The organism is Pseudomonas sp. C32, from assembly GCF_030417915.1.
GTDB lineage: Bacteria > Pseudomonadota > Gammaproteobacteria > Pseudomonadales > Pseudomonadaceae > Aquipseudomonas.
In genome coordinates this window covers 230,686-287,634 of sequence record NZ_JAUHUK010000003.1, presented here as the reverse complement: position 1 = coordinate 287,634, position 56,949 = coordinate 230,686, and the positions used below count along the sequence as shown (strand labels likewise).

Annotated in this window: 52 protein-coding genes (1 of these 52 only partly in view); 27 read left to right on the top strand and 25 right to left on the bottom strand. The window is 61.1% G+C overall.

All coding sequences use genetic code 11. From position 1 onward, the window contains the following. Nucleotides 1–168 precede the first annotated feature (168 nt). Both QYH43_RS05135 and QYH43_RS05130 read left to right on the top strand, forming a co-directional pair. Nucleotides 169–507 (top strand): FKBP-type peptidyl-prolyl cis-trans isomerase, encoded by a 339-nt coding sequence (locus QYH43_RS05135; protein WP_095057791.1) that lies wholly within the window; start codon nucleotides 169–171, stop codon nucleotides 505–507. After that, complete coding sequence (locus tag QYH43_RS05130) at nucleotides 500–1,000, top strand: MEKHLA domain-containing protein (protein ID WP_095057792.1); 501 nt, start codon at nucleotides 500–502, stop codon at nucleotides 998–1,000. Before QYH43_RS05135 ends, QYH43_RS05130 begins: the two co-directional genes overlap by 8 nt. A gap of 7 nt (nucleotides 1,001–1,007) precedes the next feature. On the opposite strand, the gene QYH43_RS05125 is transcribed toward QYH43_RS05130, so the two are convergent. After that, nucleotides 1,008–2,129 carry a cytochrome P450 gene (locus tag QYH43_RS05125; protein WP_301156560.1) on the bottom strand — a complete coding sequence of 374 codons (1,122 nt, stop codon included), beginning with the start codon at nucleotides 2,127–2,129 and terminating at the stop codon, nucleotides 1,008–1,010. Nucleotides 2,130–2,208: 79 nt separating this feature from the next. Here QYH43_RS05125 and QYH43_RS05120 point away from each other — a divergent pair, with 79 nt between their 5' ends. Further along, the gene (locus QYH43_RS05120) at nucleotides 2,209–2,973 is read left to right on the top strand and encodes a helix-turn-helix transcriptional regulator (RefSeq protein ID WP_095057794.1); all 765 of its coding nucleotides are present in this window, start codon (nucleotides 2,209–2,211) and stop codon (nucleotides 2,971–2,973) included. Between the two features lie 59 nt (nucleotides 2,974–3,032). Here QYH43_RS05120 and QYH43_RS05115 read toward each other — a convergent pair whose 3' ends face one another. From QYH43_RS05115 to QYH43_RS05095, 5 genes are all read right to left on the bottom strand, one after another. Then, a complete protein-coding gene (locus tag QYH43_RS05115; RefSeq protein WP_095057795.1) occupies nucleotides 3,033–4,052 on the bottom strand; it encodes a branched-chain amino acid aminotransferase in 1,020 nt (339 codons plus the stop codon). 212 nt (nucleotides 4,053–4,264) lie between these two features. After that, nucleotides 4,265–5,647: a dihydrolipoyl dehydrogenase gene (gene lpdA / locus QYH43_RS05110; protein WP_095057796.1), complete on the bottom strand. Its 1,383-nt coding sequence runs from the start codon at nucleotides 5,645–5,647 to the stop codon at nucleotides 4,265–4,267. 18 nt (nucleotides 5,648–5,665) lie between these two features. Beyond that, nucleotides 5,666–6,940, bottom strand: a complete 1,275-nt coding sequence (locus QYH43_RS05105) for a dihydrolipoamide acetyltransferase family protein (RefSeq protein WP_301156559.1) — start codon at nucleotides 6,938–6,940, stop codon at nucleotides 5,666–5,668. Beyond that, the gene (locus QYH43_RS05100) at nucleotides 6,941–7,999 is read right to left on the bottom strand and encodes an alpha-ketoacid dehydrogenase subunit beta (protein ID WP_053158507.1); all 1,059 of its coding nucleotides are present in this window, start codon (nucleotides 7,997–7,999) and stop codon (nucleotides 6,941–6,943) included. A gap of 1 nt (nucleotide 8,000) precedes the next feature. After that, the gene (locus QYH43_RS05095; RefSeq protein WP_095057798.1) at nucleotides 8,001–9,236 is read right to left on the bottom strand and encodes a 3-methyl-2-oxobutanoate dehydrogenase (2-methylpropanoyl-transferring) subunit alpha; all 1,236 of its coding nucleotides are present in this window, start codon (nucleotides 9,234–9,236) and stop codon (nucleotides 8,001–8,003) included. A gap of 184 nt (nucleotides 9,237–9,420) precedes the next feature. On the opposite strand from QYH43_RS05095, the gene bkdR reads away from it, so the two are divergent. Beyond that, the gene (bkdR, locus tag QYH43_RS05090; RefSeq protein WP_007915088.1) at nucleotides 9,421–9,909 is read left to right on the top strand and encodes a Bkd operon transcriptional regulator BkdR; all 489 of its coding nucleotides are present in this window, start codon (nucleotides 9,421–9,423) and stop codon (nucleotides 9,907–9,909) included. Between the two features lie 144 nt (nucleotides 9,910–10,053). Here the strand turns inward: bkdR and QYH43_RS05085 are convergent, their stop codons facing one another. Then, nucleotides 10,054–10,917 carry an MBL fold metallo-hydrolase gene (locus QYH43_RS05085; RefSeq protein WP_301156558.1) on the bottom strand — a complete coding sequence of 288 codons (864 nt, stop codon included), beginning with the start codon at nucleotides 10,915–10,917 and terminating at the stop codon, nucleotides 10,054–10,056. Between the two features lie 118 nt (nucleotides 10,918–11,035). Here QYH43_RS05085 and QYH43_RS05080 point away from each other — a divergent pair, with 118 nt between their 5' ends. The 6 genes from QYH43_RS05080 (at nucleotide 11,036) to nahK (ending at nucleotide 19,044) form a co-directional block, all read left to right on the top strand. Continuing rightward, nucleotides 11,036–11,377 (top strand): helix-turn-helix transcriptional regulator, encoded by a 342-nt coding sequence (locus QYH43_RS05080; protein ID WP_007976596.1) that lies wholly within the window; start codon nucleotides 11,036–11,038, stop codon nucleotides 11,375–11,377. 168 nt (nucleotides 11,378–11,545) lie between these two features. Then, nucleotides 11,546–12,790: an FAD/NAD(P)-binding oxidoreductase gene (locus QYH43_RS05075; protein ID WP_301156557.1), complete on the top strand. Its 1,245-nt coding sequence runs from the start codon at nucleotides 11,546–11,548 to the stop codon at nucleotides 12,788–12,790. Nucleotides 12,791–12,799: 9 nt separating this feature from the next. After that, nucleotides 12,800–13,606 carry a sulfite exporter TauE/SafE family protein gene (locus tag QYH43_RS05070; protein WP_301156556.1) on the top strand — a complete coding sequence of 269 codons (807 nt, stop codon included), beginning with the start codon at nucleotides 12,800–12,802 and terminating at the stop codon, nucleotides 13,604–13,606. A gap of 232 nt (nucleotides 13,607–13,838) precedes the next feature. Continuing rightward, nucleotides 13,839–15,023, top strand: coding sequence for a porin (locus tag QYH43_RS05065; RefSeq protein ID WP_301156555.1), 1,185 nt, complete (start codon nucleotides 13,839–13,841; stop codon nucleotides 15,021–15,023). A gap of 300 nt (nucleotides 15,024–15,323) precedes the next feature. Beyond that, nucleotides 15,324–16,481: a nitric oxide-sensing protein NosP gene (gene nosP / locus QYH43_RS05060; RefSeq protein ID WP_095151257.1), complete on the top strand. Its 1,158-nt coding sequence runs from the start codon at nucleotides 15,324–15,326 to the stop codon at nucleotides 16,479–16,481. After that, the gene (gene nahK, locus QYH43_RS05055) at nucleotides 16,450–19,044 is read left to right on the top strand and encodes a hybrid sensor histidine kinase/response regulator NahK/ErcS' (RefSeq protein WP_301156595.1); all 2,595 of its coding nucleotides are present in this window, start codon (nucleotides 16,450–16,452) and stop codon (nucleotides 19,042–19,044) included. The genes nosP and nahK overlap by 32 nt, the downstream gene beginning before the upstream one ends. A gap of 117 nt (nucleotides 19,045–19,161) precedes the next feature. Here the strand turns inward: nahK and QYH43_RS05050 are convergent, their stop codons facing one another. From QYH43_RS05050 to QYH43_RS05025, 6 genes are all read right to left on the bottom strand, one after another. After that, complete coding sequence (locus tag QYH43_RS05050) at nucleotides 19,162–19,827, bottom strand: response regulator transcription factor (protein ID WP_007976602.1); 666 nt, start codon at nucleotides 19,825–19,827, stop codon at nucleotides 19,162–19,164. A gap of 56 nt (nucleotides 19,828–19,883) precedes the next feature. Further along, complete coding sequence (locus QYH43_RS05045; RefSeq protein WP_301156554.1) at nucleotides 19,884–20,441, bottom strand: PQQ-dependent catabolism-associated CXXCW motif protein; 558 nt, start codon at nucleotides 20,439–20,441, stop codon at nucleotides 19,884–19,886. Nucleotides 20,442–20,622: 181 nt separating this feature from the next. After that, nucleotides 20,623–21,414 (bottom strand): ABC transporter permease, encoded by a 792-nt coding sequence (locus tag QYH43_RS05040; RefSeq protein WP_301156553.1) that lies wholly within the window; start codon nucleotides 21,412–21,414, stop codon nucleotides 20,623–20,625. Next, nucleotides 21,411–22,142 carry an ABC transporter ATP-binding protein gene (locus tag QYH43_RS05035; protein WP_301156552.1) on the bottom strand — a complete coding sequence of 244 codons (732 nt, stop codon included), beginning with the start codon at nucleotides 22,140–22,142 and terminating at the stop codon, nucleotides 21,411–21,413. The genes QYH43_RS05040 and QYH43_RS05035 overlap by 4 nt, the downstream gene beginning before the upstream one ends. After that, nucleotides 22,139–23,098, bottom strand: coding sequence for a YVTN family beta-propeller repeat protein (locus QYH43_RS05030; RefSeq protein ID WP_095057808.1), 960 nt, complete (start codon nucleotides 23,096–23,098; stop codon nucleotides 22,139–22,141). Before QYH43_RS05030 ends, QYH43_RS05035 begins: the two co-directional genes overlap by 4 nt. 30 nt (nucleotides 23,099–23,128) lie before the next feature. Further along, nucleotides 23,129–24,313 (bottom strand): ABC transporter substrate-binding protein, encoded by a 1,185-nt coding sequence (locus tag QYH43_RS05025; protein ID WP_301156551.1) that lies wholly within the window; start codon nucleotides 24,311–24,313, stop codon nucleotides 23,129–23,131. A 157-nt stretch (nucleotides 24,314–24,470) separates the two neighbouring features. Here QYH43_RS05025 and QYH43_RS05020 point away from each other — a divergent pair, with 157 nt between their 5' ends. The 15 genes from QYH43_RS05020 to QYH43_RS04950 all read left to right on the top strand — a co-directional run bounded on the left by QYH43_RS05020 (nucleotide 24,471) and on the right by QYH43_RS04950 (nucleotide 38,763). After that, nucleotides 24,471–24,635, top strand: a complete 165-nt coding sequence (locus QYH43_RS05020; RefSeq protein WP_301156550.1) for a hypothetical protein — start codon at nucleotides 24,471–24,473, stop codon at nucleotides 24,633–24,635. Nucleotides 24,636–24,691: 56 nt separating this feature from the next. Then, nucleotides 24,692–25,153, top strand: a complete 462-nt coding sequence (pedF, locus tag QYH43_RS05015) for a cytochrome c-550 PedF (protein WP_301156549.1) — start codon at nucleotides 24,692–24,694, stop codon at nucleotides 25,151–25,153. Nucleotides 25,154–25,156: 3 nt separating this feature from the next. Then, complete coding sequence (locus QYH43_RS05010) at nucleotides 25,157–26,032, top strand: ABC transporter substrate-binding protein (RefSeq protein WP_301156548.1); 876 nt, start codon at nucleotides 25,157–25,159, stop codon at nucleotides 26,030–26,032. 10 nt (nucleotides 26,033–26,042) lie between these two features. After that, nucleotides 26,043–26,804 carry a quinoprotein dehydrogenase-associated SoxYZ-like carrier gene (locus QYH43_RS05005; RefSeq protein WP_301156547.1) on the top strand — a complete coding sequence of 254 codons (762 nt, stop codon included), beginning with the start codon at nucleotides 26,043–26,045 and terminating at the stop codon, nucleotides 26,802–26,804. Between the two features lie 16 nt (nucleotides 26,805–26,820). Then, nucleotides 26,821–27,759, top strand: coding sequence for a quinoprotein relay system zinc metallohydrolase 1 (locus QYH43_RS05000; RefSeq protein WP_301156546.1), 939 nt, complete (start codon nucleotides 26,821–26,823; stop codon nucleotides 27,757–27,759). A gap of 281 nt (nucleotides 27,760–28,040) precedes the next feature. Further along, a complete protein-coding gene (locus QYH43_RS04995; protein WP_095057814.1) occupies nucleotides 28,041–29,816 on the top strand; it encodes a PQQ-dependent methanol/ethanol family dehydrogenase in 1,776 nt (591 codons plus the stop codon). Nucleotides 29,817–30,028: 212 nt separating this feature from the next. After that, nucleotides 30,029–31,549, top strand: coding sequence for an aldehyde dehydrogenase family protein (locus QYH43_RS04990; RefSeq protein WP_095151253.1), 1,521 nt, complete (start codon nucleotides 30,029–30,031; stop codon nucleotides 31,547–31,549). 224 nt (nucleotides 31,550–31,773) lie between these two features. Then, nucleotides 31,774–31,845: a pyrroloquinoline quinone precursor peptide PqqA gene (pqqA, locus tag QYH43_RS04985; protein ID WP_003253598.1), complete on the top strand. Its 72-nt coding sequence runs from the start codon at nucleotides 31,774–31,776 to the stop codon at nucleotides 31,843–31,845. 55 nt (nucleotides 31,846–31,900) lie between these two features. Further along, nucleotides 31,901–32,815: a pyrroloquinoline quinone biosynthesis protein PqqB gene (gene pqqB / locus QYH43_RS04980; RefSeq protein WP_301156545.1), complete on the top strand. Its 915-nt coding sequence runs from the start codon at nucleotides 31,901–31,903 to the stop codon at nucleotides 32,813–32,815. A gap of 48 nt (nucleotides 32,816–32,863) precedes the next feature. Beyond that, nucleotides 32,864–33,616, top strand: a complete 753-nt coding sequence (gene pqqC / locus QYH43_RS04975) for a pyrroloquinoline-quinone synthase PqqC (RefSeq protein WP_095151251.1) — start codon at nucleotides 32,864–32,866, stop codon at nucleotides 33,614–33,616. Further along, the gene (gene pqqD / locus QYH43_RS04970) at nucleotides 33,613–33,885 is read left to right on the top strand and encodes a pyrroloquinoline quinone biosynthesis peptide chaperone PqqD (protein ID WP_095057818.1); all 273 of its coding nucleotides are present in this window, start codon (nucleotides 33,613–33,615) and stop codon (nucleotides 33,883–33,885) included. Before pqqC ends, pqqD begins: the two co-directional genes overlap by 4 nt. Beyond that, a complete protein-coding gene (gene pqqE / locus QYH43_RS04965; protein WP_095151250.1) occupies nucleotides 33,863–35,005 on the top strand; it encodes a pyrroloquinoline quinone biosynthesis protein PqqE in 1,143 nt (380 codons plus the stop codon). Before pqqD ends, pqqE begins: the two co-directional genes overlap by 23 nt. A 208-nt stretch (nucleotides 35,006–35,213) precedes the next feature. Beyond that, nucleotides 35,214–36,377, top strand: coding sequence for an alcohol dehydrogenase-like regulatory protein ErcA (ercA, locus tag QYH43_RS04960; RefSeq protein ID WP_095057820.1), 1,164 nt, complete (start codon nucleotides 35,214–35,216; stop codon nucleotides 36,375–36,377). Next, nucleotides 36,361–38,088 (top strand): NahK/ErcS family hybrid sensor histidine kinase/response regulator, encoded by a 1,728-nt coding sequence (locus QYH43_RS04955; RefSeq protein WP_095057821.1) that lies wholly within the window; start codon nucleotides 36,361–36,363, stop codon nucleotides 38,086–38,088. The genes ercA and QYH43_RS04955 overlap by 17 nt, the downstream gene beginning before the upstream one ends. Nucleotides 38,089–38,142: 54 nt before the next feature. After that, entirely contained in the window at nucleotides 38,143–38,763 is a 621-nt protein-coding gene (locus tag QYH43_RS04950; protein WP_095057822.1) for a TetR/AcrR family transcriptional regulator, read from the top strand. A 107-nt stretch (nucleotides 38,764–38,870) separates the two neighbouring features. Here QYH43_RS04950 and preA read toward each other — a convergent pair whose 3' ends face one another. From preA to hydA, 3 genes are all read right to left on the bottom strand, one after another. Continuing rightward, entirely contained in the window at nucleotides 38,871–40,145 is a 1,275-nt protein-coding gene (gene preA / locus QYH43_RS04945; RefSeq protein ID WP_301156544.1) for an NAD-dependent dihydropyrimidine dehydrogenase subunit PreA, read from the bottom strand. Then, nucleotides 40,146–41,513 carry an NAD(P)-dependent oxidoreductase gene (locus QYH43_RS04940; protein ID WP_301156594.1) on the bottom strand — a complete coding sequence of 456 codons (1,368 nt, stop codon included), beginning with the start codon at nucleotides 41,511–41,513 and terminating at the stop codon, nucleotides 40,146–40,148. 154 nt (nucleotides 41,514–41,667) lie between these two features. Continuing rightward, nucleotides 41,668–43,107 (bottom strand): dihydropyrimidinase, encoded by a 1,440-nt coding sequence (gene hydA / locus QYH43_RS04935; RefSeq protein ID WP_301156543.1) that lies wholly within the window; start codon nucleotides 43,105–43,107, stop codon nucleotides 41,668–41,670. Between the two features lie 602 nt (nucleotides 43,108–43,709). Here hydA and QYH43_RS04930 point away from each other — a divergent pair. Together QYH43_RS04930 and QYH43_RS04925 are read left to right on the top strand one after the other, a co-directional pair. Then, entirely contained in the window at nucleotides 43,710–45,194 is a 1,485-nt protein-coding gene (locus tag QYH43_RS04930; RefSeq protein ID WP_095057825.1) for an NCS1 family nucleobase:cation symporter-1, read from the top strand. A gap of 142 nt (nucleotides 45,195–45,336) precedes the next feature. Further along, nucleotides 45,337–46,620, top strand: a complete 1,284-nt coding sequence (locus QYH43_RS04925) for a Zn-dependent hydrolase (RefSeq protein WP_301156542.1) — start codon at nucleotides 45,337–45,339, stop codon at nucleotides 46,618–46,620. Nucleotides 46,621–46,700: 80 nt separating this feature from the next. Here the strand turns inward: QYH43_RS04925 and QYH43_RS04920 are convergent, their stop codons facing one another. The 9 genes from QYH43_RS04920 to QYH43_RS04880 form a co-directional block, all read right to left on the bottom strand. After that, entirely contained in the window at nucleotides 46,701–47,840 is a 1,140-nt protein-coding gene (locus QYH43_RS04920; RefSeq protein ID WP_301156541.1) for an XdhC family protein, read from the bottom strand. Between the two features lie 140 nt (nucleotides 47,841–47,980). Beyond that, entirely contained in the window at nucleotides 47,981–49,369 is a 1,389-nt protein-coding gene (locus tag QYH43_RS04915) for an amidohydrolase family protein (RefSeq protein WP_301156540.1), read from the bottom strand. Between the two features lie 12 nt (nucleotides 49,370–49,381). Beyond that, nucleotides 49,382–50,749, bottom strand: a complete 1,368-nt coding sequence (locus QYH43_RS04910) for a nucleobase:cation symporter-2 family protein (protein ID WP_301156539.1) — start codon at nucleotides 50,747–50,749, stop codon at nucleotides 49,382–49,384. 241 nt (nucleotides 50,750–50,990) lie between these two features. Further along, nucleotides 50,991–52,037, bottom strand: coding sequence for a GTP-binding protein (locus tag QYH43_RS04905; RefSeq protein ID WP_095057830.1), 1,047 nt, complete (start codon nucleotides 52,035–52,037; stop codon nucleotides 50,991–50,993). Between the two features lie 67 nt (nucleotides 52,038–52,104). Further along, on the bottom strand, nucleotides 52,105–52,758 hold the full coding sequence (locus tag QYH43_RS04900; protein ID WP_301156538.1) for a UbiX family flavin prenyltransferase: 654 nt from the start codon (nucleotides 52,756–52,758) through the stop codon (nucleotides 52,105–52,107). Then, nucleotides 52,755–54,140, bottom strand: coding sequence for a UbiD family decarboxylase (locus QYH43_RS04895; protein WP_095151243.1), 1,386 nt, complete (start codon nucleotides 54,138–54,140; stop codon nucleotides 52,755–52,757). The genes QYH43_RS04900 and QYH43_RS04895 overlap by 4 nt, the downstream gene beginning before the upstream one ends. Before the next feature lie 74 nt (nucleotides 54,141–54,214). After that, entirely contained in the window at nucleotides 54,215–55,120 is a 906-nt protein-coding gene (locus QYH43_RS04890; protein ID WP_053158646.1) for an amidohydrolase family protein, read from the bottom strand. A gap of 4 nt (nucleotides 55,121–55,124) precedes the next feature. Beyond that, nucleotides 55,125–56,054 (bottom strand): amidohydrolase family protein, encoded by a 930-nt coding sequence (locus tag QYH43_RS04885; protein WP_053158649.1) that lies wholly within the window; start codon nucleotides 56,052–56,054, stop codon nucleotides 55,125–55,127. A gap of 596 nt (nucleotides 56,055–56,650) precedes the next feature. After that, nucleotides 56,651–56,949 carry the end of a LysR substrate-binding domain-containing protein gene (locus tag QYH43_RS04880; protein ID WP_301156537.1) on the bottom strand. 592 nt of this gene lie beyond the right edge of the window, so 299 of the gene's 891 nt are visible here — the last part of the coding sequence; its start codon lies beyond the right edge, outside the window; it ends in the stop codon at nucleotides 56,651–56,653.

Sequence of the window (56,949 nt, the reverse complement as noted above, 5' to 3'; positions counted from 1 at the left end):
GGTTGCTGAAGATCCACTGTCCGCAGGAGACACCATTGCGCGGCGCAGAGCAGGCAGTATTCACTTTAGCTTCCGGACCGAAACGGGACGGTTGCCAATCGCAGGCAAATCTGGGAAAACGGCGCCCATCAGGCCCTTTTGGGCGAGTGAGCATACGAGTGAAATTCAATGAATGACGAGCTTCAGATAATTGATCTTCAGGTGGGCGACGGTAAAGCCGCCAGCAAAGGCGCTTTGATCACCACCCAGTATCGTGGTTGGCTGGAAGACGGCAGCGAATTCGACTCTTCCTACAGCCGTGGCAAACCTTTCCAGTGCGTGATTGGCACAGGGCGAGTCATCAAGGGGTGGGACCAAGGCATCACGGGCATGCAGGTCGGCGGCAAACGCAAGCTGCTGGTGCCGGCGCATCTGGCGTATGGCGAGCGCAGCATGGGCAAGATCCCGCCGAACTCGAACCTGATTTTCGAGATCGAGTTGCTGGAAGTGCTGACGCGCGATGATTGATCGTGATTGCCCGGAAGGGTTGCTGAACGAGGAGTACACCGCGGCGATTGAGCTGATCGACGCCTCCTATCGGCATTGGACCGGGAAAAACCTGCCGGCTCCGGACTCATTGAGCCCGACCGGGCGCCTGCACTGGCTTCATGCGCACGCGCCCTACAGTCTGTTAGCCCACGGCACCGAAGACGATCCGCTGTTTTTCTACGCCAACCAACAGACCCTGGCCTGCTTCAAATACCCGCGCTCCGAATTCCTCGGCATGCCGTCGCGCTTCAGCGCTTCGCCGCTCGACCGTGCCATGCGCCAGACATTGCTCGAACAGGTCACGGCCCACGGCATTGCCCATGGTTACAGCGGCTATCGGGTAGACAAGGCGGGCAATGCCTTCATGATTCATGAAGGCAAAGTGTGGACGCTGATTGACCGCAATGGCCAGCGCAAAGGGCAGGCAGCGTTGTTTTGGCCGGATGCCGGGCGGGTGGGGGAGTTGGGTTGATTGCCGATCAAACCTGCCTTGTGTCGCTAAACACCGGAACTCGCCCATTCAAGGACGGCCGGTAATCCCAGCTCAGCCGTTCCAGCACCGGTTTTGTCTTCAAAATCTGTCGCAACGTCGCGCTGGCGATACTCAAAGCCAGGCTTTGCCCCGGGCATTGGTGGTGTCCGGTGCCGAAGGTAAAGCTGCGGCGGTTTGGACGGTTCAGGATAAAGGCATCGGGGTTGTTGTTGAGCAGTGGGTCGCGGTTGGCCGAGGCCAGCAGCACCAGGATCGCGTCTCCTGTCTTGAGGCTGATGCCGTTGATTTCGCACGGGGCGGCGACGAAGCGTCGGGTGTTCTGGACGGGCGGGTCGAAGCGCTGGACTTCGGCCAGCAGGTCGTCGACTTGCGCGGGTTCGCGGAGCACTGATGGGTTCTTTATCAGTGTCAGGATCGCGTTGCCGATCAGTCCGGCGGTCGCCTCAAAGGTTTGGGAGAACAGGCCGATCAAGTTGGCGATTAGCATTTCTGGCGTGCCACCGGTAAAGCGCTGGCGGATGCCACTGAGCAAAGGGCTGTGGTTGTCGGGATCCTCCAGAAGCTCGACAAAGTAGCCGCTCAGCTGTTCTGCAGCAGCGTGGGCGGCGGTCAGTTGAGTGTGAGTGCTCAAGGGCGACAGGCACGCAACGAAGTCCCTCGTCAGTTCGCTGATGGCTCGACCTTGAGCGGGGGAGTACCCCAGCAGGGCTGCCATTACACAGGCCGGTCCCCGGAACATGGCGTTGTACAGGCCTGCGGCGTCCGCCGTGATCAACCGCGCGCCGACCAGCGCCTCGACTTCCTGTGCATCGATTCCTTTCAGACCCGGTGCAATCGCCGACCTTGGGCAGCGTTGGCGTTCCCCCTCATTCATCCGCATCAGTTGGCCAAATACCTTGCCGGCCATGCCATTGGCAATCGCATGGGGCACCGGTTCGTTTGAGGGCCGCACGTGGCAAACGGGATTTGCCAGTACCGCAGCCACCGCTTGGGCGCTGCTGGCGACCCATACATTCAGTTGCGAGTGGAAAACCAATCCGCCCTCGGCGCGCAGTTGTGCGTAATAGGGATAAGGGTCGGCGTGGGTCGCGGCGAGAATCGGGTCCATGGTTCGCAGCCTTTTGTTGTTGGAAAGTGTTGCTACTATCTCCAGTCGGAAAAGGCGTTGATTCGTCCGGGAGCGAAGTATGAGTGCAGAACAACACGACATCGGCGTTTCGCAGGTCGCTGCGGCCATTGCGGAACCCGCACGGACGAAAATCCTCTGTTCGTTGATGGACGGCCACGCTCGTACCAGCACGGAGTTGGCGGCGGTGGCCGAGGTCAGCGCGTCGACCGCCAGTGCCCATTTGGCGAAACTTAAGGAGTTGGCGCTGATCCGCTTGCACGCACAGGGGCGTCATCGTTATTACAGCCTGGCGGACAAGCGCGTGGCCCAGGCGCTCGAAGCACTGATGGTGATCGGCCAGAACACCGCGCCGACATTCAAATCGCACACACCGGACCGTCTGCAATTCGCTCGCACGTGCTACGACCACATGGCCGGAACCCTGGCGGTGCTGTTGCACGACCGTCTGATTGACGCGGGGTGGCTGCAGGAAATCGACGAACAGGCCTATCGCTTGAGCGACAGCGGTACGGCAATGTTTGAAGGACTGGGTGTTGCCGTGCAGGATTTGAACACGCTACGTCGCCGCTTTGCCTGCCCTTGCCTGGACTGGAGCATGCGCCGGCCGCATCTGGGTGGATCGCTGGGAGCGGCTTTGTTGCAAGTGGCGCTCAGGCGCAAGTGGGTGACGCAGGATCTCGATAGCCGTGCACTGGCATTGACGGTGTTGGGACGAAAGGAGATCGCGGGGCGGTTTGGGATTGAGTTGCCCATTGAGCGTGATGGTAAAAGATCGCAGCCTTCGGCAGCTCCGGGGAGTGGGCCGCGTTTGGACGATTTTTAGCCATGAAAAAGCCCCCCATCGGTCACCCGATGGGGGGCTTTTGTGCGTCTGGCGTCAGGTCAAACCTTGACGATCCAGCCCGCTGGCGCTTCGATGTCGCCGGTTTGCACGCCGGTCAGCTCTTTGTAGAGCTTCTGGGTGACCGGGCCGACTTCGGTTTCGCTGTGGAACACGTGCAGATGGTCGTTGTAGTCGATGCCGCCGATTGGCGTGATTACGGCTGCGGTACCGCAGGCACCGGCTTCCTTGAAGTCCGACAGTTTGTCGATCAGCACGTCGCCTTCAATCACTTCCAGGCCCAGACGGGTCTTGGCCAGCTCGATCAGCGACAGACGGGTGATGCCCGGCAGTACCGATGGCGAGTTCGGGGTCACGAACTTGTTGTCGTGGGTGATCCCGAAGAAGTTGGCCGAACCGACTTCCTCGATCTTGGTGTGGGTCATCGGATCCAGGTAGATGGCGTCGGCGAAGTGGGCTTTCTTGGCCTTGGAGCCCGGCATCAGGCTGGCGGCGTAGTTGCCACCGACCTTGGCGGCGCCGGTACCTTGAGGCGCGGCGCGGTCGTAGCTGGAAATCTGGAAGTTGTGCGGGGTCAGGCCGCCCTTGAAGTAGGCGCCGACCGGAATGCAGAAGATCGAGAAGATGAACTCGGGGGCGGTACGCACGCCGATGTTGTCACCCACGCCGATCACGAACGGGCGCAGGTACAGCGCGCCGCCGGTGCCGTAAGGCGGGATGAAACGTTCGTTGGCGCGGACCACTTCTTTACAGGCTTCGATGAACTGCTCGGTTTCGACCTGCGGCATCAGCAGGCGGGCGCAGCTGCGCTGCATGCGCAGTGCGTTCTGGTCTGGGCGGAACAGGTTGATCGAGCCATCCTTGCAACGATAGGCCTTCATGCCTTCGAAGCACTGCTGGCCATAGTGAAGGGCCGTGGAGCCTTCGCTGATGTGCAGCACGTTATCTTCGGTCAGGGTGCCCTTGTCCCACTCGCCATTGCGAAAATACGACAGATAGCGTTTGTCGGTCTTGATGTAGTCAAAACCCAGCTTGTCCCAATTGATGCTTTCGTTACCCATGACACCCTCTATCACTGAACAACCGTCGAAACGGTTCAAGGCTTCTGACGTTTTTTGGATGGGGACAACAATACTTCATTCCGGGCCTATTTCGCAGCCCAGATTGCGATCCCTGTAGGAGCTGGCTTGCCAGCGATCAATGCGGCGCGGTGTATCAGATTGACCGCCATCGCCAGCAAGTCGGCTCCTACAGAGTTAGAGCGTGCTTTGAATCACAGATGCAGCGCATGCCCCAAGGCCCGCAAAGCCGCTTCCTGCACCGCTTCACCCAGCGTCGGATGGGCATGGATGGTGCCGCCGATGTCTTCCAGCCGCGCACCCATTTCAAGGCTCTGCGCAAACGCCGTCGACAATTCCGACACGCCAACCCCCACCGCCTGCCAGCCGACAATCACATGATTGTCCCGACGAGCGACCACACGCACGAAGCCGCTTTTCGACTCGAGCGTCATCGCCCGGCCATTGGCGGCGAACGGGAAGCTCGACACGATGCAATCCAGACCTGCGGCACTGGCTTCGTCCGGGGTCTTGCCGACCACCACCAGTTCCGGGTCGGTAAAGCACACGGCGGCGATGGCGGTGGGGTTGAACTCGCGGTTCTTGCCGCTGATCAGTTCGGCAACCATTTCGCCCTGGGCCATGGCCCGGTGCGCGAGCATCGGTTCGCCGCTGAGGTCACCGATGGCATACACGTTGCGCATGCTGGTCTGGCAACGGTTGTCGATCTTGATCGACGAGCCATTCATGTCCAGGTTCAACGCTTCGAGGTTCCAGCCTTGGGTGTTCGGCTTGCGACCGACGGCCACCAGCACCTGATCGGTTTCCAGGTTCAGGATGTCACCGTTTGGATCGAGTACTTGCAAGGTATTAGCTTGTGAATCAAAGCCTTGCACGCTGTGCTTCAAGTAAAGCTTCACGTCGAGTTTTTTCAGTTCGTCGTGAACAGGCTGGGTCAGTTCGGCGTCATAGGCCGGCAGGATGCGCTCCTGAGCCTCGACCACGCTGACGTCGGCACCGAGTTTGCGATAGGCAATGCCCAGTTCCAGGCCGATGTAACCGCCACCGACCACGATCAGGCGCTTGGGTACGGATGTCGGCGCCAGGGCCTCGGTGGACGAGATGATCGGCCCGCCAATCGGCAGCATCGGCAGGTTCACGCTTTTCGAACCGGTGGCCAGCACCAAGTGCTCGCACTGAATGCGCGTGTCGCCTACGTCCACGGTTTTACCGTCAACCACCTTGGCCCAGCCTTGAATGACCTGGACCTTGTTCTTCTTCAGCAGCGCCGCAACGCCGGTGGTCAGGCGATCAACGATACCGTCCTTCCACTCGACGCTCTTGCTGATGTCGAGGGTCGGCGCCGAAACGTTGATGCCCAGCGCTGAATGCTGGCTGTGGTGTTGCGTCTGGTGAAACTGCTCGGCGACGTGAATCAACGCCTTGGAGGGAATGCAGCCAATGTTCAGGCAGGTGCCGCCCAGCGATTGGCCTTCCACCAGAATGGTCGGGATGCCCAGCTGACCGGCACGGATCGCCGTCACATAACCGCCAGGGCCACCGCCGATGATCAGCAGCGTGGTGTTCAGAGTTTGCATGGAGCTCTCCAACAAAAATCAGTCCACAAACAAGGTGGCGGGTTGTTCGAGCAGGCCGCGAATGGCCTGGATGAAGAGCGCCGCGTCCATGCCATCGACCACGCGGTGATCGAAGGAACTGGAGAGGTTCATCATCTTGCGGATCACGATCTGGCCTTTGATCACCATCGGCCGTTCGACGATCTTGTTCACGCCGACAATTGCCACTTCCGGCAGGTTCAGCACCGGAGTGCTGACAATGCCGCCCAACGCGCCGAGGCTGGTCAGGGTGATGGTCGATCCGGACAGTTCATCGCGGCTGGCCTTGCCATTGCGCGCAGCCGTGGCCAAACGAGCGATTTCTGCCGCGTTGTCCCACAGGCTGCGGGCTTCGGCGTGACGCACCACTGGCACCATCAGGCCGACAGCGCTTTGGGTGGCAACGCCCACGTGCACCGCGCCAGGACGGGTGATGACCTGGGCTTCGTCGTCGTAGCGGGCGTTCATCTGCGGGAAGTCGCGCAGGGCGACGACCATGGCGCGGACCAGGAACGGCAGCAACGTCAGCTTGCCACGGGTTGCGCCGTGTTTTTCGTTCAGGTGCGCACGCAGCTCTTCCACAGCTGTCACGTCGATTTCCTCGACGTAGCTGAAGTGCGCGGCACGCTGGGTCGCGTCCTGCATGCGCTGGGCGATCTTGCGGCGCATGCCGATCACCGGGATCTGCTCTTCATCGTGACGCTGGGCGTAAGCGGCCGCGACGGGTGCCGAAGCGTTCGATTGGCCTTGGGCCAGATAGGCTTCGAGGTCGTCGTGCAAAATCCGCCCGGCGGGGCCAGTGCCACGCACCAGACGCAATTGAATGCCGAGGTCCAGCGCATGTTTGCGCACGGCCGGGGAGGCGAGCGGGCGTTCATCGGCTTCGCGGGCGACCATCGGCCCTTGGCAAACGGCCGCTTTCGGTGCTGCGGCAGCCACCGGTTTGCTTTCCACGGCGGTTTCGACTGTCGGCGCTGCAACCGGCGCTTCTTTAACAGGGGCCGGTTGCGCCGACGCCTTAACGTTGCCGGCGCCTTCGACTTCGATGCTGATCAGCACACTGCCGACCGCCATGACTTCGCCTGGCTGGCCACCGAGTGCAATGACTTTGCCGTGCACTGGCGACGGAATATCGACCATCGCTTTATCGGTCATGACATCGGCCAGTACCTGATCCTCGACGACCATGTCGCCGACCTTGACGTGCCATACCGACAATTCAACTTCTGCAATGCCTTCGCCAATGTCCGGCATTTTAATAACGTGCGTGCCCATTCAGACCTCCATGACCCGTTTCAGAGCCGCGCCCACTCGGGACGGGCCAGGGAAATACGCCCACTCTTGCGCGTGCGGGTAGGGGGTGTCCCAGCCGGTGACGCGTTCGATTGGCGCTTCCAGGTGGTGGAAGCAGTGTTCTTGCACCAGCGACACCAGTTCGGCGCCGAAACCACAGGTGCGGGTGGCTTCATGGACCACTACGCAGCGGCCGGTTTTCTTCACCGACTTGACGATGGTTTCCAGGTCCAGCGGCCACAGGCTGCGCAGGTCGATGACTTCGGCGTCGATGCCGGTTTCTTCAGCGGCGACTTGCGACACGTACACGGTGGTGCCGTAGGTCAGGATGGTCACGTCCTTGCCCGGACGGGTGATGGCGGCGACGTCCAGCGGCACGGTGTAGTAACCGTCCGGCACTTGCGCGGCCGGGTGTTTCGACCACGGGGTAACCGGGCGGTCGTGGTGGCCGTCGAACGGGCCGTTGTACAGGCGTTTTGGCTCGAGGAAGATCACCGGGTCATCGTTTTCGATGGAGGCGATCAGCAAGCCTTTGGCGTCATACGGGTTGGACGGCATGACGGTACGCAGACCGCAGACCTGAGTGAACATCGCCTCGATGCTCTGGCTGTGGGTCTGGCCGCCGTAAATGCCACCGCCGCAGGGCATGCGCAGGGTCATCGGTGCGGTGAACTCGCCGGCCGAGCGATAACGCAGGCGGGCGGCTTCGGAAATGATCTGGTCGGAGGCCGGGTACACGTAGTCGGCGAACTGGATCTCGGCCACCGGACGCAGACCGTAGGCGCCCATGCCCACGGCGACGCCGACGATGCCGCTCTCGGAGATCGGCGCGTCGAACACCCGCGAAGTGCCGTACTTGTTCTGCAAGCCTTCGGTGCAGCGGAACACACCACCGAAATAGCCGACGTCCTGGCCGAACACCACGACGTTGTCATCACGCTCAAGCATCACATCCATGGCCGAGCGCAGGGCCTGGATCATGGTCATGGTGGTCGTGGTCATGGCGGTTTCCAACTCGATATTGTTGTTGTGATCGTTCATGTCAGATCCCCAACTCCTGGCGCTGGCGCTTCAAGTGCTCCGGCATCTCTTTGTAGACGTCTTCGAACATGGTCGCGGCGCTCGGAATCTGGCCACCGGCGAGGGTGCCGTACTGTTCGGCTTCTTTTTGCGCAGCGATCACTTCGGCTTCCAGTTCGGCGCTGACGGCGGTGTGTTCCTCTTCGGACCAGTGACCGGTCTTGATCAGGTGCTGCTTGAGGCGCGCAATCGGATCGCCCAACGGGAAGTGGCTCCAGTCGTCGGCTGGACGGTATTTGGACGGATCATCAGAGGTCGAGTGCGGGCCGGCACGGTAGGTGACCCATTCGATCATGGTCGGGCCGAGACCGCGGCGAGCACGTTCGGCAGCCCAGGCGGAGGCGGCGTAGACCGCATAGAAATCGTTGCCATCAACCCGCAGGGAGGCAATACCGCAACCGACGCCGCGACCGGCGAAGGTGGTCGCTTCACCACCGGCAATCGCCTGGAAGGTGGAGATCGCCCACTGGTTGTTGACCACGTTGAGGATCACCGGCGCGCGGTAAACGTGGGCAAAGGTGAGGGCGGTGTGGAAGTCCGATTCGGCGGTGGCGCCGTCGCCGATCCACGCCGAGGCGATTTTGGTGTCGCCCTTGATTGCCGAGGCCATGCCCCAGCCCACACCCTGGATGAACTGGGTGGCGAGGTTGCCGGAAATTGTGAAGAAACCGGCCTCTTTGACCGAGTACATGATCGGCAGCTGGCGCCCCTTGAGCGGATCGCGCTCGTTGGACAGCAGTTGGCAGATCAGGTCCACCAGCGGTACTTCGCGGGCCATCAGAATGCTTTGCTGGCGATAGGTCGGGAAGCACATGTCGTCGATGTTCAACGCCAGGGCCTGGGCGCTGCCGATGGCTTCTTCGCCGAGGCTCTGCATGTAGAACGACATTTTTTTCTGACGCTGGGCGACCACCATGCGGTTGTCGTAGATCCGCGTCTTGAGCATGGCGCGCATGCCTTTACGCAGGATCTCGCTGGAGACGCCTTCGGCCCACGGACCGAGGGCATTGCCCTGGTCGTCGAGCACGCGAATCAGGCCACGGGCCAGGTCAGCCGTGTCAGCCGGTTCAACGTCGATTTGGGGTTTGCGCACCGTGCCGGCATCGGTCAGATGCAGGTAGGAGAAGTCGGTTTTGCAGCCTGGGCGGCCCGAAGGTTCAGGGACGTGCAGGCGCAGCGGTTCATACGCTTGGGTCATGGCTTCTACGCTCGATCTTGTGAATTTCTTGTAGTGAGCTGACAGGAATCTTCGGTAAAAGAAATCTTGTCCTACAACAATCATAGGCCCGGCCAAGAAGAATATTTCTCTCTGTTTCATTGCGCTCAAGATCATTTGCAGATAAAAAATCTGCATAAACATAAAAAACAGGTGGTTTTGTCTCATGCGCAAACTTGACCGTACCGATATCGGCATTCTCAACAGCCTTCAGGAGAATGCGCGCATCACCAACGCCGACCTCGCACGCTCGGTCAATTTATCGCCGACGCCGTGCTTCAACCGGGTCAAGGCCATGGAAGAGTTGGGGCTGATTCGCGAGCAGGTGACGCTACTGGATGCCGACCTGTTGGGGTTGCACGTGAACGTGTTCATCCACGTCAGTCTGGAGAAGCAGGTAGAGGAGGCGTTGCAGCATTTCGAAGAGGCGATTTCCGATCGCCCCGAGGTGATGGAGTGCTACCTGATGGCCGGCGACCCGGATTACCTGATCCGGGTGCTGGTGCCGACCATTCAGTCGCTGGAGCGTTTCATGATGGACTTTCTGACCAAGGTGCCGGGGGTGGCGAATATTCGTTCGAGCTTTGCGCTCAAGCAGGTGCGCTACAAGACCGCGCTGCCGTTGCCGGCAAACGGCTTGACCCTTGGCAATTAGACACAAGCATCTTTATCGCCTGATACGCCGCCTTCGCTGGCAAGCCAGCTCCTACAGGGGCCTCGGCTGTGCGCAAACCTTGTGTAGGAGCTGGCTTGCCGGCGAAAGGCCGCAGGCCGCTTTCAGCATTTCAAGTTTTTGTGTTCAGAGCTTGTTCAGGGGGATTTTCAGGTAGGTCACGCCGTTGTCCTCGGCCGGCGGCAAGTTCCCCGCCCGCACGTTCACCTGGATCGCCGGTAGCAACAGTGTCGGCATCCCCAACCCGGCATCGCGCCGGGTGCGCATCTCGACAAACGCAGCTTCGTCGATGCCGTCACGCACATGAATGTTGCGTTGGCGTTGTTCCCCGACCGTGGTCATGCAGGACGGTTCTCGGCCTTCGGGCGGGTAATCGTGGCAAACGTAGAGCCGCACGCTGGCGGGGAAGGCCAACAGTTTGTGGATCGAGGCGAACATCTGGTTGGCATTGCCACCGGGAAAGTCGCAGCGCGCGGTGCCTACGTCCGGCATGAACAACGTGTCACCCACCAGAATCGCGTCATTGCCAACCAGGTACGCCATATCCGCCGGGGTATGGCCGGGTACGTGCAGGGCGGTCGCCTTGAGGTTGCCGATCATGAACGATTCGCCGGGGGCGAACAGGTGATCGAACTGGGAACCATCGACGCAAAAGGATGGCTCGAGATTGAACAGCGTCTTGAACACGTCCTGGACCTTGCTGATCGATTCGCCAATGGCGATTTTGCCGCCAAGCTCCTTGCGCAGATACGGCGCGGCGGACAGGTGATCGGCATGGGCATGGGTTTCGAGCAGCCATTGCACCTGCAAATGATGGCCGCGAACGAAGGCGATGATCCTGTCGGCCTGGGTGGTCGTGGTACGCCCGGCGGCTGCATCGTAGTCGAGCACCGGATCGACAATCGCACACTGCCCGCCATCAGCCTCGTAGACCACGTAGCTGTAGGTCGAGGAGGCGGGGTCGAGGAACGCTTCAATCAGTGCGGGCATGGACACGGACCTGTGCAGGGGTAGAAAAGGCAGAAGACGAAAAGTCAGTCATCGGTTGCAACACTTTATCTAAAGACATAATGTTCGCAGCTTAAGTGACGTTGAAGGCATCCTGCAAATGCAATCCAGTCTGACCGAATGTGAAGTCGCCCAACTGCGCGCCTCGGCCTCCAAGGCCTGTGCGCTGCTCAAGGCCCTGGCCAACGAGGATCGTCTGTTGATCCTGTGCCAGTTGACCCAGGGCGAGCGCAACGTAGGCGAGCTGGAAAAAATGACCGGTGTGCGCCAACCGACCCTGTCCCAGCAATTGGGCATCCTGCGCGATGAAGGACTGGTCGCCACCCGTCGTGAAGGCAAATACATTTTTTACGGTCTCGCCAGTCACGAAGTGATCCAGGTGATGAAAACCCTCTCCGGGCTTTATTGCGGGGCGGTGCTTAAAAGCTGGGTTCAACCCTGAATGCAAGCCAACACTCAGAACCTGTGGGAGCGAGCCTGCTCGCGATGACGGGGGCACATTCAACATCAATGTGACTGACCCACCGCTATCGCGAGCAGGCTCACTCCCACATTGGCTTATGTGTCTGGACTAGCATCAATCCTTGCGTGCAGCAAAAAGGAACAAGCAATGAACGATCAACACTGGGGCCCATCCATCAGTGCAGATATCGTGGTCATCGGCGGCGGAACGGCAGGCATCGGTTTTGTCGCCAGCCTGCTCAAGCGTAGCCCGCATCTGAACGTCACCGTCATCGAGCCCGACTCCCGGCACTACTATCAACCGGCCTGGACGCTGGTCGGCGGCGGCGCCTACAACGTGGAAAATACCGTGCGGCCGATGGCGTCGGTGATGCCACGTGGGGCCCATTGGCTGCAGGCTGCCGTGACGGGTATCGATCCGGACAAACGCCAACTTACCCTCGGTGATGCGCGTACGGTCAGCTATCAAAACCTGGTGGTCTGCCCCGGCCTGCGCCTGGCCTGGGAGAAAATCGAAGGCTTGGAGGACACCCTTGGCCAGCACGGTGTGACCTCCAATTACAGCTACCGGTACGCGACCTACACCTGGGATCAGGTGCAGAAACTTCGCAGCGGCAAGGTGCTGTTCACCCAGCCGGCCATGCCAATCAAATGTGCCGGTGCGCCACAAAAGGCGCTGTACCTGTCCTGCGATCACTGGAACAAGACCGGTGTGCTGAACACCATCGACGTCGAATTCAATCTTGCGGGCGCGGCGCTGTTCGGCGTGCCGACCTTTGTCCCGCCACTGATGAAATACATCGACAAGTACAACGCCCGGCTGGCGTTCAACTCGAACCTTGTCAAGGTCGACGGCCCGGCGAAAACCGCGTGGTTCGACGTCAAGGATGCCGATGGCAATGTCACCCGCCAGGCAAAAACCTTTGACCTGCTGCATGTCGTACCGCCTCAGGTGGCCCCGGATTTCGTCGCCCGTAGCCCGTTGGCCGACGCCGCCGGCTGGTGCGAGGTCGACCCCCACAGCCTGCAGCATCCGCGTTATCCCGACGTCTTTGCGCTGGGTGATATCTGCGGCACTACCAACGCAAAAACCGCCGCGGCGGTGCGCAAGCAGATCGTGGTGGTGGCCGAAAACCTGCTGGCCTTGCGCAAACAACTGCCGCTGCCGCTGAAGTACGACGGTTATGGCTCCTGCCCGCTGACGGTGGAGAAGGGCAAGGTGATCCTTGCCGAGTTCGGTTACGCGGGCAAGTTGCTGCCGACCTTTCCCCTTGATCCGACGACCCCGCGCCGCTCGGCGTGGTGGCTGAAGGCGACACTGCTACCGTGGTTCTACTGGAACGGCATGCTCAAGGGCCGCGAGTGGCTGACACGTGTATCCAAGGTCGACTGAGAACTCCCTATGTTGCTGGCAAGTCTGTTTGGTTTGGTGATGGGCCTTGTGCTGGGTTTGACCGGTGCCGGGGGCGGCATTCTTGCAGTACCAGCCCTGGTGTTGGGGTTGGGCTGGAGCATGACCCAGGCCGCGCCGGTGGCGTTGTTTGCCGTCGGCAGCGCGGCAGCGATCGGCGCCCTCGACGGTTTGCGTCATCGGCTGGTGCGCTATCGAGCGGCGCTGCTGATCGCGGCCCTCGGTGCTGTGTTTTCACCGCTGGGCATCTACTTCGCCCATCAGTTGCCGGAAAAAATCCTGATGATCCTGTTCAGCCTGCTGATGGTCATGGTGGCCTGGCGGATGCTGCGACGTGAGCGCAAGGAGGAGGGCCCCAGCGACCACGGTCAGGCCAACTGGGGCCAGAAAAACTGCATGCTCGATCAACAGACCGGGCGCTTTTCCTGGACCGCCAAATGCACCGCGACCCTCGCGGCGCTCGGGGCAGTGACCGGTGTGGTCTCGGGGTTGCTGGGGGTGGGCGGCGGCTTTCTAATTGTCCCAGCGTTCAAGCAACTGACCGACGTGCAGATGCGCGGAATCGTCGCCACCTCGCTGATGGTCATCAGCCTGATTTCGGCCATCGGCGTGATCGGCGCGTTTCAGGCGGGCGTGCGCATCGACAGCGTCGGTGCAACCTTCATCGGCGCCAGCATTGTCGGCATGATCATTGGCCGAAGGCTGTGCAGCCGGGTTCCGGCGCGGGCGTTGCAGGTCGGGTTCGCCAGCGTTTGCGTGGTGGTCGCCGCGTACATGCTGATAAAAGCGAGCGTTTGACCTGTAGGAGCCGGCTTCAAGTGCGCCTTCGCCGGCAAGCCGGCTCCTACGAAAAGCGGTTCTTTACAACTTTAGTGGCTTGCCCTGCCAACAAGCGGTCGTACGCCTTAGTTATCGAGCGCAGTCGTCCCTTCCAAAGCACCTGCAAACCACCCCCAAGGCAGCGTATGGCGCCGCCCGTCAGCTTTCGATAATCGCCTCCGACACTTCGTCCCCCGTTTCGGAGCGCGCCATGCACAACAATAAGAACTTCACGCATCGTTTTCTGCCGGCCTTCATTGCCAGCCTGTCCTCACTCGGCCTGGCCCCATTGGCCGAGGCGGACATCATGCTGTACGACAAGGACCAGACCACGTTCTCCACAGACGGCTATATCAATGCCTTTTATGTGAACAGCGATGTGGATCGCGCTGGCGATCAATACGACCGCCGCCAGTCGCGGGTGAAGATGGGCTTTTTGCCCAACTACCTGGGTTTCAACATGAGCAAGCAGGTTGATGACCTGAAGCTGGGTGCCCGCTCTTCCTTTTGGGTCACCATCAACGACAGTGAAACCAACGGCACCGACACCGCCATCGACGTAAGGCAGTTCTACGGCACTGTGGCCAACCCGGAATGGGGTGAAGTGCTGATCGGTAAAGATTTCGGCCTGTTTGCCCGCTCCAACATTCTGCTCGACGAAATGCTCGCCGGTTACGGCCAGGTCAGCGATACCTTGGGGCTGGTCGACGGTGGCGGGGTGTCGTTCGGCAACATCGGCACCGGTTACCCGTATCCGTTCCCGACTTCCCAGATCACTTACCGCACGCCTGTGCTGGACGGTTTGCGCGTAGCGGTCGGGATCATGGACCCGGTGGATACCAACGACAGCAGCCCGACGGGCAAGGCCTATCAGGAAAACCCCCGTACCGAGAGCGAGATCACCTACCAGTTCGACCTGGCCGGGGCAAAGATCTACAGCTGGCTCAACGGCAGCTACCAGAGCTCGGACAATACGGACTCTACGGTCGACACCGTGACCTCCAAGGGTGTCGGTTATGGCGTGCAGGCGAAAATGGGTGGGTTGTCACTCACCGGTTCCGGCTTCCAGGCCAAGGGTATCAACCCGTTTTTCACCAACAATGCCGGCGAACCGACCCTGCGCAACGTCGACAGTGACGGTTACCTGTTGCAGGGCTCCTACAAACTGGGCAAGAACCGCTTGGCCCTGTCTTACGGCAAGACCAATGACGATGGCAACGGCGTGGTCGGCAGCGGCGCGGATTACGAGACTCGCGGGGTCGCGTTGTTTCATGACGTGAACGACAACCTCAAGTTGGTGGCCGAGTACAACCAGTTCGAAATCAACGGCCACGACACCGACGAGCAGAACGAAGACACCGACACCTTCGCCGTGGGCGCGGTGCTGACCTGGTAATAAAGCCGGTCTGCTCATCCTTTCCCTGTGGCGAGGGAGCTCGCTCCCGCTGGAGCGCGTAGCGGTCCGGATTCTGATCGCGCATCGGCCGGTTTTGGGCCTGCTACGCGCTCCAGCGGGAGCAAGCTCCCTCGCCACCATCGCGCGTGCTTCACATCTCCAGCTATAGCCTTCAAGTCCTCACCTCCTCAAACACTCTCATCCCATCGAAGCGGCTACCCGCTACCCAAGTAGCATTCGTCGCACCCCACAGACTTCGTACACTCGTGCCTCATACACACGCACCTGCGGGAGGTAAGGATGCAGCAGAGCGAAGGCGTCGTCAGTGCAATGTCCCAGGCCAGCGATGCCCGGCAGGTCGCGCAGGAGTTGGCGCGGCAGTTGTTGCATCCGCATTTGGGCCTGGTCCTGTTCTTCTGTTCCGCCGAGTACGACCTGCAGGCCTTGGGTCAGGCCTTGCAGCAAAGCTTCGGCGGCATTCGCCTGGTGGGTTGCACCAGCGCCGGGGAAATCACCCCGTTGGGCTACGGCCGTAATTGCGTGACAGCGGTCGGTTTCGATCATCGGCACTTTTCCATTGCGGTCGAGCTGATCGATGAAATGGAACACTTCAGCCTGATCGACGCCCAGCAAATGGTCGAGCGACTGGTCAGTGGCTGCCGCAGCAACACACTGGCGCCCATCAAGGGCAACAGCTTCGCGTTGACCTTGCTCGATGGCCTGTCCAGCCGCGAAGAAATGGTGCTGGCCGCCTTGAGTGCGGCATTGGGCGACATACCGCATTTCGGCGGATCGGCCGGCGACGACAATTACCTGACCCATACCCACGTGTACTTCGATGGCGAGTTCCACAGCGGCGCGGCCGTGGTGGTGCTGGTCAATACCTGGCTGGATTTCGAAGTGTTCACCACCCACCACATGCAGCCCAACGCCGACAAACTGGTGGTCACGGGCGCCGACAGCGCGCTGCGCCGGGTTTTTGAACTCAATGCCGAACCGGCGGCCGCCGAATATGCCCGACACATCGGCGTGCCCGTGGCTGAACTCGATCACCGGGTCTTCGCGGCGCATCCGTTGGCCGTGCGCGTCAATCAGCAGTATTACGTGCGTGCCATTCAGCAAGTGCACCCGGACCTCAGCTTGAGCTTCTACTGCGCCGTGGAGAACGGCATCGTTCTCACCGCCATGACGCCGGGCCCGATGCTGCCGAACCTGCAAAGCCTGTTCGAAGGGTTGCAGGAGCGCCTTGGGGATTTGCTGCTGACCATCGGCTGCGACTGTTTCCTGCGGCGCCTGGAGCTTGAAGACGACGGTCGTCTCGAACAGATCGGGACGTTTTTGCGTGAGCAGCGGGTGATGGGTTTCAACACCTACGGAGAACAGTTCAATGGCATGCACATCAACCAGACCTTCACCGGCGTTGCCATTGCCCGCGGCCGTGCCCCCGGACATCGCTGAGCTACAGGCCGAACTGGCCAGCCTGCGCCATGAAAACCACAAGCTGCAGCGCATCAATGGCGCGTTGATCGAGCGCGTCGAGTCCGGGGTGACCCGTGGCAACGACCCGTACGCGGCGTTCCAGCATTCGGTGGTGCTGGCCGAGCAGGTGCGCGAGCGAACCGATGCCCTGAACCAGGCCATGGCCGAGCTCAAGGCCGGCAATCATTTGCTCAGCGAAGCGCGCCTGCGTGCGGAAACCGCCCATCAACACTTGATTGATGCCATCGAAAGCATATCCGACGCCTTTGTGCTGTTCGACGCCGAGCAGCGCATCGTGTTGTTCAACAGTCGTTTCAAGGCGTTCTGGAGCAACAGTCGCGTGCGTATCAACGCGGGGATGCGCCTGGCCGAGGTCAAGCGCCTGATGATGAGCAACGGCATGTTCACCGAAGAACCTAGGGGGCATGCCGACGAGAACCTGGTGTATCGCCTGCAGAACGGTCGCTGGCTGCAAGTCAGCGAACGACCGACCCAGGAAGGCGGGCGGGTGATCCTGTTCACCGACATTACCGACGTCAAACTCAGCGAGACCGTACGCCGCGAGCAGGCCGTGGCGCAGAAGTCGCATCTGTTGCAACGGGCGGTCGACAACCTGTCCCAAGGGGTGGCGATGGTCAACGCCGAGGGCATTCTGGAACTGTGGAACCGACGTTTCCTGGAATTGAGCGGTCTGGCGCCCGTGGCAGCGCATCGCCCGTTTGCCGAAGTGATTGCCGACAGCGAGTTGACCTTGCTGACGCCGGCCACCCGCGATGGCAACGGCCGTCCGGTGCAGGAATGCGAACAGCGCCTCTACGATGGCCGAGTCCTGGAGATCCGCGCCCATCCGCTGCCCACCGGTGGCTTCGTCAATACCTTCACCGACATTACCGAGCGCTACCAGCACGCCGAGGCACTGAGCGAAAGCGAGCGCTGGATCCGCCTGATCACTGACCATGTGCCGGCGTTGATTGCTTACCTCAACGCCGATCTGGTCTACGAATTCACCAACAAGGTCTATGAAGAATGGTACTGCTGGCCCCGTGGCGTGATGCTCGGCCAGAGCCTGCGCGAAGTGCACAGCGAACAGCATTACCAGCGGCTGGAGTCTTACGTGGACAGAGCCCTGGCCGGCGAAAGCGTGACGTTCGAGTTCGCCGAAACCAACGTCAACAATCAGGAGCGCTACATGCTGCGTTCCTATGTGCCCAATCGCTTGGCGAATGGCGAGGTGGTGGGGATCTTCGTGTTGATCCGCGACATCACCGAACGTCGGCGCACGGCGGAAGCGCTGCACCAGGCTTATCAGAATCTTGAACTGCGGGTCCGTGAACGCACGGCGGAACTGACCAACCTGAACGGCCAGTTGTTGCGTGAAATCGAAGAGCGTCGCCGGGTCGAGTTACGTTTGCGCGAAGCCAAACAAGAAGCCGAACAGGCCAATCTGTCGAAAACCAAATTTCTCGCCGCCGTCAGCCACGACCTGCTGCAACCGCTGAATGCCGCCCGGCTGTTTACCAGTGCATTGCTGGAACGACGCGAGCCTGGTTCCAACGAGGTGCTGGTGCGCAATGTCAGCAATTCTCTGGAAGACGTGGAAAACCTGTTGGGCACCCTGGTGGATATTTCCAAACTCGATGCCGGGGTGATCAAGGCCGACATCGCGCCGTTCGCCCTCAGTGAGTTGCTCGATAACCTAGCCGCCGAATACACCGAGGTGGCGCGCAGTGAGGGCCTTGAACTGCATTTCGTTGCCTGTTCGGCACTGGTGCGCAGCGACGTCCAGTTGCTGGCGCGGATTCTTCGCAACTTGCTCAGCAACGCAATTCGCTACACCTACAGCGGCCGTGTGGTGCTGGGTTGCCGACGTCATCGTCAGCGCTTGTCGATCGAAGTCTGGGACAGCGGGATGGGCATCGCCGAGCATCGCCTCGAGGAGATTTTCCAGGAGTTCAAGCGCGGTGACGTGCAGCGCCCCGATCAGGATCGCGGATTGGGCCTGGGCCTGGCGATTGTCGAGAAGATTGCCGGCATCCTCGGGCACCGCATTCATGTGCGCTCGTGGCCGGGCAAGGGTTCGGTGTTTTCGGTGGAAGTGCCATTGAGCGCCACGGCGCCAAAGCCTTCGCCGGGCCTGTTGATGAGCGAACCGATGCTGGAACGGTTGCGCGGGGCGCGAGTCTGGGTGCTGGACAACGACGCGACCATTTGCGCTGGCATGCGCACGCTGCTGGAGGGCTGGGGCTGTCGGGTGGTGACGGCGTTGTCGGAGGAGGACCTGGCGCGGCAAGTGGACAACTACCACGCCGAGGCGGATCTGCTGATTGCCGATTACCACCTGGATAACGATCAGAACGGTGTCGATGCGGTGGCAAGGATCAATGCCCGTCGTGCCTCACCGATTCCGGCAATGATGATCACCGCCAACTACAGCAATGAACTCAAGCTACAGATCCGCGAGCTGGGCCACACGCTGATGCACAAGCCGGTGCGGCCGATGAAGCTGAAGACGGCGATGAGTCATTTGCTTGGCAGGCCTTGATCTTTCCGCTGCATGGGACGGCCCTATTGCTGGCAAGCCAGCTCCTACAGGATTGCGGTGATTCTGTAGGAGCTGGCTTGCCAGCGATAGGGGCGACCCGGCCTCTCGGGTAAACCCTCAACGCCGCAAATAAGACCCGAAATCAATGTCCCCGGCACTCAGGATCGCCTGCACCCGGTTGTGCACGTTGAGCTTGCGCAAGATCGCCGAGACGTGGGCCTTGACCGTGGTTTCGGCGATTTCCAGGGTGTAGGCGATCTGTTTGTTCGACTCACCCTTGGTCATACGTTCCAATACCTGCAATTGCTTGCGGGTCAGGGCCTGGAGCAGTTCCGGAGGGAAGCTCGGCGTGTCGTTCATCCGCCGGTGGGTGCTGCTTTTGGCGGTGCGGATGATGTCGGGCGGCAGGTAGACGTTGCCGTTGAGAATCTGCTGGATCGCATCGGTCATCTGGGCCCGTGGTGAAGACTTGGTGATAAAACCCACCGCACCGTAAGTGATGGCTTGCAGGACGATCTGCTTGTCCTGTTCGGCGGAGACAATCACTACGGGAATGGTCGGCGCTTCATTGCGCAGGTTGATCAGGCCATTGAGTCCGTGCATGCCGGGCATGTTCAGGTCCAGCAGAATCAAATCCAGGTCGTCGTGTTCCTGGGTCAGGGCCAGGGCGCTGTCCAGGTCGGCGGTTTCCATGACTTCGCTGCCGGCAAAGCCATCGCTGATGACGTTGTGAATGGCTTCGCGAAACAGCGGGTGATCGTCGGCAATCAGAATTTTGTACATAGCCTTTCACCTCATTATTTTGATTATGGTGTGGCAACAACGTGCACGCGTAAAGCTCAGGGAAAGGGTTCGGGCTGGGCGAGTGAAACCGGCAGATTGGCGGCTTGCCAGGCGTCCAGACCATCGCGGTACCAATACAACGTCTTATAGCCCATGGTGGCCGCGCGTTTGATGGCGTTCCAGCTCAACCAGCAGTCGGAGCGGCAATAGAAGATCAGCGGTTGCGCCAGATTGCCGGCGGTGAGGGTTTTCAGGTGACGCGCAAAGTATGCCTGCCAGTCCGGCGTCAGGTCGCCGTCACCGGTGTTGGCCAGCCAATGGCTGCCGGGCAGGTTTTCGTGGGGCTGGTCTTCGATGAATTGCCCGTTCAGCCATTGGCGGCGATAGACATCGATGAGCACCGGACGCGGGTTTTGGCTCAGCAGGGCTTGCAGGGCAGGGGTGTCGACGATGGTTGCGCCTTGCAGTTTTTGCGGCGTCGGGCTGCGGTACAGGTTGACGCGGTAGCCATCGGCGGAGAACAGCGGGGTGTCGGCCTGCGCAGTACTCAGCAGCAGGCTCAGCGACAGGGCGCTGAAAGTAAGGTGCAGCAGGCGAGGTCGGGCACGCGGCATGGGTACAGTCCTTATAGTTATGGACCTATTACATGCCAGTCGGGGGACATTGGGAATGCGACGATAGACAGGCAGAACCAGTACTAAAGTAGGAGCCGGCTTGCTGGCAATCCAGGTGACGCGGTGCAATTGATAGACCGTGTTGTCTGGATCGCCAGCAAGCCGGCTCCTACAGGGGGGGTTAGTTGGATTTGCGCAGGGCCGCGTGCTGCGGGTTGAAGGTCAGCACGGCGAGCAGGGCGAACAGCAGCGTCAGCCCCGTGCACACCGCCAGCGCCAGCGGATTGAAGCGTTCATACAGGGCGAAACGCACCAGCTCCACCGCATGGGTAAACGGATTTACCGCGCACAGCCAATACAGCCACTCGCTGGCCTCGCGCATCTTCCACAGCGGATACAGCGCCGATGACAGGAAAAACAACGGGAAGATCACGAAATTCATCACCCCGGCAAAGTTCTCCAGTTGGCGGATCGCGTTCGACAGCAACAGGCCCAGGGCGCTGAGCATCAACGCCACCAGCAGCAAGGCCGGCAACGCCAGTAACAGGCCCATGGCCGGTGGCCTCACGCCGTACACCCAGGCAATCGCCAGAAACGCATACACCTGCAACAACGAAATCAGCGACGTGGCCAGCAGTTTGCTGCACAGCAAAAAGGTGCGGGGCAGGGGGCTGGTCAGCAGCACGCGCATGCTGCCCATCTCGCGGTCGTAGACCATCGACAGTGAACCCTGCATGCCGTTGAACAGCAGGATCATGCAGGCCAACCCGGGAATGATGTAAACCTCATACGGAATGTAGGTGTCGTAGGGCTCGATGATCGCGATCCCCAGCGCTGCGCGAAAACCGGCGGCGAACACCAACAGCCACAGCAGCGGCCGCACCAGAGCGCTGAGGAAACGCGTGCGTTGCAGCACAAAACGCAGCCATTCGCGCAGCACGATACCGCGCAAGCATTGCCAGTAGGCGGTCATTGCATCGCTCCTGAAGTCGTAAGACGGGTGAACGCCGAACCGAGATCGCCGCCGTGTTCCAGGCTCAGGACATCGGCCTGACCACTGGCCACCAGCCGGCCTTGATGCAGGATCAACAAGTCATCGCTGGGTTGCACTTCGTCGAGCAGGTGGGTGGTCCAGAGCACGCTGATGCGCTCCTCGCGACACAGGCTGCGGATGTGCTGATTGAGCGCCAGGCGACTCGCCGGATCGAGGCCTGCGCTGGCTTCATCGAGCAGCAACAGACGCGGCTCATGCAGCAGGGCACGGGCAATTTCCACCCGGCGACGATGGCCGCCATTGAGTTCGCGTACCCGTTCGCGGCGTCGGTCGGTCAAGGCCTGGCGGGCCAGTTCGGCATCGACCCGAAGGTCAGTCTGGCGCCGGGACAAACCGTGCAGCGCGGCGTGATAACGCAGGTTCTGTTCGACGCTGAGGTCCAGGTCCAGCGTACTTTGCTGGAACACCACGCCCAACTGCTTGAGCGCCGGGCGGACCGCATGACGCAATGAACAGCCACCGACGAAGATATCGCCGTGCTGCACGTCATAAAGCCGCGTCAGCAAGGCGATCAGGGTTGATTTTCCAGCACCGTTAGGCCCCAGCAGGGCAGCGAAACGTCCGGGCTCCAGGCTGAAACTCACCTTGCGTAAGGCCTCTCGAGCGCCGTAGGCGAAACTCAGGTCGCGGACTTCAAGGGCGTTCATGGCGTCACCACCACGCCCCAGGGATAGCGCCCGACCTTCACCGATTTGCTCACCTTGAGGCTGTCGACATCGATCACCGAGACATCGCCGCTGACGCCGTTGGTGGCCAGCAATTGCTTCTGATCCGGGGTGAACGCCATCTGCCAGACCCGTCGACCCACCAGCAGGTAATCGAGAATCTCGAAGGTCTTGGCATCGATCACCGCCACATGGTTGGCCGGGCCGAGTGCGACGAAGCCGTACTTGCCGTCGGCGCTGAGCTTGATGCCGACCGGCTGGACCTTGTCCGGGTGCACGCCCTTGATCTGGAAGGTCAAGGTCTTGAGTACGTGGCGACTGGCGACATCGAGAATGGTCACGGTGCCGCCGATTTCCGCCGAGGCCCAGAGTTTTGCGCCATCGGGGGAGAATTCGACGAAGCGCGGGCGCTGGTCCACCAGCGTGCTGTCGGCCAGGGTCTGGGTGCTGGTGTCGATCCAGTGCAACATGTTGGTGGTTTCACTGGTGTTGACCGCCCACTTGCCGTCAGGGCTGACGGCCATGCCTTCGGGTTCGACACCGACTTCGATCTGGCCAAGTACCTTGGACGTCTCGGTGTCGATCACCGTGACCAGCGCATCGTCTTCGTTGGAAACGTACAACCAGCGGTTGTTGGGGTGCAGGGCGAATTGCTCGGGGTCTTTGCCCGAGGGCAGCTCCTTGATGATCTTGCGCGTGGCCACGTCCATCACCTGGACCCGGTCGGAATCGCTGGCGCAGATGTAGAGCAATTTGTTGTCGTGGGACAGCAACAAGCCGCGCGGACGCTGGCCGACGGGCAGGGTGTCGGTGACTTGCAGGGTCTGCAGGTCGATCAGGCTCAGGCTGTTGTCCTTTTCGTTGGAGACCCATGCCGTGCTGGCAACGGCATGGCCGGCGGCGAGGAGCAGGGCGCATGAAAGCAGGGTGCGGCGCATGGCGGATTCCTTGTTGTTGTGATGATCGGATCAGGGAAAACGGCAGCTGACCTCGGGTTTGTCGTAGCCCAGGCTGTCCATCTCGTTGAACGGGTGCAGAAAGCCGTCCTGGGGTGAGGTGCTGACCAGCGCTCGCGGCTGGACGATGGGAATCGGCTGGCGCAACTGGCCGTTCCACGGTCGGTAGCTGAGCTTGCGGCCCTTGAAGCCGTCGAGCGGCAGTTGATCGCTGATTTCCAGTGCACGGATTGCCATTGGTTCGGCCTGGCGTAGTTTGCTCACGGCGCTGGCGATGCTGCGCACGGCGATCCACGCGGCGAAATCGCGGTCATTCATCCAGCGCCCGGTCAGGGCTTCGAAGCGTTTTTGCAGCTGCGCGGCGCCGTAGGTTTCCACGGTCTTGTGCCAACCCACCGGGGTCAGGCCTTGGGTGCCGGCGACCGGGCGCGGGTACCAGGTCTGGTAAGGCACGTATTCACCGAAGTCGCCGCGCTCATCGGCCACCAGTACCACGTCGTACTCGGCGGTCTGGGTGAACAGCGGCATGTCGGCCTGCGCGCTGCGGCGTTGGTCGTTATCAAAACTCCAGGTTTTCTCTGCCACCAGTTGCAGGCCGAAACGCTTGGCGGCGCGGCGCAGGGCGGCGGCATAGGCTTGATCGTCCGGGGTCGGGCCGACGATCAGCAGCACTCGCTGCCATTTGCGCAGTACCAGAAACTGCGCCAGTGCATCGGCGAGCATCGCCCGGCTCGGCAAGGTGTGCAGCACGTTCGGCAGGCAATCGGTGGTGCGCAGGCTGTCATCGGGAGTGCCGGCATTGAACAGCAGACTATCGGGCATCGCTGCACTCAATTGGCGCAGGCTGGTCGCGGGTGCATTCACCACAAACAGGCGCAGGCCTTGTTCATGCTGCGCCTTTGCCGCATCGAGCAAGGCCTCGGGGCTGTCGACGCTGGCGCTGACCAGGCTGTAGCCGTGATTGAGAAAACGCCCGGTGCTGTTGCTGTCGGTGATCGCCAGTTCGGCACCGCGCAGCCCGGCATCGATCGGCTCGGGGATAACGTTCGACAGCAGCGGGCCGGGGGCGGGGCGATAACCCAGGTAGCCGATCCGCACCTGCAAGGGCGCATCGGCGGCCTGGCTCTGGGTGGCCAGGCCGGCGGCGCAGGCAATTGCCAGCAGGTAGATCAGGGCGTAAGGGGCAAGCTGGCGCATAAGGCTCTCCATGACCGTTAGCGCAAGCATAGGAAGCCAGTGGTGCAGTGAAAATATGCAGAAAGTACCGAACAGACAGTACCAAGGTAGTAGCCCGCCACGCACGGCGCGGTTCTAGCATGGGTAACCACGGCCACTGATCTGGAGGGGATTGACCATGCGTATCGTCAAAGCACTGCTCCTGCCGCTCCTGCTGATCCTGACCCTGATCGGCGTCGACCGGCTCCACGGCCCGCGTCCCGTGTCCAACGATCGCCCTACGACCAAGGGAGTAGATAGCGACCACCAAAGCAGCATGGGGCCTGTGCGAAAGGCTTTCTAAGATGGCTGCCATAGCCTCTGCCAAGAGGTTTTGCGTGCAATCCAGAGGGCATAACAATGACAACAAAACGCAACGCCTTGCTCATGACCGGGCTATTGGCCAGTTTGATCAGTGCAGGTTCCGTCTGGGCCCACGGCAATGTGGTGCCACAGGCTATCGCCACCCAGGGCCTGACCCCGATAAAAGATGCCGGTGTGCAGCTCGATGCCGATGGCTGGGCGGCGGTGAACCCGTATCGCACCGCCCCGGAACATGACAAAGCGGTGGAAATCGGTGCCTCGGCCTACACCCAGAACTGCGCGGCCTGTCATGGCCTGGAAGCCAAGTCCGGCGGCATCGCCCCCGACCTGCGCATGCTAGATGTCGGTGAGTCGGGCGATGAGTGGTTCGTTGAGCGAGTGCGCCATGGCGCGGTGCGCGACGGTCGGGTGTACATGCCGAAGATGGCCGACTACCTGAGCCAGGAAGCTCTGTGGGCGGTGCGCACCTATCTGGACACTGTCCGCGTCGAGGAGTGACCCATGCGCCTGCTCGCGGTGTTGATCAGTGCGGTGTGGCTGTGCTGCCAGGCGGCGCAGGCGCAAGTACGCAACTACGACGAAATGATCGCCGCAGGAGAGCTGAAGGTGGCGGTCTACAAGGACTTCGCCCCCTACAGTTTTGAAAGTGCCGGCCAGGCTCGCGGCGTCGATGTCGAACTTGCCGAGGCCCTGGCCAAGACACTTGGCGTGCGCCTGACGCTGATCTGGGCACCGGCCGGGGAAAAACTCGATGACGACCTGCGCGACTACATCTGGCGCGCCAGTGCCTTGCACAATCAGCAACTGGCCGACCTGATGATGCGCGTGCCCTACGACCGTGACTACGCGCAGAGGCGCAACGAGTTGGGCGAACTGGTCAACGGTCAAGTGGTGATGTTCGGTCCGTACCAGAACGAACAATGGCAGGTGGCCTATGACCGTCGGCGGCTGGACAAAGTCGCCAGCGTCGCGGTGTTCGAGCATCACCCGATTGGTGTGGAGGTCGACAGCGTGCCGTCGTTCTACCTGACTTCGGTGTTCAACGGCATGCTCGCCGGCAAGACCCATCACTATCCCGGCGTGCCACAGGCGTTTGCCGCGATGAAGGCCGGTGAGGTCGACGCGGTGATGGCCATGCGCGGCGAGATCGACTGGCAAGTCCATGAGGCGGCTGACCCTCAACTGGCACTGGCCGAGAACGCCTATCCGAACATGGGCAAGCAGCTCTGGGAAATCGGCATGGCGGTGCACGAAAGCAACCGGCAACTGGCCTATGCCGTGGAAGAGGCGCTGGAAGCGCTGATCCGCGAGGGTTCGGTGAAGACCATTTACGGCCATTACGGCCTGCAATACGACGTACCCGAGATGTATCAATAAGGAGCAGGCGATGAAATGGCGAGGGAGTTGTCTGTTGGCTTGCTGGTTAAGCCTGGCGGCACAGGCTGGCGCTATCGATCCCGGTAAAGACCCGGTCCCATCGGTGATGTGGGCCTTCTATCAGCAGCAGTTCCTAGGCAATGCGCCATTCGTTTTCGATGAGCGGGTGAAGTTGCTGGCGCCGCCATTTGCCGAAGACGCCCGGCAGGTGCCGCTGGAAATCGACGCCCGTGCGTTCAAGGGCGAGGTGGTGAGGATCCTCGCCTGGGCAGAGCTCAACCCATTGCCGAAAATCGTCGACTTCCAGCCTTTGAATTCGGTTTTACCGTGGCTGTCGCTGCGCATCCGCATCGAACAAGCGACGCCATTGCGCGCGGCGGTGTTGACCCGTGATGGCGTGTGGCATGTCGGTTCGACCCTGATTGACGCCGCCGGTGGCGGGTGCACCGCGCCGAGCGTGGTGCGGACTCAACCGGGCTGGGAGGAGCACATCGGCGAAGTGCTGGGCGGCCGTTATCCCCGGGGTGAATTCAGCCGCTTGCGTTTGCAGGTGGCGCATCCCATGGACAACGGCATGGTCAGCGGCATTCCGGAATTCTTCATCAACCATGCCGAGCTGCGCGACCACAACGAGCAAGTGCTGGCCCGGCTGGAGCTGTTTCCCGCGGTCAGCGAAAACCCCAACCTAGCCTTCGACATCGAAGGGGCAGGGCAAACGCGCCTGCTGCTACGGGACAACAGCGGCAATGAGTTCGATGCGTCGATCCCCTGACCCCAAGGAGCGTGGCATGCGCTGGATCCTGTTGATGGTGTTAAGCGTCAGTCTGCCGGCCCTGGCCGATCTCGACTACTCACTCAAGCCCCGGCAGATCGCCCAGGACACCTGGCTGCTGGAAGGCAGCACGGATAATTTCGCCAAGGCCAACGGCGGCAACATCGTCAATACCGCGTTCATCGTCACCGAACGCGGAGTGGTGGTGATCGACACCGGGCCGTCCCGGCGGTACGGCGAAGCGATGCGCAAGGCCATTGCCGCCACTACCGACAAACCGGTGATCGAGGTCTTGCTGACCCATCACCACCCGGACCATGTGCTGGGCAACCAAGCTTTCAGCGACGTGCCGATTGGCGCCCTGGCCGGCACCACCGAGCTGTTGCATCAGCAAGGCGATGCCATGGCCGAGAATATGTACCGGATGGTCGGCGACTGGATGCGTGGCACCGAAGTGGTGTTACCCACCCAGACGCTGACACCGGGCGTGAAAAGTTTTGGGAATCATGATTTGCGCTTGCTGAGCCTGGGTGGGCATACGGGCGCGGATCTGGCTATTCTCGACCAGCAAACCGGCGTGCTGTTTGCCGGGGACCTGGTGTTTTATCAGCGGGCGCTGACCACGCCCAACAGTCCCGGGCTGGCAGTGTGGCTGGCGGACATCGCCACCCTGCAAGGCTTGCCTTGGACGCAGGTTGTGCCGGGGCATGGCCCGGTGGCGAGCGATTCACAACCCTTCGAGCAGATGCGCGATTACCTGACCTGGCTCGATCAGCTGATGCGCGACGGCGCCGCCAATGGCAGCGACATGGCCGAGATGATCCGCAGCCCCATCCCTGAGCGTTTCGCCGGGATCAATCTGAGCCGCTACGAACTGATCCGCAGCATCAGCCATCTATACCCGCGCTACGAGCGTGAGCGGATGACGCGGGTGGATTCCAGTGCCGGCAAATGATGCTTTTCTGTAGGCGCGAGCCTGCTCGCGATGGACGTCAACGATAACGCAAGCTGCCTGGAAGAACGCGGTGGCCTGACGTTTTTCGCGAGCAGGCTCGCTCCTACAGGGGGGGGGCGGTGCCGTTCACAAAATCTCGCGTCTATCTCATCCGAACCTGTACCAAGGAACTAGCAATCTCCTCATTGCGGGCAATTGTTGCCAGGGCGGCGGCGCTCAAGAATCTGCTCCACACCGGGAAACTTTTCCGGAAATAACAAAAAACCGCAGAGGAAGCCGTCATGACCCAACCCGCACGTCGCCAGCCCTTCGTCTTGAGCCTGCTGCTCAGTGCCATGCTGTTGTCCGGCCAGGCATTGGCCGGGGTTTCCGACCAGGACATTCTCCAGGACCCGAAAAACCCCGAACAGGTCGTGACCAATGGCCTGGGTGTCCAGGGGCAGCGCTACAGCCCGCTGGACATTCTCAACGTCGACAACGTCAAGGAACTGCGCCCGGCGTGGGCGTTTTCTTTCGGCGGCGAAAAGCAGCGCGGCCAGCAGGCGCAGCCGATGGTCAAGGACGGCGTGATGTACATGACCGGCTCCTACTCGCGGGTGTTTGCCGTGGACGCACGCACCGGCAAGAAACTCTGGCAATACGATGCGCGCCTGCCCGATGACATCCGTCCGTGCTGTGACGTGATCAACCGTGGCGTCGCGCTGTATGGCGACCTGGTGATTTTCGGCACCCTCGACGCCAAGCTCGTTGCGTTGAACAAGGACACCGGCAAGGTGGTGTGGAGCAAGAAAGTCGCCGACCACAAGGAAGGCTACTCCATCAGCGCCGCACCGCTGGTGATCAACGGCAAGCTGATTACCGGCGTGGCCGGTGGCGAGTTCGGTGTGGTGGGCAAGATCGAAGCCTACGATCCGAAAAACGGTGATTTGCTGTGGACCCGTCCAACGGTCGAAGGCCACATGGGCTTCGTCTACAAGGACGGCAAAGCGGTGGAGAACGGTATCTCCGGCGGCGAGGCGGGCAAGACCTGGCCGGGCGATCTCTGGAAAACCGGCGGCGCAGCCCCTTGGCTTGGCGGTTACTACGACCCGGAAACCAACCTGCTGCTGTTCGGTACCGGTAACCCGGCGCCGTGGAACTCGCACCTGCGCCCAGGCGATAACCTCTACTCGTCGTCGCGCCTGGCGCTCAACCCGGACGACGGCACTATCAAATGGCACTTCCAGAGCACGCCTCACGACGGTTGGGACTACGACGGCGTGAACGAACTGGTGTCGTTCAACTACAGCGAAGGCGGCAAGGAAATCAAGGCAGCGGCCACTGCCGACCGTAACGGTTTCTTCTACGTGCTCGACCGCACCAACGGCAAATTCATCCGTGGCTTCCCGTTCGTGGACAAGATCACCTGGGCCACCGGCCTGGATAAGAACGGCCGGCCGATCTACAACGAAGCCGGCCGTCCCGGTGCTCCGGGTTCCGAAGTCAAGGGCAGTTCGGTCTTCGTCGCACCGGCATTCCTCGGTGCGAAAAACTGGATGCCGATGGCTTACAACAAAGACACCGGGCTGTTCTATGTGCCATCCAACGAGTGGGGCATGGACATCTGGAACGAAGGCATCGCCTACAAGAAAGGCGCGGCATTCCTCGGTGCCGGTTTCACCATCAAGCCGTTGAACGAAGACTACATCGGCGTGCTGCGCGCCATCGATCCGAAAACCGGCAAGGAAGTCTGGCGCCACAAGAACTACGCGCCGCTGTGGGGCGGGGTGCTGACCACCAAGGGCAACCTGGTCTTCACCGGCACGCCGGAAGGGTTCCTGCAGGCGTTCAACGCCAAGACCGGCGAGAAGGTCTGGGAATTCCAGACCGGTTCCGGCGTACTCGGCTCGCCCGTGACCTGGGAAATGGACGGTGAACAGTACGTCTCGGTGCTCTCCGGTTGGGGCGGCGCGGTACCGCTGTGGGGTGGCGAAGTGGCCAAACGCGTGAAGGACTTCAACCAGGGCGGCATGCTCTGGACCTTCAAACTGCCGAAGGACCTCGTGGCCAAGCACTGATGGTACGCAACATACCTTGTAGGAGCTGGCTTGCCAGCGAAGAGGCCCTTCAGTCATGCATCGCCCATGAAACGCCTTCGCCAGCAAGCCGGCTCCTACTAAATAACGAGAGCCCCTCCTGCCAACGATGCATTCGTTCGGCGCGCGGGGCTCTCTAGTATCGGTTCATCGCCTGTCAGTACGACAGGCATCGACCCAGACAGAGGCCCACCATGATCTACGCACAACCCGGAACACCAGGCGCCATCGTTACCTTCAAACCGCGCTACGGCAACTTCATCGGTGGCGAGTTTGTCGCCCCGGTCAATGGCGAGTACTTCACCAACACCTCGCCGGTCAACGGTGAAGTCATCGCCGAATTCCCGCGCTCCAGCGCCGCGGACATTGAAAAGGCCCTCGACGCCGCCCATGCCGCTGCAGATGCCTGGGGCCAGACTTCGGCCCAGGACCGCTCGCTGGTGCTGCTGAAAATCGCTGACCGCATCGAGCAGAACCTCGAAGTGCTCGCTGTCACCGAAACCTGGGACAACGGCAAGGCCGTGCGCGAAACCCTGAACGCCGACGTGCCGCTGGCGGCTGACCATTTCCGTTACTTCGCCGGCTGCATCCGCGCTCAGGAAGGCGGCGCTGCCGAGATCAATGAACTGACCACGGCCTATCACTTCCACGAACCGCTGGGTGTGGTCGGGCAGATCATTCCGTGGAACTTCCCGCTGCTGATGGCCGCCTGGAAACTCGCCCCGGCCTTGGCCGCCGGTAACTGCATCGTGCTCAAGCCTGCCGAGCAAACGCCGCTGTCGATCATGGTCTTCGCCGAACTGATTGCAGACTTGCTGCCAGCGGGCGTGCTGAACATCGTCCAGGGTTTCGGTCGCGAAGCCGGCGAAGCCCTGGCCACCAGCAAGCGCATCGCCAAGATCGCCTTCACCGGCTCGACCCCGGTCGGCGCGCACATCATGCATTGCGCCGCCGAGAACATCATCCCGAGCACCGTCGAGCTGGGCGGCAAGTCGCCGAACATCTTCTTCGAAGACATCATGAACGCCGAACCTGCGTTCATCGAAAAAGCCGCCGAAGGCCTGGTGCTGGCGTTCTTCAATCAGGGCGAAGTCTGCACCTGCCCGTCCCGGGCGCTGGTTCAGGAATCGATCTACGAGCCGTTCATGGCCGAGGTGATGAAGAAGATCGTCAAGATCAAGCGCGGCAACCCGCTGGACACCGAGACCATGGTCGGCGCCCAGGCGTCCGAGCAGCAGTACGACAAGATTCTCTCGTACCTGACCATCGCCCAGGAGGAGGGCGCCGAACTGCTCACCGGCGGCGCCGCCGAACGTCTTGAGGGCGACCTCTCCAGCGGTTACTACATCCAGCCGACCCTGCTCAAGGGACACAACAAGATGCGTGTGTTCCAGGAAGAAATCTTCGGCCCGGTGGTCGGTATCACCACCTTCAAGGACGAAGCCGAAGCCCTGGCGATTGCCAACGACAGCGAGTTCGGCCTTGGCGCCGGCCTGTGGACCCGCGACATCAACCGCGCCTATCGCATGGGCCGGGCGATCAAGGCCGGGCGCGTGTGGACCAACTGCTACCACCTGTACCCGGCGCATGCCGCGTTCGGCGGCTACAAGAAGTCCGGCGTCGGTCGCGAAAACCACAAGATGATGCTCGATCACTATCAGCAGACCAAAAACCTGCTGGTGAGCTACGACATCAATCCGCTGGGCTTCTTCTAACCCGACTCGAAATCGGGTAACGGCGTTCGCTGGCAAGCCAGCTCCTACAGGAATGCGCAATACCTGTAGGAGCTGGCTTGCCAGCGAATGGCTGTATCTGACACCGCGCATACCCCCTACCAAATCACCCCGCCAACTCCTTCGAAAGTAGCATTCGGGCACTCAACGCCCCGTGCATTAATGGCTCTACCGGAATCACCCGGGCACAAGAAGAGGAATGACCCATGTGGACTAAACCCGCGTTTACCGATCTGCGCATTGGCTTCGAAGTGACGATGTATTTCGCCAACCGTTGATTGATCACCCGGCCAGCCGCTGCGTTGGCCGGGCCTGCCTTCTGGAGCATCCGCCATGCACATCCGTATTCTCGGTTCCGCCGCTGGCGGTGGTTTTCCGCAGTGGAACTGCAACTGCCGCCAGTGCGCCGGTGTGCGCAATGGCAGCCTGCGGGCACAACGTCGTACGCAGTCGTCGATTGCCCTGAGTGACGACGGTGTGGAGTGGGTGCTGTGTAATGCTTCCCCGGATATTCGTGCGCAACTCGAAAGTTTTGCGCCACTGCAACCGGCACGGCGCCTGCGTGACAGCGCCATCGCTGGCATTGTGCTGCTCGACAGCCAGATCGACCATTGCACCGGTTTGCTCAGCCTGCGCGAAGGTTGCCCGCATGACGTGTGGTGCACCGAACGCGTGCACCAGGACCTGAGCAGCGGTTTCCCGCTGTTCAACATGCTCGGACACTGGAACGCTGGGTTGCAATGGCAGCCGATCGGTCTTGAGCGTCAGCCGTTCAGCATCCCGGCCTGCGAACATCTGCAGTTTCGTGCGATTCCCCTGGTGAGCAACGCGCCGCCGTATTCGCCCAATCGTGGCAACCCGCAACCGGGCGACACCATTGGCTTGTTCATTGAAGACCGGCGCAACGGCGCCTCGCTGTTCTACGCGCCGGGCCTTGGGCAAATCGACGATGAAGTGCTGGGCTGGATGCAGCGTGCCGATTGCCTGCTGCTGGACGGCACGCTATGGCGCGACGACGAAATGCGTATCTGCGAAGTCGGCCAGAGCCTGGGCAGCGACATGGGGCACCTCGCACAAAGCGGCCCTGGCGGGATGCTCGAAGTGCTCGAGGGTTTCAACCGCCAGCGCAAGGTGCTGATCCACATCAACAACACCAATCCGATCCTCGATGAAGACTCGGCCGAGCGGGCCTTGCTGGAGCGACGGGGGATTGAAGTGGCTTATGACGGCATGAGCATTGTGTTGTAGCCAGCGATGAGGCCAGACCAGACACAGCAGATTCCCCGGAGACCCGCAATGACCGACACCCCCATGACCCCAAGCAAATTCGAGCAGGCCCTGCGCGCCAAGGGCGCCTACTACCACATCCACCACCCATTCCACCAAGCCATGTACGCCGGCCGCGCCAGCCGCGAGCAGATCCAGGGCTGGGTCGCCAACCGCTTTTACTATCAGGTCAACATCCCCCTGAAAGACGCCGCGATTCTCGCCAACTGCCCGGACCGCGACGTGCGCCGGGAATGGCTGCAACGGATTCTCGACCACGATGGCGTCCCCGGCAGCGAGGGCGGCATCGAAGCCTGGCTGCGCCTGGGTGAAGCGGTGGGGCTGGATCGCGAGCAGATTCTGTCTCAGGAACTGGTGCTGCCCGGCGTTCGGTTCGCCGTGGACGCCTACGTCAATTTCGCCCGTCGCGCCTGTTGGCAGGAAGCGACAAGCAGCTCGCTGACCGAGTTGTTCGCGCCGCAGATCCATCAATCGCGACTCGACGCCTGGCCGACTCACTACCCGTGGATCGACGTCGCCGGCTACGACTATTTCCGCACCCGCCTGAGCCAGGCACGGCGCGATGTCGAGCATGGTTTGCGCATTACGCTGGCGCACTACGTGACCGCCGAGGGGCAACAACGCATGCTGGAAATCCTGCAATTCAAACTCGACGTACTGTGGAGCATGCTCGATGCCATGAGCATGGCCTACGAACTCGAACGCCCGCCGTATCACACGGTCACCAGCGACAACGTCTGGCATCGGGGGATCGCCCTGTGAGCCTGATCAATCGCCAGCAGTCACCGGCCTTGCGTCGCGGTTTTCGCCTGCAATGGGAGCCACGTCAGGACTGTCATGTGCTGCTGTACCCCGAAGGCATGATCAAACTCAACGCCAGTGCCGGGCAGATTCTTGGCCTGATCAACGGCCAGCGCAGCGTTGCAAGCATCATTGAACAATTGACCACGGTGTTTCCCGGCGTGCCGGGGATCGACGAAGACGTCCTGGCATTCCTGGAGGTGGCGCATGCGCAGTTCTGGATCGAGTGAGACGCAGCCCGGCCCGCCGTTGTGGCTGCTTGCCGAACTGACGTATCGCTGCCCGTTGCAATGCCCGTATTGCTCCAACCCACTGGATTTCGCCCGGCACGGCGAGGAGCTGAGTACGCAAGAATGGATTCGCGTTTTCCGAGAAGCCCGAGAGATGGGGGCCGCGCAATTGGGCTTTTCCGGTGGCGAACCGCTGGTGCGTCAGGACCTGGCCGAACTGATCAAAGCCGCACGGGACATGGGTTACTACACCAATCTGATCACCTCCGGTATCGGCCTGACCGAGCAGAAAGTGCGCGACTTCAAGGTGGCCGGGCTGGACCATATCCAGATCAGTTTCCAGGCTGCCGACGAGGAGGTGAACAACATGCTCGCCGGTTCGCGCAAAGCCTTTGCCCAGAAGCTCGCCATGGCCCGTGCGGTGAAAGCCCAGGGCTATCCGATGGTGCTGAACTTTGTCACCCATCGGCACAACATCGACCGGATCGCGCAGATCATCGACTTGTGCCTGGAACTGGAAGCGGATTTCGTCGAGTTGGCCACGTGCCAATTCTATGGCTGGGCGGAACTGAATCGCGTCGGCCTGTTGCCCACCCGCGAGCAATTGCAGCGTGCCGAGCGCATTACCAATGAATACCGCGAACGCCTTGAAGCCCAGGGCCATCCGTGCAAGTTGATCTTCGTCACCCCGGACTACTACGAAGAACGTCCCAAAACCTGCATGAACGGCTGGGCCAACCTGTTTCTCGACATCACCCCCGACGGCACGGCCTTGCCTTGCCACAGTGCGCGGCAGTTGCCGGTAGCGTTTCCCAACGTGCGCGATCACGGTATCGAGTACATCTGGAACGAGTCCTTCGGTTTCAATCGATTTCGCGGCGATGACTGGATGAAGGAACCGTGCCGCTCCTGCGATGAAAAGCACAAGGACCTGGGCGGGTGCCGCTGCCAGGCCTTCATGCTGACCGGCGATGCCAGCAATGCCGACCCGGTGTGCAGCAAGTCGCCGCACCACGGGGTGATCCTCAAGGCCCGTGAAGAAGCCGAGGAACCGGGGCAGGGGATCGAACACCTGACGCTGCGCAATGCGAAAGCTTCGCAGCTGATCTATCGCGGCTAGCCCAACGACAAAAATCCCCTGTAGGAGCGAGCCTGCTCGCGATGGTGGAGTGTCAGTCAACATAGAGCTGAATGTTAAACCGCTATCGCGAGCAAGCTTGGTCCTACAGTGATCTGTGGCTGGGCCAATGACCTTGGTCTGATTGCATTCACAGCTGGATGGTTTAGTGTGGTTTCTACCTTCCAAAACAATAAAAACAGGCTTTCCAATGAGCCAGAGTCTCAACCAGCTGCGTAAATTCGTGTCCCCAGAAATCATCTTCGGCGCCGGTAGCCGGCACAGTGTCGGCAATTACGCCAAGACCTTTGGCGCACGCAAGGTCCTGGTGGTCAGTGACCCCGGTGTGGTTGCCGCCGGTTGGGTCGCCGATGTCGAGGCCAGCCTGCAAGCGCTGGGCATCGAGTACTGCCTGTATACCGACGTTTCACCGAACCCACGGGTGGAGGAAGTGATGCGCGGTGCCGAGTTGTACCGGGAAAACCACTGCGACGTGATCGTCGCCGTCGGTGGCGGCAGCCCGATGGATTGTGGCAAAGGCATCGGTATCGTTGTTGCCCATGGCCGCAGCATCCTTGAGTTTGAAGGCGTGGACACCATCCGCGTGCCCAGCCCGCCGCTGATCCTGATTCCGACCACCGCCGGCACCTCGGCCGATGTCTCGCAATTCGTGATCATTTCCAACCAACAGGAGCGCATGAAGTTCTCCATTGTCAGCAAGGCCGTGGTGCCGGACGTTTCGCTGATCGACCCGGAAACCACCTTGAGCATGGACCCGTTCCTGTCGGCCTGTACCGGCATCGACGCCTTGGTGCATGCCATCGAAGCCTTTGTTTCCACCGGTAGCGGACCGCTGACCGATCCCCATGCGCTTGAAGCCATGCGTCTGATCAACGGCAACCTGGTGCAAATGATCGCCAACCCGACGGACATTGCGTTGCGCGAAAAAATCATGCTCGGCAGCATGCAGGCCGGGTTGGCGTTCTCCAACGCGATCCTTGGCGCAGTGCATGCCATGTCCCATAGTCTGGGCGGCTTTCTCGATCTGCCTCATGGTTTGTGCAACGCGGTATTGGTGGAACATGTGGTGGCGTTCAACTACAACTCGGCGCCGGATCGCTTCAAGGTGATCGCCGAGACGCTGGGCATCGATTGCCGAGGCCTGAACCACCGGCAGATTTGCGGGCGCCTGGTTGAACACCTGATCGCGTTGAAACACGCTATCGGTTTCCACGAAACCCTTGGTTTGCATGGGGTCAGGACCTCGGACATTCCGTTCCTGTCGCAACATGCGATGCACGATCCGTGCATCCTGACCAACCCGCGTGAGTCCAGTCAGCGTGACGTCGAGGTCGTGTATGGCGAAGCCCTCTGACGAACAGCAAAGGGCGCTGACCGGCCTGCTGGGACTCGGCAATCATTCGGCCCGCAAGAGCCATTACCCGGAGCTGGCTGCGCGCCTGGATGAACTGGAGGCCGAGCGCAATCGCTACAAATGGCTGTTTGAAAACGCGGTGAACGGCATCTTCCAGGCCAGCCTGCGCGATGGCATGCGCGCCGCCAATCCGGCGCTGGCCCATATGCTCGGCTACAGGGATCCGCAGGAGGTACTTTTTTCCCTGACGGACCTGGCCGCCAACCTGTTTATCGACGGCACGCCGGAGCTGGAACACATCGGCGAAATCCTCACCCGCGAACGTAGCCTGAACAGCTATGAAACCCGTTTGCGCCGCAAGGATGGCAGCCACATCGATGTGCTGATGAACCTGCTGCTCAAGCCGGGGCATGAAGAGCTGGTCGAGGGATTTGTCGCCGACATCACCGAGCGCAAACAGGCTCAGCGACACTTGCAGCAGCTCAACGATGAACTAGAGCAGCGCGTCGCAGCACGTACCGATGAATTACTCGAGGCCAATCGTAATCTTCAGCAGCAGATCGTCCAGCGTAAATTGATCGCCAGGGCCTTGCGCCATGCCCGCGACGCAGCGCAGGCGGCTAATCACAGCAAGGATAAATACCTCGCCGCCGCCAGTCACGACTTGCTGCAACCGTTGAACGCCGCACGTTTACTGATCTCTACTTTGCGCGAGCGCCAATTGCCGGCATCCGAACAAGTGCTGGTGGAACGCACTCACCAGGCGCTGGAAGGGGCTGAGGATCTGCTGACGGATCTGCTCGATATTTCCCGGCTCGATCAGGCCGCGGTCAAGCCGGACGTTGCGCCGTATCGCCTCGACGAGTTGTTCGGGCCGCTGGTGTCGGAGTTCCAGTCCGTCGCCCAGGCGGAAGGCTTGAACCTGCGCGTGCACGCGGTCGATTACGCGATCAATACCGACTTGCGCCTGATGACGCGGATCCTGCGAAATTTCCTCAGCAATGCCTGTCGCTATACCGAAGAAGGCAGCATTCTGCTGGGGGCCAGGCGTCGCGGCGAGATGTTGCGCATCGAGGTGTGGGACACCGGGCGCGGGATCGCGGCAGATCGGCTCGACTCGATCTTCCTGGAGTTCAATCAACTGGACGTCGGACGCGCCGCCGACCGCAAAGGTGTCGGCCTGGGGCTGGCGATAGTCGAGCGCATCGCCAAGATTCTCGGTTATGCCATCGGTGTGAAATCGTCGCCGGGACGCGGTTCGATGTTCAGCATCGACGTACCGATTTCCGCCGAGGTTCCATTGCCCGTCAGCCAGGCGGTGCCGCAGCCAGGGGCGGGCGACCCGTTGCCAGGGCGCCGCCTGCTGGTGCTGGACAATGAAGTGAGCATCCTCGACAGCATGAGCGCGCTGCTCGGCCAGTGGGGTTGCGAGGTGGTGACGGCCACCGATGAAGCGTCGGCGCTGGCAGCGTTGGGCGGGCAGGCCCCGGAATTGATTCTGGCGGACTATCACCTCGACCACGGCGTGGTTGGCTGTGAGGTGGTCCGGCATTTGCGCGAGCACTTCGAGCTGAACATTCCCGCGGTGATCATCACCGCCGACCGCACCGACCAATGTCGGCGCTCCCTGGAACGACTCGCTGCACCGCTGCTGAACAAACCGGTGAAGCCGGGCAAGTTGCGCGCGGTGTTGAGTCAGTTACTGGGTTAACGCGTTTGGATCGCGGATGCTAGTCTTGTTTAACGCTGTTGTCAGGGAGCCCTCATGGGCAATCACAAGATCGAGATTCGTCGCAGTAACGTCGAGAAAATCCTGTTGGGGGCGGAAAAAGTCTTCGCTGAAAAAGGCTTCGGCAGCACTGCCATGGCTGACATCGCCGCCGAAGTGCAACTGCCGCGTTCCAACCTGCATTACTACTTCAGCACCAAGACCGAGCTGTACAGCGCCGTATTGTTCGACTTGCTGGAAGTGTGGAAGCAGGACGCGATGTGCTTCGAGATGTTCGACGATCCGCGTGTGGTGCTCAGCAGCTATATCCGCGCCAAGATGAACCACTCGCGCAGCCGGCCCTACGGTTCGAAAGTCTGGGCCAACGAAATCATCCACGGTGCGCCGACCTTGGGCACGGCGCTGGACGCCAGCCTGTACGACTGGGCCAAGATGAAAGAAGCGAAAATCCGCCAGTGGGTCGACGACAAGCGCATCTTGCCGGTAGAGCCTTCAAGCCTGCTCTACATGATCTGGGCCTCGACCCAGCACTATGCCGACTTCGATCACCAAGTGAATATCCTCAATGACCACCAGCCGCTGTCGGACAGGCAGTTCGAGAAGGCCGTACAGACGGTGACCAGTGTGATTTTGCGGGGGATTGGGTTGGAACCTTGAAACAGAAGATCGCAGCCTCGTTTCACTCGACAGCTCCTACAAGGGAACGCGCAATCCTGTAGGAGCTGTCGAGTGAAACGAGGCTGCGATCTTTTGATCTTCAGCAATCACACGACAACGTGATACGGGTTCCTCGGATCATGATTCCAGTCCAGAAACGGCTTGCCATTCTCCATCGGCACCATCTCGATACAGTCCTGCACCGGGCAGGTGATCTGGCACAGATTGCAGCCCACGCATTCCTCTTCGATTACTTCATAGCGGTGGGTTCCATCAGGCATTTTCAGGCTGGTCACGGCCTGGTGCGAAGTGTCCTCACAGGCGATATGGCAACGACCACAACCAATGCACGCCTCCTGGTCGATTTTCGCGATCACCTGATAGTTGATGTCCAGGTACTTCCAGTCCGTGGTATTGCCCACCGCACGCCCGGAGAACTCTGAAACGCTGGCGTAGCCCTGACTGTCCATCCACCGCGACAACCCGTCTTTCATCTCCTCGACAATCCGGAAGCCATGCAGCATCGCCGCCGTGCACACCTGCACCGAGCCGCTGCCGAGCGCGATGAATTCCGCGGCATCGCGCCAGTTGCCGATGCCGCCAATCCCGCTGATTGGCAGGCCTTGTGTCTGCGGGTCGCGGGCGATTTCGGCGACCATGTTCAAGGCAATCGGTTTGACCGCTGAGCCGCAATAACCGCCGTGGGTGCTTTGGCTGCCGACCATGGGGTTGGCGACCATGCGTTCCAGGTTGACGCTGGTGATCGAGTTGATCGTGTTGATCAACGACACCGCATCGGCGCCACCGCGATGGGCCGCCCGGGCGGCGACGCGGATGTCGGTGATGTTCGGTGTGAGCTTGACGATCACCGGTAGCGAGCAATACGTCTTGCACCAGCGGGTGACCTGTTCGACATACTCCGGCACCTGGCCGACTGCCGCGCCCATGCCCCGTTCCGGCATGCCGTGCGGGCAACCGAAGTTCAGTTCGATGCCGTCAGCGCCGGTGGCCTCCACCAGCGGCAGGATTTGCTTCCAGGATTCTTCGACGCACGGCACCATCAAGGACACGATCAGCGCACGGTCCGGCCAGTCCTTTTTGACCTGGGTGATTTCCCGCAGGTTGATCTCCAGCGAGCGGTCGGTGATCAGCTCGATATTGTTGAAACCAAGAACCTCTCGGTTAGGGCCGAAATGCGCCGAGTAGCGCGACGACACGTTCACCGCCGCCGGGTCTTCACCCAGGGTTTTCCAGATCACGCCGCCCCAGCCGGCTTCGAAGGCGCGGACCACGTTGTAGGCCTTGTCGGTCGGTGGCGCGGAGGCCAGCCAGAACGGATTCGGCGATTTGATGCCAGCGAAGACAATCGACAGATCGGCCATTTACGCAGCCTCCACGTTGAGCATCAGTTGAGCATTGATCGCCTCGGCGGCGCGTTTGCCATGTTGCACCGCTTGCACGGTCAGGTCTTGATCGAGGCTGGTGCAGTCCCCTCCGGCATACACGCCGGGAATGCTGGTGCGCAGATTTTCGTCCACTTCAATGCGTTCGCCCTGGCGCTTGAGTTCACGGGCCAACGGATCGGTGAGGGCGCTGCTGTCGAATGCCTGGCCGATGGCTTTGAAGATCGCATCGGCGGCCAGTTCGAAAGTTTCGCCGGTGGTTTGCAGACGACCGTCGACCATTTGCGTACGAGCGAAGCGCATGCCGCGCACCTGTCCGTTGGCGTCGAGCAGGACTTCTTCGGGTTGGGCCCAGGTCAACAGGCGCACCTGATTGGCCTTGGCGATGTCCTGTTCGTGGTGAGTGGCGCTCATGTCCTCGACGCCACGGCGGTACACCAGATTCACGTCGTGCGCACCGAGGCGGGCCATTTGCACGGCCATGTCGATGGCGGTGTTGCCTGCGCCGAGGACGATGCAATGATCGGCCAGCGGCAGTTGCGTCAGGTCATCGGCCTGGCGCAGTTCGCGGATGTAATCGGTGGCGGCGAGCAAGCCGGGGGCGTCTTCGTGGTCCAGTCCCAGTTGCTTGCTGGCGTTGAGCCCGAGGCCGAGGAACACCGCGTCGAATTGCTGATGCAGATCGCTGAGGGTCAGGTTCTCTCCAAGTTTCTGCCCATGACGGATTTCGATGCCGCCGATCTCCAGCAGGAAGTCGAGTTCCTTCTGCGCGTAATCGTCCACCAGTTTGTATTTGGCGATCCCGTATTCGTTGAGGCCGCCGGCCTTTTCCCGTGCTTCGAAAATCACCACCTCATGCCCGTGCATGGCACTGCGGTGGGCGCAGGACAAACCGGCAGGACCGGCGCCGACCACGGCGACGCGCTTACCCGTGGCCGCCGTACGCGCAAACGGGTGTTCGCTGAAGTGTGCGTTGTCCACGGCATAGCGCTGTAACAGACCGATCAACACCGGCGCGCACTCGTGGGCGTTGTTACGCACGCAGGCCTGCTGGCAAAGGATTTCCGTCGGACAGACCCGGGCGCAACTGCCACCGAGGATGTTGGCCGAGAGGATTGTCTGCGCCGCGCCCTGTACGTTGTCCTGATGAATGTTGCGGATGAACGAGGGAATATCGATCTCGCTCGGACAGGCGTTTACGCACGGCGCGTCGTAGCAGTACAGGCAACGCGAGGCTTCAAGGTGCGCCTGGCGATCATTGAGCGGTGGCGCCAGGTCAGTGAAATGGCCGGCGAGGGCGGCCGCATTCTCGTAAGGATGCGGGAGGTGGGTCAGGGACTTGATCACGGTATTGGCCTCACGGTTATTTGAGGTGCTGCCTCTGATGGGCATTGGTTTTTCGTTGCCTGCGAGGACGCCTTCGCTGGCAAGCCAGCTCCTACAGTTTGAAATGCAATCCCTTGTAGGAGCTGGCTTGCCAGCGATAGGCCGAAGGCCGATCTCAGCGCTTCACGGCAACCGGCTGATTGAGCTCGGCCCGCTTGCTCAGCAAATCAAACACCGCCGGATATGCCGGCCGTTCGATATACCGCCCGGCCCCGCGCTCGGCCCGCAGATCGCCATCGGCCCAGACAACCTTGCCCTGGCTGATGGTGTGGCTCGGAACACCGCGCACGGTCTTGCCTTCGAAGATGTTGAAGTCGACTTGCTGGTGGTGAGTCTTGGCGGAAATGGTTCGCGTGCCCTGCGGGTCCCACAGCACCAGATCGGCGTCGGCACCGACACGGATCGCCCCTTTGCGCGGGTAAAGGTTGAAGATCTTCGCGGTATTGGTCGACGTCAGCGCCACGAATTGCTGCATCGAAAAGCGCCCGGTGTTGACGCCTTCGTCCCAAAGCACGGCCATGCGGTCCTCGATGCCGGCCGTGCCGTTGGGGATTTTGCTGAAATCGTCTTTGCCGGCCGCTTTCTGCTCGGCGCAGAAACAGCAGTGATCGGTGGCGGTGGTGTGCAGGTTGCCCGCTTGCAGGCCATGCCAGAGAGCTTCCTGATGACCACGGGGACGGAACGGCGGGCTCATCACGTAACCGGCAGCGGTCTGCCAGTCCGGGTGCTGGTAGACGCTGTCGTCCAGCAGCAAATGTCCGGCCAAGACTTCGCCGTAGACCGGTTGGCCCTTGGCACGGGCATAGGTGATTTCGTCGAGGGCTTCCTTGGTCGAGACGTGCACCAGATAGAGCGGCGTGCCGAGGGTTTCGGCAATACGGATCGCCCGACTCGCCGCTTCACCTTCCACCTGCGACGGACGCGATAACGGATGGGCTTCAGGCCCGGTCATGCCCTGAGTCATCAGTTTGCGTTGCAGGTGATAAACCAGTTCGCCGTTTTCCGCGTGAACGGTCGGCACGGCACCCAGTTCCAGGCAGCGCTCGAAACTCGCCACCAGCGTGTCATCGGCCGCCATGATCGCGTTTTTGTAGGCCATGAAATGCTTGAAGCTGTTGACGCCATGTTGGCTGACCAGCTCGGCCATCTCTTCGCGCACCTGTTCGCTCCACCAGGTGATCGCCACATGAAAGCCATAGTCGGACGCCGATTTTTCAGCCCAGCCGCGCCACTGATGGAAGGCTTCCATCAAGGATTGCTGCGGATTGGGAATCACAAAATCGATGATCGACGTGGTGCCACCGGCCAGTCCCGCCGCCGTGCCACTGAAAAAGTCTTCGCTGGCCACGGTGCCCATGAAGGGCAGTTGCATGTGCGTGTGTGGATCGATGCCGCCGGGCATCAGGTATTGGCCGGTGCCGTCGAGTCGTTCGGCGTCCGCGGGAGTATCGAGGTTTTCGCCGATGGCCTTGATCACGCCGTCTGCGCAATACACATCGGCGCGATAACTTTCATCATGGGTAATAACGGTAGCGCCACGAATCAACAGAGACATTCCGGATTCCTCGCAGGCAATGACCGACTGATGCCGGTTCTAAATGTTCTATATGAAGCAAGTGCCAACAAGTAATTCCTGTCAGCACTGTCAGGATTAAACGCTAGCTGCAGTTTATGGAATCGGCAAGAATATTTTTTATAAGCTTATTCAGTTATTAACTAATTGATAAATAAGCGTTAAAAGTTAAATTCACCAAAATGGTGAGGCCGCTCACCATTTTGACGCACTTGACAGGAACGAAATATGGTCAAGATTTCTTAAGTGAAATCAGCTGTTTGTGCAGGGTCTATGATTGATGCGTGCGTTTGAAAAAAAGTATGACGCACCAGATTGAGCCTTGAATGTTTTGACAACGGCTTGGCATTTGGTCTGAGTGACGCTGGTTGAATATATAAAGCTGATAAACATCAGCACGTTAGAACGTTGTATTGGCACTGCCCGATGCGTAAGCGGGGCACCCGGCACGTTTATTGATGCCGCCGCTGACACCTTGGCCGGTCCATGAAAGTTGTCAGTTTCTCCGGCCATCGTCGGGTTTGCGCCATAAGCGCCAGCCCCCCTGATGAGCAACAATAATCAAAAAAAACAGTGGAGCGGCCATGCAACAGATCAGTTCGAAAGTGACCGAGCGCGACGGCTTGTTTGAGCTCGAAGCCGGCAGCGACGTCCTCGACAGTCCCCGTTACAACCACGATATCGCACCGACCAAGGTGCGCGAACGAACCTGGAACAAATGGCACATCACCGCGTTGTGGGTCGGCATGGCGATCTGCGTGCCGACCTACACCCTCGGCGGCGTGCTGACGGCGTACTTCGGGCTGAGCGTCGGCGAAGCGCTGCTGGCGATTCTGTTTGCCAACATCATCGTGTTGATACCGCTGACACTTAACGCGTTCCCTGGCACCAAGTACGGAATCCCGTTTCCGGTGTTGCTGCGTTCGTCCTTCGGCGTCCTCGGCTCCAACATCCCGTGCCTGATCCGCGCTCTGGTGGCGTGCGGCTGGTTCGGCATTCAAACCATGTTCGGCGGGCTGGCGATTCACCTGTTTCTGGGCTCGGTGTTCGACGGCTGGAAATCTTTGGGCGGCACCGGTGAAGTCATTGGTTTCATGGTGTTCTGGGCGCTGAACCTGTGGGTGGTGATTCGCGGCGCCGAGTCGATCAAATGGCTGGAAACCCTGTCGGCGCCGCTGCTGGTCGCAGTGGGCGCAGGGCTTCTGGTGTGGGCCATGCCGAATGTGTCGATGACCGAACTGCTGGCGATCCCGGCCAAGCGTCCCGAAGGGGCGGGTGTGGCCAGCTACTTTGCGGCCGGGTTGACGGCGATGGTCGGCTTTTGGGCCACGTTGTCCTTGAACATTCCGGACTTCAGCCGTTACGCGAAAAGCCAGAAGGATCAGATCGTCGGGCAGATCATCGGCTTGCCGCTGACCATGTTCCTGTTTGCCTCCCTCGGTGTGGTGATGACCGCCGCGTCGGTCAAACTGGTCGGGGTGACGGTGTCTGATCCGGTGACCCTGATCGGTCATATCCAGAGCCCGTTCTGGGTCGCGATAGCCATGGCACTGATCATCATTGCCACGCTGTCGACCAACACCGCCGCCAACATCGTTTCGCCAACCAATGACTTCCAGAACATTGCGCCCAAGGCGATCAACCGCACGAAAGCGGTGATTCTTACCGGACTGGTGGGGCTGGGCTTGATGGCCCACGAACTGCTGAAAAAGCTCGGTTTGATCGTTTCCGACGTCAGCCTTGAAACGGTCTACTCCAACTGGTTGCTCGGCTATTCCAGCCTGCTCGGGCCGATTGCCGGGATCATGGTGGTGGATTACTTCCTGATCAAAAAGCAGCAACTTGACCTCGCGGGCCTGTACCGCGATGACGTGTACCCGGCGTGGAACTGGAGCGGTTTCATCGCGTTTGGTGTGCCGGTGGTGCTGACGTTGCTGTCGTTGGGCAGCGACGCGTTTAGCTGGTTTTACAGCTATGGCTGGTTTACCGGTTCGGCGTTGGGCGGGGTGATTTATTACGGGTTGAATGTGATGCGGCCCAGCCCGTCTGTTGCTAAATCTGCGGTGTGAGGGAGGGCCTCATCGCTGGCAAGCCAGCTCCTACAGGGGATCGCATTTCAATTGTAGGAGCTGGCTTGCCAGCGATGGCGGCCTCCAGCACGCCGACAAACTGCCTGAAGAAATCCATAAGAACAGCCTGAGGAGATCATTCATGAACGCGGCCATAGACGTTCTGCAATCCACCCATCAGCACATCAACCGCGACCGGCTGTGGCAGTCGCTCATGGAGCTGGCCAAACTCGGCGCCACGGTCAAGGGCGGCGTCTGTCGCCTGGCCCTGACCGACCTGGATCGCCAGGCGCGGGACATTTTTGTCCAGTGGTGTGAAGAAGCGGGTTGCACCGTCAGCATCGACGCCGTGGGCAATATCTTCGCCCGCCGCCCCGGCCGCAATCCCGATCTGCCACCGGTGATGACCGGCAGCCACATCGACACCCAACCCACCGGCGGCAAATTCGACGGCTGTTTCGGTGTGCTGGCGGGCGTCGAAGTGCTGCGCACCCTCAATGACCTGAGCATCGAGACTGAAGCGCCGCTGGAAGTGGTGGTCTGGACCAATGAAGAGGGTTCGCGTTTTGCCCCGTGCATGATGGGCTCCGGCGTCTTTGCCGAAAAATTCACCCTGGAAGAAACCCTGGCCAAGGTCGACGCCGAGGGCGTGACGGTCGGCGAAGCACTCAACGCCATCGGTTACGCGGGACCGCGCAAGGTCAGCGGGCACAAGGTCGGCGCTTACTTTGAAGCGCATATCGAACAAGGCCCGATCCTCGAAGACGAGCGCAAAACCATCGGCGTCGTGATGGGCGCGCTCGGGCAAAAATGGTTTGACCTGAAACTGCGCGGCGTCGAAGCCCACGCCGGCCCGACCCCGATGCACTTGCGCAAGGATGCTCTGGTCGGCGCAGCGGTGATCGTTGGTGCGCTCAACCGCGCCGCCCTCAGCCATCAACCCCATGCCTGCGGCACCGTCGGTTGCCTGCAAGCGTATCCCGGTTCACGCAATGTCATCCCCGGTGAAGTGCGCATGACCCTGGATTTTCGCCATCTGGAGCCGGCACGGCTGGACTCGATGATCGCCGAAGTGCGTGACGTCATCGAAACCACCTGCGAAGAACACGGGCTTACTTTCGAACTGACGCCGACCGCCGACTTCCCGCCGTTGTACTTCGACAAAGGCTGCGTCGAAGCGGTGCGCGGTGCGGCCCAAGGCCTGGGTTTGTCGCACATGGACATCGTCAGCGGCGCCGGGCACGACGCGATCTTCCTCGCCGAACTCGGCCCGGCCGGGATGATTTTCGTACCGTGCGAGGGCGGCATCAGCCACAACGAAATCGAAAACGCCGCACCGGACGACCTGGCCGCCGGGTGCGCGGTGTTGTTGCGGGCGATGCTGGCGGCTTCGGCGGCGTTGGCCAGCGCTCAAACACCCCTGTAGGCGCTGGCTTGCCAGCGAAAGCGGTGCATCAGGCGATACAAGTGTCGATTGTGCGACCGTCTTCGCTGGCAAGCCAGCTCCTACAAATCTGCCATGGCCGCAAGTTTTTCACTGACCAGTAAATCCGCCTGATGAATCGGTTTGACCCGATGCCTGAGCATCCCGCCCTGGCGTTGGTTCAACACCGCCGTCATCTCCGCGAGTATCGACAGCGCCACACTTTCCGGGGCATCGCCGCCGAGGTCGAGGCCCATCGGGTAATGCAAGGCTGACGAACTGCGGCCGATGTCTGATAGCAAGCGTTCGGTACGCTCCTTGGGCCCGAGTTGGCCGAGGTAGGCGGGCGCGGCTTGCAGCAGTTGCCCGAGCCAGTGCCGGTCCTGGCGATAGCTGTGGGTCATCACGGCCACCGCCGCGCCGTCGATCACGGGGTTCAATTCGAACGGGTTGTCGAGGTTGGCAAAGATCACCGCGTCCGCCTGAGGGAAGCGCTCCGGTCGGGCAAAGTGGCTGCGACTGTCGATGACGCTGACATGCCAGTTCAGCAATTTCGCCATGCGCACCAGCGGTTGTGCGTCGTGACCGGCGCCGAAAATCACCAGGCGCGCTGGTGGAGCGACGTATTCGAAGAACACTTCGACTTCGCCGCGGGCGTCGGTGTAGAGGCGCAGCGATGATTTTTTCTGCAGCAGCGTCTTGTGCAGGTCGTTGCGGATGGCGCTGCTCAGTTGAGCGTTGCGCAGGGTTTCATCGGTGTCCGACCGCAACCGGTCACCGACCCGTGCCGAGGCATTGCGCGAAGTGGCAATAACGGTAGCCATGGCGGCCGGTTGTTGGTGTTCGCGGACTCGCCGCAGCAGGTCGATGGCCGGCGAGGGATTTTTCGCACGCAGGCGTTCAAGCAGCACGAACACTGTGCCGTTGCAGCCGAGGCCAAAGGTCAGGGCGCTTTGCTCGTCGTCTTCGGTCGCGCCGGTACTGTAGCGGCGCACCACGGGCTCGCCGGAATCAGTCAGCCACCAGGCTTTTTTCGCCAGGTCCTGTTCCAGGCAACCGCCGCTGACGGTGCCGACGGTACGGCCGTGCAGCGGAATGAGCATGCGCGCGCCAGGGCGGCGATAGGCCGAGCCTTCGACCTTGACCACGGTGGCGAGGATGGTTTCTTCGCCGGCTTGGGCGGCGCTGTCGATGGCTTGTAGGAGATCGTTGAGGCCGGACATGGCATTCACCTGAATATGACGCAATCCCCTGTAGGCGCTGGCTTGCCAGCGAAAGCGGTGTGTCAGGCGATATGCGCTGGGTCGACGGCCGTCTTCGCTGGCAAGCCAGCTCCTACAGGGGGATTTGTGTTGGTAGTGGGTCAGTCGTCTACATGTATCAACTGCCGCACGCCTTCCCACGCCTCGGCGCGCATCTGCTGCACGTCCAGCCCCGGGATCACACCGTCATCGACCACCACGCGACCGCCGACCAGGCTGTAGCGCACGGCAATCGGTTCACCCGCCACCACCGGTGCCACAGCAATGTCGTGGAAACCGAAGAACCGCGGATGATCCAGGCCATAGATCACCAGATCCGCCGCTTGCCCGACTTCGAGGGTGCCGACCGCGCCCAGTCCCAACACTTGTGCACCGCCCGCCGTGCCCCAGTGAATGACATCTTCGGCGGTGGTTGCCGAGGCGCCTTGTTCGGCCCGGTGGATCAGCCACGCCGTGTTCACCTCGCCAACCATGCTCCCGGATTCGTTGGACGCCACGCCGTCGACGCCAAGGGAGATCGGCACACCGGCCTCGAACATCTGCGGGATCGGCGCGACACCGCTGCCCAGGCGCGCATTGCTCACCGGGCAGTGGGAAACACCGGTGCCAGTTTGCGCGAGCATGCGGATTTCACCTGGCTGCATGTGCACCGCATGGGCGAACCAGACGTCCGGGCCGAGCCATTCGTGTTCGGCGACGAACTCCACCGGCAGGCAGTTGTATTTCTCGCGGCAGAAATTCACGTAGTTCTGTGTTTCGGACAGGTGCGTGTGCAAGCGCAAGCCGAGGCCACGGGCGGTGTGCGCCAGTTCGCGCAACAGCGTCGGCGGCAGCGAAAATGTCGGCGTGGTTGGCGCCACCACCACCCGACGCATCGCATCCGGGGTGTCCTGGTGATACAGCGACTTCAGGCGTTCGATATCGCCGACCATTTGGTCGAGGGATTCCGGTTGCAGCGCGGTTTTCGAGAACCCCGGATGGGCGCTGGCCGATTCCAGCGCGCCACCCCGGCACAGCACGAAGCGCAGGCCAAATTCATCGGCCATGTCGAACAGCAGGTCGCCGGTCTCGGTGGTGCCGTTGGCGTGGTAGAGGTAATGGTGATCGGCGCAGGTGGTCACCCCCGACAGCAGCAGTTCGGCCATGCCCAGCCGGGCGGCGATCCGCGCCAGTTGCGGGGTGAAACGGTTGAGACGCGGGTAGGGCACGCTGGCCAGCCAGCCTTGCAAGTCTTGATTCAGACCCTCGGGCACGGCTTTGAGCAGGTTCTGGAACAGGTGGTGGTGGGTGTTGATCCAGCCTGGATACACGACCGAATGGCGCGCATCGATCACCCGTTCACCCGGTTGCGCTTCAAGGTTCGCGTCCATTTCGGCGATGCGACCGTTGACGATACGAATGTCCACGGCACCGGCCCGGGCACGCGGGCCGCGCAGGCCGGTCATCACCGCCACCGGGTTTTTGATCAGGATGTTTTGAAGTTGAGTCATGGGCGGCTCCAGTCAGAGGCTGTGGGTGGCGGATTTGCTGGCGGCGGCATCAGGCACGCTGACACCATTGAGAGTGGCGTTGAGCAACACCGACACCAGGCAGGCGATCACCACGCTGCTGTGCAGGAACGGCTGCGACCACTCGGGTAATTGCTTGAACAAGGCCGGTGCCAACACCGGCACCAGCGCGGCGGCAATGGTGAAACCGACGATCAGCACGTTGTAGCGATTGCGCTCGTAGTCGACCTTGGCCAGGGTCTGAATCCCTGCCGCAGCGACCACGCCAAACATGGCGATCCCGGCACCACCGAGTGCAGCCGTCGGCATCGATGCGATGATTGCGCCGGCCTTGGGCACCAGCGCCACCGAGCACATCAGCAAGCCGCTGACAGCCACCACCCAGCGACTGCGCACGCCGGTGAGGATCACCAGCCCGACGTTTTCCATGAAGGCAATGAACGGGAACGCGGCGAACATACCGGCGATGGTGCTGGCCAGGCCATTGGCGCGCAGGCCGTTGATGACCTGTTTCTCTTCCACCGGTTTTTCGACGATGTCGCCGATGGCCACGAACAGCCCCATGGACTCGACCATCTGCACGATCATCACCACGACCATGGTGGCGATGGGGATCAGGCTGAAGGTCGGCAAGCCGAAGTAGAACGGGTAAGGCACGGTCAGCCACGGCGATTCCTGCACGCTGTGAAAACTGCCCATGCCCATCGCGTAGGCCAGCCCCGCACCGACCAGCATGCCCACCAAAACCGCCATGTTGCGCAGCATCGGGCTGCCGTAACGGTTGACCAACAGGATGGTCAGCAACACCAACGCCGCGACCGCAAGGTACGCCGGTGCGCCGAAATCGGCGGCATGACGCCCGCCTCCGACCCATTCATAGGCAATCGGAAACAGCTGCAAGCCGATCACGGTGACGATGCAACCGGTGACCACCGGAGGAAAAAACCGGCGCAAGCGCCCCACGAATGGCGCGATCAGCATGGTGAAAATCCCCGCGCCGATCACCGCCCCGCAGACCCCGGCGAAACCGACCTCGGGGTTGCTGCCAATAGCGATGACCGGCCCGACGCTGCTGAATGCCACGCCCTGGAGAATCGGCAAACGAACACCGAATTTCCAGAATCCGACGGTTTGCAGCAGGGTGGCGATGCCGGAGCAGAACAGCGTGGTGCTGATCAGTACCACGGTATCGGCCTGGGACATTTTCAAGGCACTGGCGACAATCAACGGCACGGCGATGGCGCCGATGTACGAGACGGCCATGTGTTGCAGGCCGAGGGTGAGCATTTGTCGCACCGATAACACCTGGTCGACGGGATGGAGGACGGAAACGGGTTTGGAAGGGGTAGTGGCTGACGACATGGGGAAACACCTCTAGCTGTTGTTATTCGGTAAAGAGGGGTATTCGTTTTGATGCCGGAACATCGCGGCCCCTGTAGGAGCCGGCTTGCTGGCGATGGCGGCCGGCCAGTCGCCATTTTTGTTGGCTGACAGGCCGCCATCGCTGGCAAGCCAGCTCCTACAGGTTTTGTGTTGTCCTGAGTAATTGGCATCAGTCATTCATGTGCCCGGAACCGCCATCCACCGGCTCCGATGCCTTTGTTCAGCCTGCCAGGCAGGCGGCAAAGCCCTGGTTCAACGCCGCGCGATCCAGGTCGCGGCCGATGAACACAATCTTGCTGGAGCGAGGTTCATTGCCCCATGAAGTGGAAGCACGGAACTCCACCAGGCTATGCACCCCTTGCAGCACATAGCGCTGGTCCTGATCAGCCACCGCCAGCACACCTTTCATGCGGTACAGGTTGTCGGCCTGCTCGGTGCGCAGTTTGGTGATCCAGCGATGGAAGTCGCCGAGGTTGACCGCGCCGTCCACGGCGATACCCACCGACGACACGCTCGGGTCGTGGTCATGGTCGAGATCGTCATGGTCGTGGTGATGCTCATCGGCGTGATGGTCGTGCTCAGCGCCGATTTCCATGAGCTTTTGCGTGGACTCGAAGGCGCCGATGCCAAGGATTTTCGACAAATCGATTTCGGCGTAGCTGGACGTCACCAGATCCGCTGTGGCGTTCAATCCGCGGATCTTGTCGCTCAGGGACGCGACTTCGGCAGCGCTGACCAAGTCGACCTTGTTGATCACGATGCGGTCGGCGCAGACGATCTGATCCACCGCCTGGTTGTCCACGCCGTCGAGTTGCAAGTCTTCCAGGTGTTGCGCGATGTGCTTGGCGTCGACCATGGTGACGATGGCATCGAGTTCCACTTCATCGGCAATCGGGTCGTTGATGAAGAAGCTCTGGGCCACCGGATACGGGTCGGCCAGGCCGCTGGTTTCGATCAGGATGTGGTCGAGCCGCACGGGCCGCGCCACCAGTTCGCGGACGATGCGCACCAGGTCTTCACGGACTTCGGCGGTGCAGCACACGCAGCCGTTGACCATCTCGTAGATTTCTTCGGTTTCGGAACTGAGCACCAGGTCGCCATCAATGCCGACTTCGCCGAATTCGTTCTCGATCACGGCGATCTTGCGCCCGTGGTTTTCCTTGAGGATGTAGTTGAGCAGGGTGGTTTTGCCGGCGCCGAGGAAGCCAGTGAGGATGGTCACCGGGATTTTGGTGTTCGGGGTTGGGGCGTTGAATGGAGTGTTCATGTGATGCTCCTTGATAACAATTGACCAATGCACAATGAATTTGGGTGAGGTGGCTTTTCTGTGGGAGCTAGCCTGCTAGCGATTGCGGTGTGTCATTCAACGGTGATGGCGACTGGTCCTCCGGCTTCGCTAGCAGGCTAGCTCCCACAGAGTTTTGGGGTTCTCTCCAGCGTTGCGCAGTCCCGGCATCGAGACCGAACAGGTCGAGGACACGGCCGAGGCTGTGGTCGACCATTTGCGCAAGGTCTTGTGGGCGGGCGTAAAAGGCCGGCACAGGCGGGGCGATGATCCCGCCCATCTCGGTGACAGCGGTCATGTTGCGCAGGTGGGCGAGGGTCAGCGGCGTTTCGCGGGCCATCAACACCAGCGTGCGGCGTTCTTTCAGCGTGACGTCGGCGGCGCGTCCGATCAGGCCCGAAGAGGTGCCGGTGGCGATTTCCGCCAGGGTGCGCATGGAGCACGGCGCGACCACCATGCCCAGACAGCGGAACGAACCGCTGGCGATCCCGGCGGCCACGTCGTCGGCACGGTGGTAATGGCTGGCCAGCGCGGTGACGTCGGCCAGTTTGTAGTCGGTTTCGTGGGCCATGGTCAGCAGCGCGGCGCGGCTGATGACCAGATGGGTTTCGATGTTCAACTCGGCGAGCAATTGCAGCAGGCGCACGCCGTAGATGAAGCCCGACGCACCGCTGATGCCGACCACCATGCGCTGACAGTTCATGGCAGATAGCTCCTGAGCAGATCGCGAGCGCGCTCAAGCACGTCCTGATTCAGCTGCGCCTTGATCCCGTCGAATCCCGAGCCGCGTGTGGCGTCCAGGCCCATGCGCGAGGTGGTGCCGTTGACCGATGACGACGGGTCCAATGGGCTGCCGGGCAGGCCGTCGATGACGAAGATGTCCTGATGCGGCTGGAAATGCGTGGCCAGGGCCCACAGCACTTGGCTGTCGTCGCTGATGTCGATGTCGCTGTCCACCGCGATCACGGTTTTCAGGTACGGGTCCCAACCGAGCAACGCGAGCATGATCTGCCGCGCCTCGCCGTCGCGGCTCTGGTCCAGCGCCACGTAGCAGTGAAAGTGCGTGCCGGAATTCGGGTAATGCACGGCGGTGACGGCGGGGAAGCGTGCCTTGAGCTTTTCGCTCATTTCCGCTTCCCGGGGCAGCCGCGCCAGGGTCAGGTGTTCGGCGTAACGCCCGCCGACCACGTCCACCAGCCAGGCGTCCTTGCGCCGCATCAGGGTGTCGACCCGCAGCACGTTGTTGGTCGAGCGATCCGAGGAATAACCGCTGAACTCGCCAAACGGACCTTCCTCGGCATAGGCCGCCGGATCGATCGCACCTTCCAGGACAAACTCTGCGTAGGCGGGCACACCGATACCGTAGCGCGGGGTTTTCACCAGCTCCAGCGGTGCGCCGAACAAGCCCCCGGCCACCGCACGCTCATCACTGCCGAACGGCAAACGCGCCGCCGCTGCGAGCATGAACAGCGGATGTGCGCCGACCACCATGGCCACGCGCAGTTCTTCGCCGCGTTCGCGAGCGGTTTGCAGCATGCGCCATAGGTGACCGCGTGAATGCAGGCTGGTGGCGAGTGTTTGCCGGGCATGGCGCATCGAGCGGTGATAGCTCATGTTGGCGATGCCGGTGACCGGGTCTTCGGCAATGATGATCGCGTTGGTGATGTACGGGCCGCGATCACTGTCGAAATGCTTGAGCATTGGCAGCAGCGCCAGGTCCACGGCTTCGCCTTCGAAGATTTCATCCAGCACCGGCCCGGTTTCTACATAGCGCGGGGCGATGGGGTGGTTGGCGCGTTGTTGGAACGTCTCGTGCAATTGCGCCGGGGCAACGCCGAACATCCGGGCGATGCGGGTTCGCGAGGCGAACAGGTTGGTGGCCACCGGCACGCCGAAGCTGCCGACCTTTTCGCAGATCAGCAGCGGATCGCGGCCCTGGGTGGCGAGGGCATCGACCAGGGCGGTAACGTCCTGATCGGCTGAAAGACTGTGTTGGACTGTGAGCACATCGTCCGGGTATTGCCGGCGATAGGCGTCGATGAAGTCGTGAAAATCCTGGGTATCGCCGAGCGTTGAGAGGGTCATGGTTTCACCTCGTGAGAAGCAGTGCTGTGCACCTGTAGGAGCCAGCAAGCCGGCTCCTACAGAGAGGTCGAGGGTCAGAGGTACGTCGTGGTCAGCCGGATGTCCGCCTCGATCAGGTCCTTGGGTGGCGGCGTCGGTTCGATGCCGCACAACCGGGCGATGTTGTTGCCCAGGTAATCCTCAAGGTGATCCTCATCGATGCCCAGCCCTTGCGGTGCCGGTGAGCACAACACCTCCAGTTCTCGCAGCCACATGCCCGGTTCGTTCGGCGGCGAGTCGGTGCCGAACACGATCTTGTTGCGCGGCAAATCCTTGGCGAACTCGACGATCCGCGACTGGAAGCACCAGCCGGATTCGCAGTACACGTTCGGCGTGTCCATGGCCATCCAGAACGCTTCGAACGAGTAGTTGCCACCGGTCTGGATTCCGAAGTGACCGATGATGAAATTGACCATCGGGAACTCGCGGATGATCGGGTAGAACATCGTCGGAATGGTGTATGGCCCGTCGCCGGTGTGGATCAGCACCACGATGTTGTACTTGGCGCAGACTTTCATCGCCGGGCGCAACCAGTCCAGCGCCCGGTCCGGGCGATAGCCGTGCATGTTGGCGTGCAGCTTGAGCATCTTGAAACCGTATTCCTTGATGTGGAACTCCAGCTCCGCCGCACCGTTTTCCGGTCCCCAGCGCGGGTTGAAGTTGAAGTTGCCGATGAAACGGTCCGGGTACTTCACGCAGAGTTCGGCGACGTAGGACATGTAGTCACGCACACCTTCGCGGCCCCGGCGGTTGCCGTCGCGATAACCGGTGTTGCCCGGTGGCGGCTGGATGAAGCCCATGTCGATGCGGCGCGGTTTGCCGTTGATCATGTACGGGCCGTCCATCAGCTTGAGCATGCGCTCGCCGGTGAAGGGTTCGCCGGTGTGGCGCCAGGCCTCGTCGACCAGGTTGGTAGGGTGCAGATGGGTGTCGATAATCATCGGTTCAGCTCCTGGCCAGTTGCGTGGTGACGGGGCGCTTTAGCTGCGCCTCTGCTTCGCAAACCGTGCGTGGTGGCGGGGTCGGTTCGAGGCCGATCATTCGTGCGGTGTTGTTGCCCAAGTACTCTTCGAGGGTGTCCTCGTCGAGGTTCAAACCCTGCGGCGGTTCGTGGCACAGCACTTCCAGCAGGCGCAGCCACATGCCCGGTTCGTTCGGCGGGGTGTCGGTGCCGAAGAGGATCTTGTGGGTCGGCAGGACCTTGGCGAACTCGACGATCCGCGATTGCAGGCACCAGCCCGATTCGCAGTAGACGTTGGGCAGTTCCATCGCCCATTGCATCGGTTCGAACACATAGACGCCACCGGTCTGCACGCCGAAGTGGGCCATGATGAAATCGACGTTGGGGAATTCCTTGATCATCGGCACCCATTCAGACGGGATGCTGTACGGCCCGTCGCCAGTGTGCAGCTTGACCGGGATGCCCAGCTCGGCACATTTTTCGAAGCACGGGCGCACCCAGTCCAGCGCGCGGTCGGGACGGTAGGCGTGCATGTTGGCTTGCATCTGCACCATCTTGAAACCGTGTTCCTTGACGTAGCGCTCGATGGCCTCGACGCCGTTTTCCACGCCGCAGCGCGGGTTGTAGACGAAGCAGCCGATGAAGCGGTCCGGGTAGGTCTGGACCATTTTCAGCGTGTAGGCCATGTAGGCGTCGATGGACTCGCGACCGGTCAGGTCGCCGTCGGTCCAGGTGTAGATGGTGTTGCCCTGCGGGGGCTGGATGAAGGCTTTGTCGATGCGGCGAGGCTTGCCGTTGACCATGTACGGGCCATCCATCATCTCCAGCAGACGCTCGCCGGTGAACGGGTCACCGTCATGCCTCCAGGCGAGGTCCACCAGATCGGTGGGATAGCAGCTGATATCGATGATCATTGAAGTCGATCTCCTGATAGCGGGGTAGGGAACCTTGCGGTTCACAGCAGCCACGTCCCGGGCAATCGGCCATTTCTATGCGCAAAAAATCACGCATTCCCTCGCCTGGTCGCATCCGGCTCGGGACGCTGGCTGCTTGGGGGGAAGTATTGGAAGGGGGTGTCGGGTTCGTACAATATTAATTGGGCGAGGGGTTGATATGTGTTCGATATGGCTGTGTGTTGGCTGGGCGGGCCTCATCGCTGGCAAGCCAGCTCCTACAGTGATCGATGGTGTTAACCCAATCTGTTACACCCCAAAAAACCCTGTAGGAGCTGGCTTGCCAGCGATGGCGTTCGATAGGTTTTTTGTGTTGGCTGGGCGGGCCTCATCGCTGGCAAGCCAGCTCCCACAGTGATCGATGGTGTTAACCCAATCTGTTACACCCCACAAAACCCTGTAGGAGCTGGCTTGCCAGCGAAGGCGTTCGATAGGTTTTTTGTGTTGACTGGGCGGGCCTCATCGCTGGCAAGCCAGCTCCTACAGTGATCGATGGTGTTAACCCAATCTGCTATACACCACAAAACCCTGTAGGAGCTGGCTTGCCAGCGAAGGCGTCAGGATTGTGTACGCAAAGCCAACTGCTTGACCGCCTCAACCACCGGCGCCACTCGCTCGGCCTGACCCGGCGGCCACACTGCATACAGGTTGTAATGCGCCACAATCTGCGCGTCGTTCAATGCCACCAATCGCCCGCTGCGCAACGCATCCGCCGCCAGCAATCCGCGCACCAACCCTGCGCCGACACCGGCTTCGGCCGCCGCAATCAGGCTCGCCGCGTTATCAAACACCACCCGCGCCGGTGGCTCGGTGGGCTCCATACCGGCAGCATCCAGCCACGGAATCCACGAGCGTC

Coding starts and splice junctions, on each gene's coding strand:
- QYH43_RS05135 (WP_095057791.1), top strand. CDS start 169: ATGAATGACGAGCTTCAGATAATTGATCTTCAGGTGGGCGACGGTAAA.
- QYH43_RS05130 (WP_095057792.1), top strand. CDS start 500: ATGATTGATCGTGATTGCCCGGAAGGGTTGCTGAACGAGGAGTACACC.
- QYH43_RS05125 (WP_301156560.1), bottom strand. CDS start 2,129: ATGGACCCGATTCTCGCCGCGACCCACGCCGACCCTTATCCCTATTAC.
- QYH43_RS05120 (WP_095057794.1), top strand. CDS start 2,209: ATGAGTGCAGAACAACACGACATCGGCGTTTCGCAGGTCGCTGCGGCC.
- QYH43_RS05115 (WP_095057795.1), bottom strand. CDS start 4,052: ATGGGTAACGAAAGCATCAATTGGGACAAGCTGGGTTTTGACTACATC.
- lpdA (WP_095057796.1), bottom strand. CDS start 5,647: ATGCAAACTCTGAACACCACGCTGCTGATCATCGGCGGTGGCCCTGGC.
- QYH43_RS05105 (WP_301156559.1), bottom strand. CDS start 6,940: ATGGGCACGCACGTTATTAAAATGCCGGACATTGGCGAAGGCATTGCA.
- QYH43_RS05100 (WP_053158507.1), bottom strand. CDS start 7,999: ATGAACGATCACAACAACAATATCGAGTTGGAAACCGCCATGACCACG.
- QYH43_RS05095 (WP_095057798.1), bottom strand. CDS start 9,236: ATGACCCAAGCGTATGAACCGCTGCGCCTGCACGTCCCTGAACCTTCG.
- bkdR (WP_007915088.1), top strand. CDS start 9,421: ATGCGCAAACTTGACCGTACCGATATCGGCATTCTCAACAGCCTTCAG.
- QYH43_RS05085 (WP_301156558.1), bottom strand. CDS start 10,917: ATGCCCGCACTGATTGAAGCGTTCCTCGACCCCGCCTCCTCGACCTAC.
- QYH43_RS05080 (WP_007976596.1), top strand. CDS start 11,036: ATGCAATCCAGTCTGACCGAATGTGAAGTCGCCCAACTGCGCGCCTCG.
- QYH43_RS05075 (WP_301156557.1), top strand. CDS start 11,546: ATGAACGATCAACACTGGGGCCCATCCATCAGTGCAGATATCGTGGTC.
- QYH43_RS05070 (WP_301156556.1), top strand. CDS start 12,800: ATGTTGCTGGCAAGTCTGTTTGGTTTGGTGATGGGCCTTGTGCTGGGT.
- QYH43_RS05065 (WP_301156555.1), top strand. CDS start 13,839: ATGCACAACAATAAGAACTTCACGCATCGTTTTCTGCCGGCCTTCATT.
- nosP (WP_095151257.1), top strand. CDS start 15,324: ATGCAGCAGAGCGAAGGCGTCGTCAGTGCAATGTCCCAGGCCAGCGAT.
- QYH43_RS05050 (WP_007976602.1), bottom strand. CDS start 19,827: ATGTACAAAATTCTGATTGCCGACGATCACCCGCTGTTTCGCGAAGCC.
- QYH43_RS05045 (WP_301156554.1), bottom strand. CDS start 20,441: ATGCCGCGTGCCCGACCTCGCCTGCTGCACCTTACTTTCAGCGCCCTG.
- QYH43_RS05040 (WP_301156553.1), bottom strand. CDS start 21,414: ATGACCGCCTACTGGCAATGCTTGCGCGGTATCGTGCTGCGCGAATGG.
- QYH43_RS05035 (WP_301156552.1), bottom strand. CDS start 22,142: ATGAACGCCCTTGAAGTCCGCGACCTGAGTTTCGCCTACGGCGCTCGA.
- QYH43_RS05030 (WP_095057808.1), bottom strand. CDS start 23,098: ATGCGCCGCACCCTGCTTTCATGCGCCCTGCTCCTCGCCGCCGGCCAT.
- QYH43_RS05025 (WP_301156551.1), bottom strand. CDS start 24,313: ATGCGCCAGCTTGCCCCTTACGCCCTGATCTACCTGCTGGCAATTGCC.
- QYH43_RS05020 (WP_301156550.1), top strand. CDS start 24,471: ATGCGTATCGTCAAAGCACTGCTCCTGCCGCTCCTGCTGATCCTGACC.
- pedF (WP_301156549.1), top strand. CDS start 24,692: ATGACAACAAAACGCAACGCCTTGCTCATGACCGGGCTATTGGCCAGT.
- QYH43_RS05010 (WP_301156548.1), top strand. CDS start 25,157: ATGCGCCTGCTCGCGGTGTTGATCAGTGCGGTGTGGCTGTGCTGCCAG.
- QYH43_RS05005 (WP_301156547.1), top strand. CDS start 26,043: ATGAAATGGCGAGGGAGTTGTCTGTTGGCTTGCTGGTTAAGCCTGGCG.
- QYH43_RS05000 (WP_301156546.1), top strand. CDS start 26,821: ATGCGCTGGATCCTGTTGATGGTGTTAAGCGTCAGTCTGCCGGCCCTG.
- QYH43_RS04995 (WP_095057814.1), top strand. CDS start 28,041: ATGACCCAACCCGCACGTCGCCAGCCCTTCGTCTTGAGCCTGCTGCTC.
- QYH43_RS04990 (WP_095151253.1), top strand. CDS start 30,029: ATGATCTACGCACAACCCGGAACACCAGGCGCCATCGTTACCTTCAAA.
- pqqB (WP_301156545.1), top strand. CDS start 31,901: ATGCACATCCGTATTCTCGGTTCCGCCGCTGGCGGTGGTTTTCCGCAG.
- pqqC (WP_095151251.1), top strand. CDS start 32,864: ATGACCGACACCCCCATGACCCCAAGCAAATTCGAGCAGGCCCTGCGC.
- pqqE (WP_095151250.1), top strand. CDS start 33,863: ATGCGCAGTTCTGGATCGAGTGAGACGCAGCCCGGCCCGCCGTTGTGG.
- ercA (WP_095057820.1), top strand. CDS start 35,214: ATGAGCCAGAGTCTCAACCAGCTGCGTAAATTCGTGTCCCCAGAAATC.
- QYH43_RS04955 (WP_095057821.1), top strand. CDS start 36,361: ATGGCGAAGCCCTCTGACGAACAGCAAAGGGCGCTGACCGGCCTGCTG.
- QYH43_RS04950 (WP_095057822.1), top strand. CDS start 38,143: ATGGGCAATCACAAGATCGAGATTCGTCGCAGTAACGTCGAGAAAATC.
- preA (WP_301156544.1), bottom strand. CDS start 40,145: ATGGCCGATCTGTCGATTGTCTTCGCTGGCATCAAATCGCCGAATCCG.
- hydA (WP_301156543.1), bottom strand. CDS start 43,107: ATGTCTCTGTTGATTCGTGGCGCTACCGTTATTACCCATGATGAAAGT.
- QYH43_RS04930 (WP_095057825.1), top strand. CDS start 43,710: ATGCAACAGATCAGTTCGAAAGTGACCGAGCGCGACGGCTTGTTTGAG.
- QYH43_RS04925 (WP_301156542.1), top strand. CDS start 45,337: ATGAACGCGGCCATAGACGTTCTGCAATCCACCCATCAGCACATCAAC.
- QYH43_RS04920 (WP_301156541.1), bottom strand. CDS start 47,840: ATGTCCGGCCTCAACGATCTCCTACAAGCCATCGACAGCGCCGCCCAA.
- QYH43_RS04915 (WP_301156540.1), bottom strand. CDS start 49,369: ATGACTCAACTTCAAAACATCCTGATCAAAAACCCGGTGGCGGTGATG.
- QYH43_RS04910 (WP_301156539.1), bottom strand. CDS start 50,749: ATGTCGTCAGCCACTACCCCTTCCAAACCCGTTTCCGTCCTCCATCCC.
- QYH43_RS04905 (WP_095057830.1), bottom strand. CDS start 52,037: ATGAACACTCCATTCAACGCCCCAACCCCGAACACCAAAATCCCGGTG.
- QYH43_RS04900 (WP_301156538.1), bottom strand. CDS start 52,758: ATGAACTGTCAGCGCATGGTGGTCGGCATCAGCGGTGCGTCGGGCTTC.
- QYH43_RS04895 (WP_095151243.1), bottom strand. CDS start 54,140: ATGACCCTCTCAACGCTCGGCGATACCCAGGATTTTCACGACTTCATC.
- QYH43_RS04890 (WP_053158646.1), bottom strand. CDS start 55,120: ATGATTATCGACACCCATCTGCACCCTACCAACCTGGTCGACGAGGCC.
- QYH43_RS04885 (WP_053158649.1), bottom strand. CDS start 56,054: ATGATCATCGATATCAGCTGCTATCCCACCGATCTGGTGGACCTCGCC.